General features: G+C 33.0%; 49 protein-coding genes (2 of these 49 cut by a window edge). 33 read left to right on the top strand and 16 right to left on the bottom strand.

Annotated features, from left to right (window positions below; genetic code table 11):
* Positions 1-1,351, top strand: the 3' portion of a protein-coding gene (locus tag IHE43_RS18725; protein WP_192185309.1) for an FAD-dependent monooxygenase. 206 nt of this gene lie to the left of the window's left edge; 1,351 of the gene's 1,557 nt are visible here — the last part of the coding sequence; its start codon lies off the left edge, out of view; the stop codon is at positions 1,349-1,351.
* Positions 1,352-1,362: 11 nt separating this feature from the next.
* Entirely contained in the window at positions 1,363-1,953 is a 591-nt protein-coding gene (locus IHE43_RS18720) for an NAD(P)H-dependent oxidoreductase (RefSeq protein ID WP_192185308.1), read from the top strand.
* Positions 1,954-1,966: 13 nt separating this feature from the next.
* Here the strand turns inward: IHE43_RS18720 and IHE43_RS18715 are convergent, their stop codons facing one another.
* A complete protein-coding gene (locus IHE43_RS18715) occupies positions 1,967-3,034 on the bottom strand; it encodes a DUF3810 domain-containing protein (protein ID WP_192185307.1) in 1,068 nt (355 codons plus the stop codon).
* Between the two features lie 247 nt (positions 3,035-3,281).
* On the opposite strand from IHE43_RS18715, the gene IHE43_RS18710 reads away from it, so the two are divergent.
* Positions 3,282-4,742 carry an aminoacyl-histidine dipeptidase gene (locus tag IHE43_RS18710; RefSeq protein WP_192185306.1) on the top strand — a complete coding sequence of 487 codons (1,461 nt, stop codon included), beginning with the start codon at positions 3,282-3,284 and terminating at the stop codon, positions 4,740-4,742.
* Positions 4,743-5,002: 260 nt separating this feature from the next.
* On the opposite strand, the gene IHE43_RS18705 is transcribed toward IHE43_RS18710, so the two are convergent.
* The 4 genes from IHE43_RS18705 to IHE43_RS18690 all read right to left on the bottom strand — a co-directional run bounded on the left by IHE43_RS18705 (position 5,003) and on the right by IHE43_RS18690 (position 9,158).
* On the bottom strand, positions 5,003-5,341 hold the full coding sequence (locus IHE43_RS18705) for a DHCW motif cupin fold protein (protein WP_192185305.1): 339 nt from the start codon (positions 5,339-5,341) through the stop codon (positions 5,003-5,005).
* A gap of 99 nt (positions 5,342-5,440) precedes the next feature.
* On the bottom strand, positions 5,441-6,214 hold the full coding sequence (locus IHE43_RS18700; RefSeq protein WP_192185304.1) for a carboxypeptidase-like regulatory domain-containing protein: 774 nt from the start codon (positions 6,212-6,214) through the stop codon (positions 5,441-5,443).
* A 257-nt stretch (positions 6,215-6,471) separates the two neighbouring features.
* The gene (locus IHE43_RS18695; RefSeq protein WP_192185303.1) at positions 6,472-8,385 is read right to left on the bottom strand and encodes a DEAD/DEAH box helicase; all 1,914 of its coding nucleotides are present in this window, start codon (positions 8,383-8,385) and stop codon (positions 6,472-6,474) included.
* 194 nt (positions 8,386-8,579) lie between these two features.
* Positions 8,580-9,158: a non-canonical purine NTP diphosphatase gene (locus IHE43_RS18690; protein ID WP_192185302.1), complete on the bottom strand. Its 579-nt coding sequence runs from the start codon at positions 9,156-9,158 to the stop codon at positions 8,580-8,582.
* An 82-nt stretch (positions 9,159-9,240) separates the two neighbouring features.
* On the opposite strand from IHE43_RS18690, the gene IHE43_RS18685 reads away from it, so the two are divergent.
* Complete coding sequence (locus IHE43_RS18685) at positions 9,241-11,019, top strand: ABC transporter ATP-binding protein (protein WP_192185301.1); 1,779 nt, start codon at positions 9,241-9,243, stop codon at positions 11,017-11,019.
* On the opposite strand, the gene IHE43_RS18680 is transcribed toward IHE43_RS18685, so the two are convergent.
* Positions 11,000-11,386 (bottom strand): DUF2809 domain-containing protein, encoded by a 387-nt coding sequence (locus IHE43_RS18680; RefSeq protein ID WP_192185300.1) that lies wholly within the window; start codon positions 11,384-11,386, stop codon positions 11,000-11,002. The two genes, IHE43_RS18685 and IHE43_RS18680, sit on opposite strands and share 20 nt — an antisense overlap.
* A gap of 124 nt (positions 11,387-11,510) precedes the next feature.
* Between IHE43_RS18680 and IHE43_RS18675 the strand changes: the two genes are divergently transcribed.
* The 3 genes from IHE43_RS18675 to IHE43_RS18665 all read left to right on the top strand — a co-directional run bounded on the left by IHE43_RS18675 (position 11,511) and on the right by IHE43_RS18665 (position 13,774).
* Positions 11,511-12,689, top strand: a complete 1,179-nt coding sequence (locus IHE43_RS18675; RefSeq protein WP_192185299.1) for a glycoside hydrolase family 88 protein — start codon at positions 11,511-11,513, stop codon at positions 12,687-12,689.
* A 7-nt stretch (positions 12,690-12,696) separates the two neighbouring features.
* On the top strand, positions 12,697-13,104 hold the full coding sequence (locus IHE43_RS18670; protein WP_192185298.1) for a hypothetical protein: 408 nt from the start codon (positions 12,697-12,699) through the stop codon (positions 13,102-13,104).
* Positions 13,105-13,342: 238 nt separating this feature from the next.
* Positions 13,343-13,774, top strand: a complete 432-nt coding sequence (locus IHE43_RS18665; RefSeq protein WP_192185297.1) for a hypothetical protein — start codon at positions 13,343-13,345, stop codon at positions 13,772-13,774.
* Between the two features lie 78 nt (positions 13,775-13,852).
* Here IHE43_RS18665 and IHE43_RS18660 read toward each other — a convergent pair whose 3' ends face one another.
* Together IHE43_RS18660 and IHE43_RS18655 are read right to left on the bottom strand one after the other, a co-directional pair.
* Positions 13,853-15,364 (bottom strand): FMN-binding glutamate synthase family protein, encoded by a 1,512-nt coding sequence (locus IHE43_RS18660; protein ID WP_192185296.1) that lies wholly within the window; start codon positions 15,362-15,364, stop codon positions 13,853-13,855.
* Positions 15,365-15,398: 34 nt separating this feature from the next.
* Positions 15,399-16,181 carry an NYN domain-containing protein gene (locus IHE43_RS18655; RefSeq protein WP_192185295.1) on the bottom strand — a complete coding sequence of 261 codons (783 nt, stop codon included), beginning with the start codon at positions 16,179-16,181 and terminating at the stop codon, positions 15,399-15,401.
* Positions 16,182-16,381: 200 nt separating this feature from the next.
* On the opposite strand from IHE43_RS18655, the gene IHE43_RS18650 reads away from it, so the two are divergent.
* From IHE43_RS18650 to IHE43_RS18635, 4 genes are all read left to right on the top strand, one after another.
* Positions 16,382-16,831, top strand: coding sequence for an Rrf2 family transcriptional regulator (locus IHE43_RS18650; RefSeq protein WP_192185294.1), 450 nt, complete (start codon positions 16,382-16,384; stop codon positions 16,829-16,831).
* Positions 16,832-16,857: 26 nt separating this feature from the next.
* A complete protein-coding gene (gene azu / locus IHE43_RS18645) occupies positions 16,858-17,376 on the top strand; it encodes an azurin (RefSeq protein WP_192185293.1) in 519 nt (172 codons plus the stop codon).
* A 102-nt stretch (positions 17,377-17,478) separates the two neighbouring features.
* A complete protein-coding gene (gene ric / locus IHE43_RS18640) occupies positions 17,479-18,201 on the top strand; it encodes an iron-sulfur cluster repair di-iron protein (protein ID WP_192185292.1) in 723 nt (240 codons plus the stop codon).
* A 99-nt stretch (positions 18,202-18,300) separates the two neighbouring features.
* The gene (locus IHE43_RS18635) at positions 18,301-19,518 is read left to right on the top strand and encodes a hypothetical protein (RefSeq protein WP_192185291.1); all 1,218 of its coding nucleotides are present in this window, start codon (positions 18,301-18,303) and stop codon (positions 19,516-19,518) included.
* Between the two features lie 35 nt (positions 19,519-19,553).
* Here the strand turns inward: IHE43_RS18635 and IHE43_RS18630 are convergent, their stop codons facing one another.
* From IHE43_RS18630 to nirK, 3 genes are read right to left on the bottom strand one after another with little or no spacing between them, the layout of a single operon-like run.
* Positions 19,554-20,156, bottom strand: coding sequence for an SCO family protein (locus tag IHE43_RS18630; protein WP_192185290.1), 603 nt, complete (start codon positions 20,154-20,156; stop codon positions 19,554-19,556).
* A gap of 16 nt (positions 20,157-20,172) precedes the next feature.
* Positions 20,173-20,943 (bottom strand): formylglycine-generating enzyme family protein, encoded by a 771-nt coding sequence (locus tag IHE43_RS18625; RefSeq protein ID WP_192185289.1) that lies wholly within the window; start codon positions 20,941-20,943, stop codon positions 20,173-20,175.
* A gap of 11 nt (positions 20,944-20,954) precedes the next feature.
* Complete coding sequence (gene nirK / locus IHE43_RS18620) at positions 20,955-22,403, bottom strand: copper-containing nitrite reductase (protein ID WP_192185288.1); 1,449 nt, start codon at positions 22,401-22,403, stop codon at positions 20,955-20,957.
* A gap of 290 nt (positions 22,404-22,693) precedes the next feature.
* On the opposite strand from nirK, the gene IHE43_RS18615 reads away from it, so the two are divergent.
* Entirely contained in the window at positions 22,694-23,956 is a 1,263-nt protein-coding gene (locus IHE43_RS18615) for a pyridoxal phosphate-dependent aminotransferase family protein (protein WP_192185287.1), read from the top strand.
* Between the two features lie 118 nt (positions 23,957-24,074).
* Positions 24,075-24,554: a hypothetical protein gene (locus tag IHE43_RS18610; protein ID WP_192185286.1), complete on the top strand. Its 480-nt coding sequence runs from the start codon at positions 24,075-24,077 to the stop codon at positions 24,552-24,554.
* A gap of 91 nt (positions 24,555-24,645) precedes the next feature.
* Here the strand turns inward: IHE43_RS18610 and IHE43_RS18605 are convergent, their stop codons facing one another.
* Complete coding sequence (locus tag IHE43_RS18605; RefSeq protein WP_192185285.1) at positions 24,646-25,764, bottom strand: GTP cyclohydrolase; 1,119 nt, start codon at positions 25,762-25,764, stop codon at positions 24,646-24,648.
* A gap of 49 nt (positions 25,765-25,813) precedes the next feature.
* Complete coding sequence (locus IHE43_RS18600; RefSeq protein ID WP_192185284.1) at positions 25,814-26,782, bottom strand: transporter; 969 nt, start codon at positions 26,780-26,782, stop codon at positions 25,814-25,816.
* 124 nt (positions 26,783-26,906) lie between these two features.
* On the opposite strand from IHE43_RS18600, the gene IHE43_RS18595 reads away from it, so the two are divergent.
* The 7 genes from IHE43_RS18595 to IHE43_RS18570 all read left to right on the top strand — a co-directional run bounded on the left by IHE43_RS18595 (position 26,907) and on the right by IHE43_RS18570 (position 34,857).
* Positions 26,907-27,191, top strand: coding sequence for a DUF4834 family protein (locus IHE43_RS18595; protein ID WP_192185283.1), 285 nt, complete (start codon positions 26,907-26,909; stop codon positions 27,189-27,191).
* A gap of 51 nt (positions 27,192-27,242) precedes the next feature.
* A complete protein-coding gene (locus IHE43_RS18590; protein WP_192185282.1) occupies positions 27,243-29,672 on the top strand; it encodes a YfhO family protein in 2,430 nt (809 codons plus the stop codon).
* Positions 29,673-29,767: 95 nt separating this feature from the next.
* Complete coding sequence (locus IHE43_RS18585) at positions 29,768-31,051, top strand: glycosyltransferase family 4 protein (protein WP_192185281.1); 1,284 nt, start codon at positions 29,768-29,770, stop codon at positions 31,049-31,051.
* 40 nt (positions 31,052-31,091) lie between these two features.
* The gene (locus tag IHE43_RS18580) at positions 31,092-32,561 is read left to right on the top strand and encodes an oligosaccharide flippase family protein (protein WP_192185280.1); all 1,470 of its coding nucleotides are present in this window, start codon (positions 31,092-31,094) and stop codon (positions 32,559-32,561) included.
* 95 nt (positions 32,562-32,656) lie between these two features.
* The gene (locus tag IHE43_RS18575; protein WP_225585206.1) at positions 32,657-34,186 is read left to right on the top strand and encodes a mechanosensitive ion channel family protein; all 1,530 of its coding nucleotides are present in this window, start codon (positions 32,657-32,659) and stop codon (positions 34,184-34,186) included.
* Positions 34,083-34,316, top strand: a complete 234-nt coding sequence (locus IHE43_RS24085; protein ID WP_370526666.1) for a hypothetical protein — start codon at positions 34,083-34,085, stop codon at positions 34,314-34,316. Before IHE43_RS18575 ends, IHE43_RS24085 begins: the two co-directional genes overlap by 104 nt.
* Positions 34,317-34,557: 241 nt before the next feature.
* Entirely contained in the window at positions 34,558-34,857 is a 300-nt protein-coding gene (locus IHE43_RS18570; RefSeq protein ID WP_192185279.1) for a hypothetical protein, read from the top strand.
* A gap of 73 nt (positions 34,858-34,930) precedes the next feature.
* On the opposite strand, the gene uvrA is transcribed toward IHE43_RS18570, so the two are convergent.
* Positions 34,931-37,726, bottom strand: coding sequence for an excinuclease ABC subunit UvrA (gene uvrA / locus IHE43_RS18565; protein ID WP_192185278.1), 2,796 nt, complete (start codon positions 37,724-37,726; stop codon positions 34,931-34,933).
* 455 nt (positions 37,727-38,181) lie between these two features.
* On the opposite strand from uvrA, the gene IHE43_RS18560 reads away from it, so the two are divergent.
* From IHE43_RS18560 to IHE43_RS23720, 10 genes are all read left to right on the top strand, one after another.
* Positions 38,182-40,992: a triple tyrosine motif-containing protein gene (locus tag IHE43_RS18560; RefSeq protein WP_192185277.1), complete on the top strand. Its 2,811-nt coding sequence runs from the start codon at positions 38,182-38,184 to the stop codon at positions 40,990-40,992.
* Between the two features lie 241 nt (positions 40,993-41,233).
* Positions 41,234-44,299 carry a TonB-dependent receptor gene (locus tag IHE43_RS18555; RefSeq protein ID WP_192185276.1) on the top strand — a complete coding sequence of 1,022 codons (3,066 nt, stop codon included), beginning with the start codon at positions 41,234-41,236 and terminating at the stop codon, positions 44,297-44,299.
* An 11-nt stretch (positions 44,300-44,310) separates the two neighbouring features.
* Positions 44,311-45,810 (top strand): RagB/SusD family nutrient uptake outer membrane protein, encoded by a 1,500-nt coding sequence (locus tag IHE43_RS18550; RefSeq protein ID WP_192185275.1) that lies wholly within the window; start codon positions 44,311-44,313, stop codon positions 45,808-45,810.
* Between the two features lie 12 nt (positions 45,811-45,822).
* A complete protein-coding gene (locus IHE43_RS18545; RefSeq protein WP_225585205.1) occupies positions 45,823-47,424 on the top strand; it encodes a hypothetical protein in 1,602 nt (533 codons plus the stop codon).
* Between the two features lie 184 nt (positions 47,425-47,608).
* Positions 47,609-49,141, top strand: a complete 1,533-nt coding sequence (locus IHE43_RS18540; protein ID WP_370526665.1) for a family 16 glycosylhydrolase — start codon at positions 47,609-47,611, stop codon at positions 49,139-49,141.
* Positions 49,142-49,224: 83 nt separating this feature from the next.
* The gene (locus IHE43_RS18535; protein WP_192185274.1) at positions 49,225-49,983 is read left to right on the top strand and encodes a family 16 glycosylhydrolase; all 759 of its coding nucleotides are present in this window, start codon (positions 49,225-49,227) and stop codon (positions 49,981-49,983) included.
* 308 nt (positions 49,984-50,291) lie between these two features.
* Entirely contained in the window at positions 50,292-50,876 is a 585-nt protein-coding gene (locus IHE43_RS18530) for an RNA polymerase sigma factor (protein WP_192185273.1), read from the top strand.
* Between the two features lie 50 nt (positions 50,877-50,926).
* Entirely contained in the window at positions 50,927-51,070 is a 144-nt protein-coding gene (locus IHE43_RS18525) for a hypothetical protein (protein ID WP_192185272.1), read from the top strand.
* A gap of 556 nt (positions 51,071-51,626) precedes the next feature.
* The gene (locus IHE43_RS18520; protein WP_225585204.1) at positions 51,627-52,319 is read left to right on the top strand and encodes a hypothetical protein; all 693 of its coding nucleotides are present in this window, start codon (positions 51,627-51,629) and stop codon (positions 52,317-52,319) included.
* Positions 52,320-52,321: 2 nt separating this feature from the next.
* Positions 52,322-52,690, top strand: a complete 369-nt coding sequence (locus IHE43_RS23720) for a hypothetical protein (protein WP_225585203.1) — start codon at positions 52,322-52,324, stop codon at positions 52,688-52,690.
* 16 nt (positions 52,691-52,706) lie between these two features.
* Here IHE43_RS23720 and nth read toward each other — a convergent pair whose 3' ends face one another.
* Positions 52,707-53,363, bottom strand: coding sequence for an endonuclease III (gene nth, locus IHE43_RS18515; protein ID WP_192185271.1), 657 nt, complete (start codon positions 53,361-53,363; stop codon positions 52,707-52,709).
* Positions 53,364-53,522: 159 nt separating this feature from the next.
* On the opposite strand from nth, the gene bcp reads away from it, so the two are divergent.
* Together bcp and IHE43_RS18505 are read left to right on the top strand one after the other, a co-directional pair.
* Complete coding sequence (bcp, locus tag IHE43_RS18510) at positions 53,523-53,975, top strand: thioredoxin-dependent thiol peroxidase (RefSeq protein WP_192185270.1); 453 nt, start codon at positions 53,523-53,525, stop codon at positions 53,973-53,975.
* 186 nt (positions 53,976-54,161) lie between these two features.
* Positions 54,162-55,553, top strand: coding sequence for an IS4 family transposase (locus IHE43_RS18505; RefSeq protein WP_225585084.1), 1,392 nt, complete (start codon positions 54,162-54,164; stop codon positions 55,551-55,553).
* A gap of 20 nt (positions 55,554-55,573) precedes the next feature.
* Here the strand turns inward: IHE43_RS18505 and IHE43_RS18500 are convergent, their stop codons facing one another.
* Positions 55,574-57,034 (bottom strand): TonB-dependent receptor, encoded by a 1,461-nt coding sequence (locus IHE43_RS18500; RefSeq protein WP_192185269.1) that lies wholly within the window; start codon positions 57,032-57,034, stop codon positions 55,574-55,576.
* A gap of 90 nt (positions 57,035-57,124) precedes the next feature.
* On the opposite strand from IHE43_RS18500, the gene IHE43_RS18495 reads away from it, so the two are divergent.
* On the top strand, positions 57,125-57,671 hold the 5' portion of the coding sequence (locus IHE43_RS18495; protein WP_192185268.1) for an MBL fold metallo-hydrolase. 218 nt of this gene lie beyond the right edge of the window; the window shows 547 of its 765 coding nt (coding positions 1-547); it begins with the start codon at positions 57,125-57,127; its stop codon lies beyond the right edge, outside the window.

Here is a 57,671-nt window from a genome sequence, read left to right as displayed (position 1 = left end):
TATAAAACCTTTTAAAAATTATTCGTTAGTTACAAAAAAGGATAAATTACTTTTTCAATTTCAACCAAATTCAAGTATATCCGAAAATATTGCTGCTTGTAACTGGATTTTGCAGCCTGAGATCGAAATGCATTTGCGTAACGGTTTTGCGCAGTATCCAAATGTGGAATTTTTAAAAAATACAACATGGAAAAATTTGATTCAAAAAAAAGATTCTGTTTCTCTATCATTGATAATTAGTAAAAAAGAATCATTAAATGTAAAGGCTAAATTTCTTATCGCTTGCGATGGAGGTAAAAGTGAGATTCGCAAAAAATTAAAAATTGATCTTCATGATTTTGGATTTAAAAAAGAATGGCTTGTTATAGATGCAAAGTATAAAGGAAATGATGTTTTTTCTGAAGATCACAAACAATATTGTGATACCCACCAACCCATTACTTATGTAAATGGTGTCGCTGATCATTTTAGATGGGAATTTATGATTTCAAAAAAAAATGAACTTTTACAGGAAGATGCTTTATCTGAAATGATGATCTCAAGATTAAGTTTTAGTTTTCCTATTCAAGATTTTGAAATCATTAGAAAAAAGAAGTACATCTTTCATACCCTGATAGCTAAGAAATGGCGTTGTAACACTGTTTTTCTTGCGGGCGATGCTGCACATCTAATGCCTCCGTTTTTGGGACAAGGAATGTGCTCCGGAATAAAAGATGCTAAAAATTTATCTTGGAAAATCATTAAAGCCTGTTCGAAATCTAATGCTAAAATTGAAGAATTGCTGGATTCCTATCATAAGGAAAGAGCCCCACAGGTAGGAAAAATAATTAAAGTTGCTGCTATTTTAGGTGGATTTATCCAATGTTCTAATCCAGTTTTGGGCATTTTTAGAAATGGATTCCTGAGATTTCTTAATATTTTGCCAAGTAAACCTATAGATGTTCTTATAGATAAACATCTATATAGTATAAATATCAAAAATTTCTCAAAGAATAATCACCCTATGGTTGGAAGGAGAATTCCTCAGCCCATAATCTCTTTGAATAATAATAGAAATGTGTCTTTTGATGAATTATGTGGTTTTAACTGGGTAGTACTTTTTCATTCAGACTGTAATATACGTGCTTTTAATCCATTGGGAAGATTAAAATATATTCCGCTTGTAGAAAACATCGAAGATTCTTCAATGGGAATATTTTCTGTTTTTTTTAGTAAATGGATGAATGAAAATAATGCAGATTTTGTTGTGATTAGACCTGATAAATTTATTTTTGAGATTGGCAAGGTTAAAGATTATGATAAAGTAATCAGTGATATTGATTCTTATATAAATGTAATTAGTTCTAATTAAAGAAATAATCCATGAATTTTCTAATCGTTTTTAATCATCCTTTCAAAGGAAGTTATTGCAATGCTTTGCTTCAGGCAGTAAAAGAAGGTCTCGAAGTATCACAACATTCTGTTGATGTCATACATCTGGATAATGAACAATTCAATCCCGTTATGTCAGCCGAAGATTTAAGGTCTTTTAGAGATAAAAAAACTATTGATCCACAAGTTATCGCATATAAACAGCGATTAGAAAGGGCAGATCATCTCGTATTTATATTTCCTATTTGGTGGGAACTTATGCCTGCTTTAATGAAAGGTTTCATTGATAAAGTTATATTTCCTGGACTTGCCTATGATTATGCAAATGAAAAACACACAAGGATGAAGCCTCTATTAAATAATATAAAAAGGATCACTGTAATAACTACAATGAATACACCAAGATGTATTTATCAGTGGATTTTTGGCAATGCAATTCAAAAAGCATTACTCAGAGGTGTATTTTGGAAATTAGGGTATAAAAACCGAAAATGGATTAGTTTTAATAGAGTAAAAATGGTAAGTGCAAAACAACGAGAAAAGTGGTTAAAAGAAATAATAACTAAATTTTCAAAACTATAAGAAATGCTTTCTTCTATTTAAAATCTAAATTTCCTTTATAATAATTCACCATCAAATCTACAAATTTGCTGTAACTGTCCATGCCGTCTTTTTGATTGTTTGTTTTTAGGAAATTGTCATAAAAAACATGGAAACCTTCATCTATAAAAGTATCATATTGTTTCCAGAAATCATGGCTTTCCTGATAGTTTTTTAAGATTCCGACATGCGTTTGCTTCTTTAACTGTTCGAAAATTTTCTCGTTTTTAACTTGCCAGATTCCTAAACAATAGCGTAAGGCAAAACTATATCCTGAATATTGAAAATATAAATTATCGTTTTTTACAGAAGCTAAAACACCAATAAAATTACATTCACTTTCGCTCGCAAAACCCATTTGATGTGCCATTTCATGACAAGTAGTGGCAGGGAAATTATACATTGGAAGTAAATCATTTACCTGTGCTTCATTCGTAAACGGATTCAAATAACCGCCAAATCCCATATAAGTCAAAGGAAGGCTGAAAAGAGATTTTTTGACGCTTAAAATTTCATATTTAAAATAGGGATGTTCTTTAGCCAGATTGTTGTATCCATTGAGGGTCATCTGAAAAGCTTCTTTCTGAGAATAAGGAAAAACTATTTTAGAACTATTGTTTTTGGTAATCTGAAACTGAATTTCGTTGGTTTTAAAAATTAGTTTTTTGGTGAAAGCTAATAATTCGGCATCAGTATATTCTCTTTTGATGTCCATTTTTTGAAAAAGTGGTTCACGATAATAATTGAATGCCCAAAGCATATGAAAGAGGAAATAAAAAACAGAAATTTTACCTACGATTTTTAGAAGATGATCTTTCCAGTCAGTTCTCCATGTTTTTCGGATTTGCCAAAACCAGCGAATTATAGATAAGATTAGAATACAATAAATAAGATCACCAATTGAAAACGGAATTTTACCTAAAACTGTTCTTAAGAAATGTGAAATTCTGAGGTATAAATTGTTGCTATAGGCGCCTTCGACAAAATCCGGAAAAAAGGGAAGGATTTTTAGAAAGATAATTTGAATGACCAGAAATAAGGGCAAAATATATTTTGATTTCACATCGTAAATTTTGGATACGTAAATATAAATACAATATTTACTGATTGAAAAAAAAATTAGCCACGAATTCCACTAATTTTCACTAATTATTGGTTTGCTTTATTTTATTTCAAAAAAATACTAAAGGTTTTTGTGATTCAATTTTAGAGCCGTTATAATTAGTGCTAATTCGTGAAATTTGTGGCAAAAAAGAATTTAAACTTTGTAACTTTGAAACTCTTAATTGTTAAACTTCAAACAAAATATAATGAGTCAGGAAATAAGAAATCTGGAACCAAAGGCACTATGGAATAAGTTCGCTGATCTGAACGCTGTTCCGCGTCCGTCAAAGAAAGAAGAACGTGTGATCGAGTTTATGAAAAACTTTGGAAATAGCCTGGGTTTGGAAACTTTTGAAGACGAAATTCGAAATGTAATTATCAGAAAACCGGCAACTCCGGGAATGGAAAATCGCAAAGCAATTGTAATGCAGGGACATCTTGATATGGTGCACCAAAAAAATGCAGATACTGTTTTTGATTTCGATACGCAGGGAATTGATATGTATGTTGATGGGGACTGGGTTCGCGCTCGCGGTACAACGCTTGGTGCTGATAATGGATTAGGAGTTGCTACAATTATGGCTATTTTAGAAAGCAAAGATATTCCACATCCTGCAATTGAAGCTTTGTTTACCATTGATGAAGAAACAGGAATGACAGGCGCTTTAAATTTAAAAGGCGGAATTCTGCAAGGTCAGATTTTGTTGAACCTGGATACCGAAGAGGATGATGAGATTGATATAGGATGTGCTGGTGGAATCGATGTAACGGCTACAAGAACGTATCACGAAGAAGAAGTTCCGGAAGGATCAGTTGGTCACATTATTACCGTAAAAGGTTTAAATGGAGGTCATTCAGGAATGGATATCAACAAAGGTTTAGGAAACGCTAATAAAATAATGAATCGTTTGTTATTTGATGCTTTTGAAAACTTCGGTTTACAGGTTGCTGAAATTAACGGGGGAAGTTTACGTAATGCTATTCCAAGAGAAAGCGTTGCAAAGGTAATTATTTCTGAAATGTTTGATGAAGCGTATATTTTTGATATGCAGGAAATCATCAATGATATCAAAACTGAATATAAAACGACTGAGCCAAACTTATCTATTGAGATCGTAAAATGCGATTTACCTGAAAAGGTAATGGATTTAGGTGTTCAGGAAGGAATCATCAGAGCAATTTATGCAGCTCATAACGGTGTTTACAGAATGAGTGCTGATATGGAGAATTTAGTAGAAACTTCAAATAATATTGCACGGGTTATTATAAAAGATGGTGAGATATTGATTGGATGTTTGACGCGTTCTTCTGTAGAAACTTCAAAATTTGATTTGGCAAATTCATTGCGTTCTGCTTTTGAGTTGGTAGGTTGTGAAGTTGAACTTTCTGGTTCTTATCCTGGTTGGACGCCCAATGTAAATTCTGAAATATTAGACACTTTGGTGGGAATTTACGAAAAACAAAACGGTGAGAAACCAAAAGTGGTAGCTTGTCACGCCGGTTTAGAATGTGGAATTTTAGGAACAAATTATCCTGATATGGATATGATTTCTTTCGGGCCAACAATTCATGGAGCACATTCACCTGACGAAAGAGCAAGTATTTCATCAGCTCAAAAATACTGGAAATTTGTATTAGAAATTCTTTCGAATATTCCAGTTAAATAAAAAAGTCTCAGTTTGCAGTCACAGTTTTCAGTTTTAATAATAAACTGAAAACTGAGCTGTGACTGAAAACTTAAAATTAATCTCTCTTCGGAGAATTTTTCTTCTCTCGTTTCTCTTCTTTCTTTTCTTTAGCCGTTTTTAGCGGTTCTTTTTTTGCTGTTTTTTTAGCGTCTTGACTCTTTGCCATATTATTTAAATTAAGTTAATTTTTCTTTGAATGTAAGTAAATATAAATATAATATTCTGAATTGCTTAGTCTATTACTTTAAAAAATCACCATCAATTATTAATAATTCAACGCCCTTAGCAGTTATAGAGCGGTGAGAGCTTAGATCATCAGACACTACATAGGTCATTCCTTTGCTTAAATTGAACTTTTGTCCATTTTCTAATTCGCTAATAAATTCGCCTTCAAGACAATGTACGATATGTCCTTTCTGGCACCAATGATCTGCAGCATAATTTTCAGAGTAAGTAATTTTTCGAATACGTAAACTGCCTAATTGTATTGTTTGCCAAAATGCAGTTCCGGTTTCTCCTGCATGTTCAGTTTTTAAAATTTGAGTCCAGTCAACTGTTTGAAAAGGGATTTTAAGCATGGTATTTTTTATCTCGGTTGCAAGTAAATATAGTTCTAAAATAAAATCCTCATACTAATTTGTAATGAGGATTATATGTTTTGATCGTATGTCGAATTTCTAATTTCGCTTTAAAACTTTATACTGTTCGTAACAACCGCTAATGGCGTCCAGAATTTGTAGGTCATTTGCAGATTGAATAAAAGCATCGGAATAGTTGCACCGTTGTAAAATTTCAGGAATTTCATCTTTGCTTATGCCTAAGAGAACTGCAAGTGTTTCACGATCATATTTCGATTCCAGAAGATTTCGAATGGTATCGTCTTTTTTCATATCTTTTAATTTCTTGAGCTCTTTTCCGTTTTTCCCGAAGAAATTATAAAGCATATCAGCTGGGTTAAAAATCGATCCCAATACTTTTCCAAAAGCATTTGGTGCATATTCTCCTGCTTCATATCCTTGTGTAAGACCAGAAATACTGTAACGGTAATTTTCTTTAGTTGGAATTAATTTAGAATCTATTTCAAGATATCCTGTTAAATTAAAAGGAGCAATAACCACTTCTTCCAAAGCAATTGCTTTTTCTGTAAGTTGAATTCGTGTTACTTTATTTTTTATCCAGTCATTAGTTACTCTGATTCGCAGAGACTGAAATCCTAAAAGCGAGAAATGAAGTGTGTCATTTGGCTGTACATCAATCTCAAAATATCCTTTCGCATCAGACATAGCACCACGTACTTTGTTTGTGTTAATGACATTTACATTAGGAAGAGGTTGTTTACTATTATCGTTGTAGATATAACCAGAAACTCTCTGAGGAATGGCAGGGTCAGTTTCTTGTGCAAAACTGATGGTCGATATTAGTATAAAAAAGAAAACTGCGAAATATTTCATATCCTGATTTAAAGCACTAAAAGTAGTAAATCGGGATTAAATATTTCGTAGTCTTCGAATATAATTATCAGAAAATTAACAAAGGAAAGAAGTGTTACTTTTAGTATTTAACTAAAAAGGGAATATGAAGATTTAAATTATATGGTTTCGAATTATAAAATGCATCAATTCAAAAAAAGTTTTTAAATAAAAAAAATCCCAAATTCCATACTAATTGGAATTTGGGATTTTTATATTTAAAAGAAAATTAAATGATATTAATCTCTTCTTGGTCTTCTTGGTCTTGGTGAATCACCAAAGCTTTCAGAACGTCTTGGAGCTCTGTCCGAACTTCCTTCGGTTCTTGGAGTTGAACTTCTAAAACCACCTTCTCTTTTAGGAGCAGATGAATTTCTGTCGCTTCTGAAACCACCTTCTCTTGGAGCTGAGTTTCTGTCGCTTTTGAATCCACCACCACCAGAACCTTCACGTCTTGGAGCAAAGCTTCCTTCACGTCTTGGTCCGCCAGAACTACGTCCTCCACCGCTACGTCCGTTATGATCACGTCTTCCGCCACCATCATTTTTGGAAATTTCAACATTAATACGACGCCCTTCTAATTGTACGTTGTTTAATACTTCCATAACTTTATCAGTATGCTCAGGATCAGTGTTGAAGAAAGAGAAACCTTCTTTTACATCTACTTTGAAAACGTCATCACGACCTAAGTCTAATGTTTCTTTCAAGTAATCTTTAAGAGTCATCCAATCGAAATTGTCTCTTGAACCAATGTTTACAAAATAACGAACTGCTCCATTATTATTGAATTCTCTTGGTTCAGAATCACTTCTTTCGCGTCTTTCTCCGGCTTGAGATGAAATATCTCTGTTCTTTTTATAGTAAGCAATAAAACGGTTAAATTCTACTGATACCATTTTCTTGATTAATTCTTCTTTAGATAAACCTTCAAGAACATTGTTGATTGCTGGTAAATAGTTGTCAATTTCGTGATCAACTTCAGTATCTTTGATTTTAGTCGCTAAGTGCAATAATTGAATTTCGCAGATTTCGATTCCGGATGGAATAGTTTTTTCTTCGAATTTTTGTTTGATAATTCTTTCGATAGAAGAAATTTTACGTAACTCACTTTTTGTAACAATTACAATAGAAGTTCCTAATTTTCCAGCTCTACCAGTACGTCCGGAACGGTGATTGTAAGTTTCAATTTCGTCAGGAAGTTGGTAATTTACTACGTGAGTAATATTATCAACGTCAATACCACGTGCAGCAACGTCAGTAGCAACAAGCATCTGAATTTGTCTTCCACGGAAAGATTTCATTACACCATCACGTTGCGCCTGAGATAAATCTCCGTGCAATGCAGCAGCGCTGTATCCATCTTCAATCAATTTTTCAGCTACAGCCTGAGTATCTCTTTTAGTACGACAGAAAACCACAGAGAAAATATCTGGATTTGCATCGGCTAAACGTTTTAAAGCTTCGTAACGATCACGTGCATTTACTAAGTAAAATTCGTGAGAAACTGTTGCAGAACCTGAGTTCTTAGTTCCAACAGTAATTTCAACCGGGTCGCTCATGAATTGTTTTGCAATTCTGGCAACCTCTTGTGGCATAGTTGCAGAGAACAACCATGTACTTTTTTGGTCAGGAGTATCAGATAAAATAGATACGATATCCTCATAGAATCCCATGTTCAACATTTCATCAGCCTCATCAAGAATACAGTAGTCTATATTTTTAATGTTAACCAATCCTCTGTTGATCATGTCTTGCATTCTTCCAGGAGTTGCTACAATAATTTGTGCACCTCTTTTAATGTCTCTAGCTTGCTCTGTAATACTAGCCCCGCCGTAAACTGCTACCACATTAATACCTTTTTCGTATTTTGAGTAGTTTTTAAGTTCGTTGGTAATCTGTAAACAAAGTTCTCGTGTTGGCGATAAAACTAATGCTTGTGTATTTCTGTTGTCAGCATCAATTTTTTGAATTAGCGGAAAACCGAAAGCTGCCGTTTTCCCTGTCCCTGTCTGAGCCAACGCAACCATATCTGTGTCTTTTTCCAATAATAGGGGAATCGCTTTCTCCTGTACTTCTGACGGATTCTCAAATCCTAGATCTAAAATCGCCTTCAGTAACGATTCATTCAATCCTAATTGTTCAAATTTATTCATATGTGTATTTAAAATAGGGTGCAAAATTACTGTTAATTTTCCATATAAACTAATGCATTTTTAAGAATTATGCATTTGTTATGATTTGATTATCAAAAAGTTATGTTTATCGTAAAATCAATTTGATAAGAAAATGAATAATTTAACGTCTAGTAATATAAAATTTACCCTTTAAATTGTTGTATTTTGAACAATTATTTTGTGGAGTTCAGGAAATCAATTAGTTGCTTAGTTGCTTTTGCACGATGGCTGATTTTATTTTTAATATCTGAGGATAATTCGGCAAATGTTTCTGAATAATTCTCAGGTTGAAATATAGGATCATATCCAAAACCGTGATTTCCTGCTTTACTAAAAGTAATCTCTCCTTTGGCAAGTCCGGTAAAAAGATGCTGCTCTCCATTTAAGTTTAAAGCAATAACGGTCTTGAACTGTGCACTACGATCTGATTTGTCTTTTAAGGCATTCAAAAGTTTATCCATATTATCATCGGCATTGCGCTGTTCACCAGCATATCTTGCTGAATAAACACCTGGTTCACCATTTAGTGCCGTAACTTCTAAACCGGTATCATCAGCAAAACAATCATAACCGTATTTTTGAGTTACATAATCCGCTTTCAAAATCGCATTTCCTTCAATAGTATCTGCTGTTTCAGGAATTTCTTCATGACAGCCAATTTCTTCGAGACTTAATAATTGTATCGAACCGTTTAGGATGCTTTGAATTTCTTTGATTTTATTTAGATTATTTGATGCAAAAACGAGTTTCATAATAAAGAGTTTTGTTGTATGAGTAATTTGAAACACAAATTTAGAATTCTTATATTTGATATGTTGCCAAAAAATAAAATAAATGGAGATATCCGTCTTATATAAAAAGATAACGTCTTTTGTCAGGCCATACCGGAAAATGGTAATTGCAACTTTGCTGCTTACTTTTTTAGGTTCATTTGCAGCACAGGTAAATGCGTTAATATTAAAGTATACTGTTGATACAATTAGTAATTTGATGGTTGCCCACGAACCATTATCAAAAGGATTTCATTTATTAGGTATTATAAGCATTGTGCTGCTCTCCAAAGAATTAATTTATTCAGTAGTACAATTTGGACAGAAATTTTATGGGGAAAAACTGCGGATCTTCATAACCCGTGATATTTCACAAACTATAGTAGAGAAGATTTTGAGCTACAGAATGGAATTTTACTCTTCTAATGAAAATGAAAGCGGAAAACTTCAAACCAGAATCGATTTAGGAATTAGTAGTTTGACAAGATTGGTTCAGAATTTTTTTATTGATATTCTGCCTTTGTTCGCTAATGCTTTTGTAGCGCTGATTTTGATGTTTTACGCCAATGTTTATGTTGGTTTGGTGAGTTTGTGCATTATTCCGATTTATTTTTATGTAAGTCAATTGCAGGCAAGTAAATTGAGTGGTTTTAGAAGAAGAATGCGTTCGTATCGCGAAACGAAGAATAACGGTATAATAAGTTTAATCGAATCGATAACCGTAATAAAATCGTTTGTAAGAGAACCTATGGAAGCGGATCGCCATAAAAATATTCAGTTTGAAATGACCGAAAATCAATTGGCAACCAGAAAAACGAGTTTCATTTTTGAAAGCATTAAAGGTTTTATCGAACAAATAGGAGTGGTTATTATCATTATTCTGACAGCTTATTTTGTTTTAAATAATACAATGACCATTGGCGCGATCATGTTTCATATTATGTTGTTTAATAATGTATCATCGCCAATCAGACAATTGCATAGAATTTATGATGAAGTAAATGATGCTTTAATTTATTCCGAGGGATTTTTCGATATTTTAGAATCAGATCAGGAAAAAGAAACTAGCGGGAATTATATTCCGGAGAAAATAGTGGGACTTATCGAAGTTAAAAATGTTGATTTTGTCTATCCAAACGGAACTAAAGCATTATCAGATATTAATTTTACGATTAAACCAAATGAAACAAGTGCATTGGTTGGATTAAGCGGCGCAGGAAAAAGTACGATTATCAATTTATTAGATAAGTTCTATTTGCCTTCCTCTGGGGAAATTTATTTGGATGGAGTAGATTTAAACGAGTATAATACCGATTTTCTTCGTAAAAATATTGGACTAGTATTGCAAAAGAATCATATTTTTAAAGGAACAATTGCTCAAAATATTCTCTACGGAAATCCTGATGCTACACAATCAGAAATTATAGATGCGGCCAAGCAAGCTTATATTCACGAACAAATTATGCAATTGCCAAAAGGCTATGATTCTGATGCGCATTTACTTTCGGGCGGGCAACAACAACGAATTGCAATTGCGAGATTATTTTTGAAGAATCCGCCGATTATCTTTTTAGATGAGCCTACTGCCAGTTTGGATGCGATTGCAACAGAACAAATAAAAAAATCACTTGATGCTATTAAAAAAGACCGAACTGTAATTATTATCTCGCATAGTATTTCTCAAATTATTGATGCTTCACATATTATTGTTTTAGAACAAGGAAGATGTGTAGAGCAAGGAACACACGATGAATTATATGATAATAAATCAGTTTATTATGGAATATTTACGGCTATGGCCAATAGTTTAAATATCGAGAAAATTACGCAGACACTTGATTAGAAAAATGTTTTAAAGTGAATTTTTCGATCACAAAAGCAATGGCAATTCCAAAAGTATAAGCAATAATATCAGTCCAAAGAAAACCTTGGCCGAGAACATATCTTCCAAAAAGTGTTTTTCTGAGTTCGATCATCCATTCTTCTTGATAAAGTTGTAAAAACTCAATTCCGTAACAGATTAATAAGGAAAGAATCATTATTTCAATCGCTTTTTTCTCAATCAATATTATTCTGAGCAGTGTATAAATCATAACAGCATATAGCAGATCGCCGATACATAATGGAATAAAACTAATTTTTCTGGAGAGGATTCCAAGAAAGATAATTCCAAGGAAAATAATGAAATATTGAAATCTGTATTTTTTCAAACTTAAATTTTAGTTGGCAACATTAGTCCTTTTTCAGGTAAACAAAAATACAAAGATTCGCGTACGTGTACTTTATTTTCTAAATTTATCAATTCAAAAAAAACTTTACCAAAACAATAACCACATGAATACAAGATTTACTGTAATGATTTTAGCTTTATTCCTTTCTGGAAGTATTGCCTATTCTCAAAAGAACAATTCGTTTAGCGTTAAAAAACAGCTTGAATATTGCGCTGAACAAGCTTCTAAAACATTAAAAGTAATTCCGGACGATGGGACTTCTCCAAGAACAGTTCCGAATGGGAGCAAAGAATGGAAATTTGTTGGCTATAAAGACTGGACAAGCGGTTTTTGGCCGGGCGAATTATGGTATTTGTATCAGGCAACCGGAGATAAAAAATGGGAAAAAGAAGCAGATAAATTCAGCCGATTTTTAACACCTTTGTCAGTAAGCAAAGCTGGTGACCACGATTTGGGTTTTCAGGTTTTTAATAGTTTTGGAAATGGTTATCGCTTAACAAAAAACAAAGAGTACAAAGATATTATCCTGAAAACGGCCGATACTCTGGCAACACTTTTTAATCCAAAAGTAGGAACTATTCAATCGTGGCCACATAATAAAATGGGCGGTCATAATACGATTATTGATAATATGATGAATTTAGAATTGCTTTTTTGGGCTTCTAAAAATGGTGGAAATAAAAAGTTATATGATATTGCTGTAAAACATGCGGAAACCACGATGGCTAATCATTTTAGACCTGATTATTCAGCTTATCATGTCTTGATTTATGATTATGAAACTGGTAAAAAAATAAAAGGAAGAACCGCGCAAGGTTATAGCGACGATAGTATGTGGGCGCGTGGACAGGCTTGGGGTATTTATGGATTTACAATGGTTTACAGAGAAACAAAAGATCCTAAGTTCTTAGATTTTGCGCATAAAATTACACGTGTTTATTTGGATAGATTAACGACAGAAGATTTAGTTCCATATTGGGACTTTAACGCACCCGGAATTCCGAATGAACCAAGAGATGCTTCGGCAGCTGCCATTGTATCTTCGGCATTGATTGAATTAAGTTCTTATACAAAAGATGCAACTCTGAAAAACGAATATTTGACAAAATCTAAAAAAATGATTGTTTCACTTTCAAATGATTATCAGAGTCATGATGTTAATTCGGCATTTTTGCTTCATTCAACAGGCCATAAACCAGCCGGAAGCGAAATTGATTGCTCTATAAATTATGCTGATTATTATTATCTGGAAGCACTTTTGAGACTTCAAAAACTAAAATAAAAAGATTATGATGAAGAAAATAAGTCAAATTTTATTTGTAATTACGATTGCATTAATGGTGACAAGTTGTAAAAATACCAAGCAAAAACTTCAGGAATATGTTGTTTCGTACAATAAAACTGCTGTAAATTTTAAAAGTGAAAATGTCACGCTAACAACTGCCAGAGGTTATATCAATGACAATAAAATTGAATTGCGATTTGAAACTGATTTGCCACAAAATGAAACCAATAAAACAAAAGCTGTAAAGAGATTTCCAGAATTCCTGAAAGAAATGATAAGCAAGGATCTAAACTTTAAAGAATTAGTTGAAGAAGGAGTTCAATTTGATGTTTATTTCTTAGCTGATGATAATACGGTTCTTGCAAAAGAAATCATAAACAAGGAAGAATTAGTTGAATTGTTTAAAAATTAGTTCGATTCAGTAAAGTGTTTTACAATTTCAAAGCCTCTTTAAGTATTCTTAGAGAGGTTTTTTTATTCATTATTTTTTTGAATGAAGGAACACTTCCATTTTAGTACGGGTTTGGTTTATTTTAAGTAAATAAGTTGTAGTCAAATAATTACATTTTTAATTTTTATGAGCTACTATTGTTTTTGTATGGAAAGTTTGTTATGTTTGAGTTAAAAAATAACCATAAAATCAAAAAATTATGAAAAAAATTACCCAAATCGCATTTGCTTTTGCCGTTGTTCTATTGTTGGTAAGCTGTAAAAATACCAAGCAAAAAATTCAGGAACATGTTAGTAATTATAATACTTCGTCGTCTATAAAAGGAGGAAACGTTGTTAGTACAAGTGCCAAAGCATTTTTAAATGACAATAAAATTGAAATCAGAATTGAAACCAATCTGGAAGGAACTGATGTAAACAAATTAGCGTATAAGGATATTTTTCCAAGCCTGCTTAAAGAAATGGTTAAAAATGACCAGATTTCTTCGACATTAATTGAAGAAGGAGTAAAGTTTGATGTGTATTTTATATCTTATAACAATATAATTCTTGCGCAGCAATTAGTTGATAAAGATCAGTTAGCAGTTATAGAAAATGGAGCTGCAGCCGGTAAGGAAACGGCTAAGCTTTAATTTGAAATAAATCCAAAAAACATAAATGACCACAATATAAAAAAGCCTCTTTGAAATTAACAAAGAGGCTTTTTATTCTTAATGTCTGGTAACGTTCGTTAATTGATCAGGGAAATAGGAGTCTGATAAATTGGCAAATTCATCGCCACGCATAAAAATATTGATATCAACGTCAGCAAAACTTTTCTTTCCTGCTGCCGCTAAAAGTTCATTAGCTGCATGCAAAGTATTTTTATGAAAATGATAAACACGCTCTGATTTATCGGTGACAACTAAACCTTTCATCAGCATTTTGTTTTGAGTTGCCACTCCGGTTGGGCATTCATTATTATGACAACGTAAGGCCTGAATACAGCCTAATGAAAACATAAAACCACGAGCACTGTTACACATATCTGCACCTAAAGCAATAGCATGTAAAATGGAGTATCCGGAAATAATTTTACCGCTTCCAATAATGCGTATTTTGTCGCGGATATTTAATCCAACCAATGTTTTGTTTACAAATATCAAAGCAGGTTCAAATGGCATTCCGACTCCATCTGCAAATTCAAGAGGAGCTGCACCGGTTCCACCTTCGGCACCATCAACGGTTATAAAATCAGGATAAATATCTTCAGCAATCATTTCGTGGCAAATGGCTTCAAATTCAGCGGTATTTCCAATGCATAATTTAAATCCAACTGGTTTTCCATTTGATAATTCACGCAACTGCTTTATAAAAAGAATAAGACCTTTACTGTCTGAAAATGCATGATGTCCTGGAGGAGAAAGAATAGTTGTGTGTGGTTCAACGCCTCTGATTTTAGCAATCTGAACCGTATTTTTTGCGGCAGGTAACACACCTCCGTGACCTGGTTTAGCGCCTTGCGAAAGTTTAATCTCAATCATTTTTACATTTGGGAGATTAGCTTTTTCTGAGAATTTTTCAGGACTGAAATTTCCATCAGCATTACGACAACCGAAATAACCTGTACCAATTTGCCAGGTAATATCGCCACCGCCCGCCAAATGATATTCAGTTAAACCACCTTCTCCGGTATTTTGGTAGAAATTTCCTTTTTTAGCACCAAGATTTATAGCACGAACTGCATTTTCGCTTAGCGAACCAAAACTCATGGCAGAAACATTAAATAAGGAAGCAAGATAAGGTTGTTTGCAATCTTTTCCGCCTACTAAAACACGAGGTAATTCCTCATTGACTTTTGCCGGAAAAATAGAATGTTTTATTCCTTCATAACTGTCATGATTTAAATTTAATTGTGTTCCGAAGGGCGAATTCGAATCGATATTTTTAGCCCTTTGATAAACCAAAGAACGCTGATTCCTGGAGAAAGGTTTTCCATCAGTAGATCTTTCAATAAAATACTGCTGGATTTCTGGTGCAATCATTTCGAATAAATATCTGAAATAACCCAAAACAGGAAAGTTTCTTAAAATGGCGTGTTTTTTTTGAATAATATTATATATACCTACAACCAACAAGATTGGAAGAATAATGACCAGTAAAAAACCACGTTTTGTATAAAAGTAAATGGTAACAACAATTATTAACAATAAGAATCCGTAAATAAAGAATTTTTTTCTCATGTTTTTAAAACTTTAAAATGTAGTAATTTGATAATTAATTAAATCTCAACCGAACATAAACGTGTTTGATTCCTTTTTTATCTGATTCTCTTTCATCAATTTCAAGAATATCTGTTAAGGATTTCAGCATCGGCGTAAGCTTAGAAAAACCATAATTTCTTGGGTCGAATTCAGGTTTTTTCTTTACGATAAGATTTCCAACATCTCCTAAAAAAGCCCATCCATCGTCATCTTCAATGTCTTCAATGGTGTCTTCAATAAGTTCAATGGTTTGTTTATCAATTTTATGCAATGCTTTTTCTGAAGGTTTTTCTACTGGTTTTTTGGCGTCAGCAGCGACAGTAGTTTTAGGTTTTTTCTTCTGAATAGCGCCATCCAAAACCTCAATATAAATAAATCTGTCGCAGGCAACTATGAAAGAGTTTGGTGTTTTCTTTTCACCAATACCAATAACTTTCATGCCGGATTCTCGTAAACGAATTGCCAGACGGGTAAAATCACTATCGCTTGATACGATACAAAAGCCGTCTAGTTTTCCGGAATAAAGCAAATCCATTGCATCAATAATTAAGGCCGAATCAGAAGAATTTTTTCCAACCGTATAACTGTATTGTTGAATAGGAGTAATGGCGTGTTCCAGCAAAACACCTTTCCAGCCATTTGAGTTTGGCTTGGTCCAATCGGCATAAATACGTTTGGTGGTTGGTGTTCCAAATTTTGCTATTTCTTCCATCATGCCTTTTACATTGCTATAGGGCACGTTATCAGCATCTATTAAGACTGCTAATTTTAAATCTTTGGAGTTGCTTAAGGGCATATCTGGATATTAAAAATTTACATACTTCCAAAGGTAAAACTAAAATTGGTTTTATGAGAATTTGATATCAATTAAAGTCTTTTGTATTTTATAAATTATTCTGGTTATAAATAAGCAATTTTTTAATAAAAATTAATTAAGATAATTTTGTCTTTAATTATAAAGTGAATATATTTGTAAAGAATTTAATCATTGAATGTATGTTTTCAAAAGCATGTGAGTACGGTATTCGCGCTTCTATTTTTATAGCGACCAAATCATCAGAAGGGATTCGGGTTGGAATAAAAGATGTTGCCAAAGAAATTGACTCTCCTGAGCCTTTTACGGCTAAAATCATGCAGATCCTCACCAAAAATGGCATTATTGCTTCGGCTAAAGGTGTTGGAGGAGGATTTGAAGTTTCGAATGAAGCAGTGAGGTCTATAAAGCTGATTCAAATTGTCGATGCTATTGATGGAAATACCATATATAAAGGTTGTGGAATTGGATTAAAGGAATGTTCAGAAACGCATCCTTGTCCTGTCCATAATGAGTTTAAAAAAATACGTGAACTGCTTTTAGCAATGCTAACCAATACGACTCTGGAACAGCTTGCTTCTGGAGTAAATTCAGGAGATTTTTACCTGAAAATATTAAATCGAAGTGAATAAAATTTTATAATTTAAATAAATTAGTAATGAATAAAAAAATCAAAATTTCTCTTGTAATGCTAATGGGCGTTTTAGCAATTACTTCTTGTGGAAAAAAAGAAACTCCACAAACTGAAGAACCAACAGAAGCAACTGAGACTCCATCTGACGAAGGAAATAAGCCTGCAGTAAGTAATGTTTTAGTTATTGAAGGAAACGATCAAATGCAATTTAATACCAATGAATTAAGAGCGTTAGCCGGAAAACCTATTACACTTACCTTAAAACATGTTGGTAAAATTCCAAAAGAAGCAATGGGACATAATTTGGTTATCTTGCAGGAAGGTACCGATGAAGCTGCTTTTGCCGCAAAAGCAATTAACGCTAAAGACACTGATTATATACCAGCTTCAGAAAAAGCATCAATAGTTGCTCATACTAAATTACTTGGTGGAGGAGAAGAAGATACAATAGAATTCACTGTAGATAAAAAAGGAACTTATAACTTTTTATGCACTTTTCCAGGCCATGTCGCTATGATGAGAGGTGTATTAATTATAGAATAAATTACAAACTCTAATGCTATTTTAGGATTAGAGTTTTTTAATAATCTAATAAAAGATAAATTTATCTTTTATTATTAAATCAAATAATTAATTATAAACAAAATGGAAAATTTAAAAGATAAAACTATTGGAGCTTTTGTAGCTCAGGATTTTAGAACAGCAGCAGTGTTTTCAAAATATAAAATTGATTTTTGCTGCAAAGGAAACAGGACTATTAATGAAGTTTGTGAAAAACAAGAAATTGATTCTGATGTTTTGCTTCAAAATGTATTTGATGTCTTGCAGTCAGAAAACAACAATACGATAGATTTTAATTCGTGGCCTTTAGACTTATTGGTCGATTATATCGAAAAAACACATCATCGTTATGTTGAAGAGAAAACAGGGATAATTTTACAGTTTTTAAATAAATTATGCAGTGTGCACGGAGCAAATCATCCCGAATTGTTTAAAATAAATGAATTGTTTACAGCAGGTGCCGGAGAATTATCTCAGCATATGAAGAAAGAAGAATTGATGCTGTTTCCTTTCATTAAAAGAATGGTAAAAACCAAAGAATCTAATAGTGTTTTGTCGCAACCTTCTTTTGGAACCGTTTCTAACCCAATCGCAATGATGATGCAGGAACATGACAATGAAGGAGAACGTTTTCGTGAAATTGCTAATCTGACTGATAATTATACGACTCCAGCCGATGGTTGTACCACTTATAAAGTAGCTTTTGCTATGTTAGACGAATTTGAGCAGGATTTACACAAACACATTCATTTAGAAAATAATATTCTTTTTCCTAAAGCGGTAATTTTAGAAGAAGAGTTTGCTTAAAATGAAATTAATTAGAAAATAAATGCACTGGGCCAACATCAACAAAATGAATTGTTTCCAGTGCATTTTTATTTATAAGAAATGAAAATACTTTTTAAAATGAATTCCAAAAGGAGCTGGGTAATTTGCTGCTTTTTAAATTTTATTGTGGCTTCAATTATGGGGTTAATGATACGTTTTGCCTATCTTTTTCCTTTTAAAAGTATCAATTATATTTATTTGCTGCATGCACATTCTCACGTTGCAATGCTCGGGTGGGTTTATATTGTGATTTATGTTTTGACCGTTCATTTTTTTATTCCGAAAGACAAAAGTGATAAACCAATTTACAATCAATTATTTTGGATTACAGAATTTACAGTTCTCGGAATGATGATTAGTTTTCCGATTCAGGGATATGCTTTGTTTTCGATTGTATTTTCTACTCTGCATATTTTATTAAGTTATGTTTTTTGCTGGCTGGTTTGGAGGGATCATTCGAAAGATAAAAAGGGTGTTGAAAAACTATTAATAGCATCGATTTTATTTATGGTTTTCTCCACTTTTGGAGTCTGGTGCCTGGGACCAACGATCAATATGTTAGGAAAACAAAGTGTTTTTTATCAGATTGCTATTCAGTTTTTTCTGCATTTTCAGTTTAATGGCTGGTTTTTATTTGCGGTTTTAGCTTTGTTTTTAAAACAGTTTAAAAATGGAATTGAAACAAAGCAGTTTAAAACTTTCCTGATAGGTTTAATTGTAGCTACATTTTTTACGGTAGCATTTCCAATAAGCTGGTATCTAAAAAGTAGTATTTTAAAGTGGGTAACTATTCTTGGAGTTTTGTCTCAGTTGATTGCTTTTATTTATTTCTATAAAATACTGAAACCTCAAATAAAAGTATTCAAAGCAAATCTTGATTCAATAACGAAAAAGGCTTATGGCTTGGCTTTATGTTCTTTATCCTTAAAAATAATAGTACAATTAATAGTTGTGCTGCCGAATTTGGCTGACATTTCCCATCAAATCAGAAGTTGGGTAATTGGATTTATTCATTTGACCACCCTCGGAATTATTACCGGATTTTTGTTTGGAATATTACTTCAGAATAATCTCCTTCCGCGAAAAGCTTATTTATTAAAAATTGGAGTAAAGTGTTTTTTCTTCGGATATGTAATTACAGAGATCCTTTTATTTATGCAAGGAATATTCTATTACTCAGGTAAAGGATTGCTTTTTGGCTATTATGAAGCAATTTTTGGAGCCAGCATCTTTATTGTTGCAGGATTGTTATCGATTATGATTTCGGTATTAAAAACAAAAATAAGGTTCGATTAATCAAAATCTCCCCTTGTTTTTAATAATCAACCTATTTAAATTTTTCCTGCCTCTTCGTTTATTTTATTTACAGTCTGATCATTATTTACTCCTAATCCTTCCTGCTGGTATATTAATTCTCCTAGTGGATTAAAAACGCTAATGATATTAGAATGGGAAAATTCCATTGGAGATATCTGCTTGTAATTTACAGCCAGAATAGCAGCAAACTCTCGTGTATTATCTTCTGTCGATCTTAAGAAAAGCCAGGGATCTTTGTCCATTTTGTTAGCTATGGCAAATAACTTAAGCTTCTTTGGAGTATCTGTAACAGGATCAATACTCACCAGAATAAGCTTAACATTTTTTTTCGTTTTTTTATCCAGTTTTGCTTCAATATTTCTCATATCGGCTACAAGTCGGGGACAAGCTGCTTTGCAGGAAGTGTATATCATGACCATTACGAGAACATTTCCGTTGAGGCTTTTTAGTTCGATGCTTTTTCCGTCTTGTGTTGTCCATTCAGAAGGTAAATTATAAATAGACAAATCACTTATTTCTTTGTTCTTAGCAACTGTAGAACCCGCTTCTTTTATTTTTTCTTTGCAGCTCTGTAAGGAAAAAAGAAGACTAAAAATTGGCACTATTATTTTTTTCATTTAATAAATTTTAAAATTAAAGCTTTGTTGTACTGGCACATCGAAAGCCCAGATTGCGTGTTGAATATTGTGCTTTTAGGCTTCCTCTGAAAGCGTATCGCATAAAAGCAGCATAATCCATTAAATCAGTTGCATTTACTGATGAAGCGCCGCAAAAAAGATTTTGGTCGGCACTTTTGTCTTTTCGGGATTCGCCAGACAAAAAAATACTATTGAAGTCTGATGTCCATTCCCATACTAAACCATGCATATCATAAATACCCCAATAATTTTTAAAGGTTTGTCCAATTGGATTTTCGTATGTTCTTGATTTTTCATACCATGATAAAATGTAATTATTGAACTCTTTTTTGGTTCGGGCGTCTCTTTTTTTCTCGTCTGCCATTGCAACATATTCCCATTCATCGATTGTTAGAAGACGTTTTCCTTGACATTCGCAATATTTTTTTGCAGCAAACCAGGAAACAGTAGTAATAGGTGCTTTTGAATTTACATTTCCAAAATCAAGATCATTTTTCCAATAATCCAGATAACTTTTGTCTGCAAATAGTCCTTTGATTTTAGATTTACTGAACTCGGGATGTTTCTTAACAAAGTTTAAATATTCGGTATTTGTCACCGGAAAAACATCTATAAAAAAAGATTTTACAAGAACAGGTTTTTTTGACGTGGCTCCGTAAAGAGGGACAAAAGAACCCTCTTGTATCGGAACCATTTTCGATTCTTGAGCTCTTACGAATCCAATCAGAACTAAGAAAAGAAAAATAATTAAAATCTTTTTTTGCATAATGGGTGTTTTTAACGCAATGCTTTTACCATTTCCGGAGTGATTTCTGTTTTGTTATTTCCCCAACTACTATAGATATATGTCAAAACGTTGGCTATTTCATCATCTGATAAATTTTGAGATGGCATCACACTATTGAATTTTTTACCATTTACGGTTACTTCTCCAGTTAAACCGTGTAGAATTGTTTTAATAGCTCGTTTTGAATCTGCATTTAAATAATCTGATTTTGCCAGAGGAGGAAAGCTATTCGGAATTCCTTGCCCTTCAGATTGATGGCAGGCAAAGCATGTTGTTCCAAAAATCTGTTTTCCAATTGTTGTTTTTTCGGCTAAAGTTCTTTTAGGAGCAGCAGTTTTTGTTGTTGCATTCTCCGGCATTTTTTGAATAGTTCCGCCTTCAGGCAAATAAATTCCTTCCTGAATAGTTCCAGAATAAATGCTTTTATTTTCTTCACCTTCAACTTTAAGAATTCCTAAAGCTCCTTTATTAAAAGCTCTAAAAATGGAATGGTCGACCATAATAAAATTCCCGGGAGTTTCTACTTTAAAATCAACAATTGCCGAGCCACCTGCAGGAATTAAAGTTGTTTGAACATTTTTATTCATAAGCGCTCCGCCTTCTACATGCACGTGATCAAAAATTTCACCAATGACATGGAATGATGAAACCAAATTTGGTCCGCCATTACCAACAAATAGGCGTACGGTTTCTCCAACTTTTGCTGTTAGTTCATTTCCATTTGTCATAGAACCAACTTTCCCATTAAAAACAACATAATCAGGAGTTTCTTTAATTGCTTTATTCATATCAAAAGCCTGAAGGCCTTTAGCACCATATTCGCCCTGAGTATAAAAATCACCTTGCATTACGTAATATTCCTTATCCACTTTAGGTAATCCGCCTTCTGGTTCAACCAAAATCAATCCATACATTCCGTTAGCAATGTGCATTCCCACAGGTGCAGTTGCACAGTGATAAACATAAAGACCGGGATTTATAACTTTAAAACTGAATACTTTTTCATGCCCTGGTGCTACCAATGATGATGTTGCACCTCCACCGGGGCCTGTAACAGCATGTAAATCAATATTGTGCGGCAATTTATTATCGGGATGATTTTTTAAATGAAATTCTACTTCATCTCCTACGCGGGTCCTGATGAAACTTCCGGGAACAGAACCACCAAATGTCCAATAGGTATATTTTACACCGTCAGCCATCGTACCTTCTTGTTCCTTAATTTCCATATTGACTTTTAATTTCATGGCAACTCTGTCACCAATTGGTTTTGGTACCATGGGTGGTTTAGTAAGTTCTGCCTGCATTTCTCCTTCTGTTACAATTTTAGTATAATCTTGCGATTGCTCCTTTTCTTTGCAAGAATATAATATCATTGACATATAAATGGCGTAAAATAATACTTTTAGTCTAATCGGGATTTGTAACTTCTTTTTCATAATAGATTGGTTTTATTTTAGTTTTAAATCTAAAGTAAATTTAAAAGACTAAATTATCCTTTATTATGATAAAAGTCATATATTACTTATAATTTACAGAGTTCGTTTTGAGATTCTATTTTAGAATTTAATTTTTTAAAGAAAATTAGTACAATAAAATAAAATTTTTACACAAAAGTTTATTAAAGAGCGATTTTGAATTCGAATCATTTTTAAATAATTATGATTCCATAGAATAAATATTTATTTTTGCTCGCTGATTAAATTAAAATTATTACTTCAAATATATTATGGTAAAAGATTTATTCGAAAGAATCCAGAACAATAAAGGCCCTTTAGGAAAATGGGCATCACAAGCAGAAGGTTATTTTGTATTTCCTAAATTAGAAGGAGAATTAGGTCCAAGAATGCAGTTTGGAGGAAAAAATATTTTAAACTGGAGTATTAATGATTATTTAGGTCTTGCTAATCATCCGGAAGTTCGTCAGGCTGATATTGATGCAGCAACTCAATTTGGAGCGGCTTATCCAATGGGTGCCCGAATGATGTCTGGCCATACCAAATACCACGAACAATTAGAAAATGAATTGGCTGATTTCGTAATGAAGCCTGCAGCTTATTTGTTGAACTTTGGTTATCAGGGAATGGTATCTATAATTGATGCATTAGTTACTAAAAATGATATAATTGTTTATGATGTAGATTCTCATGCCTGTATTATTGACGGAGTTCGTTTGCATATGGGTAAACGTTTTACCTACAAACACAATGATCTTGAAAGCATTGAGAAAAACTTGCAGCGTGCTACAAAAATGGCAGAAGAAACCGGTGGAGGTATTTTATTGATTACCGAAGGTGTTTTTGGAATGCGTGGTCAACAAGGAAAGTTGAAGGAGATTGTAGCCATGAAAGAAAAGTACAATTTCCGATTATTGGTTGATGATGCGCACGGTTTTGGTACTCTTGGTAAGACAGGAGCAGGAGCAGGTGAGGAACAGGGTGTACAGCAAGATATTGATGTTTACTTCTCTACTTTTGCAAAATCTATGGCTAATATTGGTGCTTTTGTTGCTGCAGATAAGGACATTATTGATTATTTAAAATATAATTTACGTTCTCAAATGTTTGCAAAAGCATTGCCAATGATTCAAACCATTGGTTCTTTGAAACGTTTAGAATTATTGCGTAATCACCCGGAATTGAAAGATAAACTGTGGGAAAATGTAAATGCATTGCAAAATGGATTGCGTTCTAGAAATTTCAATATTGGAGATACTAACACTTGTGTTACACCAGTTTATTTAGAAGGAAGTGTTCCGGAAGCTATGGTTATGGTAAACGATTTAAGAGAGAACTACGGTATCTTTTTATCAATTGTAATTTATCCGGTGATTCCTAAAGGAATTATTTTATTAAGAATGATTCCGACAACTTCACATACTTTAGAAGATATTGATGAGACATTGATAGCTTTTGAAGCAATTCGTGAGAAATTAGAAAACGGAACTTATAAAGAAATTGCAGGCAGAACTAAGGTTGATTTAGATGCTTAATATTTTGTAAAATAGATTCCTATGTATGGGAATTATATAAAAAAATCCATTCGTTATACGAGTGGATTTTTTTTATTTGGGGTAACTTTATAATTCAAAATCAGTAAAAAATAAGCATATGAAAAAATTATCAGCATTAACAATCATTATTTTAGGTATTTTTATTTCCTGTAAAAAAGAAACAACACTACCGCCTCCCCAAATAGAACCCAATGCTCCAAAAGAAGCAGAAATTGTTGAGCCAGCTGGCGATCAATGTTATACATCAAGTCTTAACGGTAGTATTGTAGCGTTAAGTTTTAACGTAAACTCACATCAGGAAGTAAACGGAAAATTAAGTTATAATATAACGGGAAAAGATAAAAATGAGGGTACTATAATTGGTAATATGAAAGGTGATACACTGATTGCAGATTATACCTTCATGTCTGAAGGGGTTTCTTCTGTAAGAGAAGTAGCGTTTCTACAAAAAGACGGAACTCTTATTGAAGGATATGGAGATGTAGTAGACGCTAATAACAAAGTAACTTTTAAAGATAAAAAGAAATTAAAATTTGATGCGAAGAATACATTGACCAAATCTGATTGCCCACAATAAAGAAATAAAAAAATTGTAAAAAAGAAAAATCCATTCTGAACATATCAGAATGGATTTTTTATTGAAAACTAATACAGATACAGAAAAAATCTTAAAGATCTTTTCTATATGTTTTTCTCTGACAGTGAATTTTTGGATCAAAGTTTTTCCAAAGTAAATGAATTGCTGTATTCTCTGCTAACTCGGGAGTTCTGATACAATTTTGAATTCCTTTTTCTGAAAAAGTTTTAAAATATTCATCAAAGATAATAGCGGTAACACCTTTATTTTGATAATCAGGATGAACTCCAATTAAGTAAAAGACAACATCTTTACTCTTTTTTCTGGCCTGTAATAAATGCCAAAAACCAAACGGAAATAATTTACCTTTTGCTTTTTGTAACGCTTCAGAAAAGCTTGGCATTACTATACTAAAAGCTATCAAATTATCTTCCTTATCAACCACAAATTTAATATATTCGGGATTAATAAAACTGATGTATTTTTTCTTAAAATATTCTTTTTGAACATCTGAAATTGCTACAAACGAAGCTAATTTTGCATACGATTCATTAAACAAATCAAACATTTTATCCACATGTGGCATAATGTCTTTTGTTTTGGTAAAAGTCAAAGCCCGTAATCCATATCGTTTTTTTATTAATTCCTGAGCTTTAAGGAAAAACTCTGGTTTTACGTTTGAAAACGGGAAAATACTTTCTATATATTCCTTCTCTACCTGAAAACCTAATTGTTCAAAATGCGTTACATAATAGGGATTGTTGTACCAGGTAATCATGGTTCCCATTTGATCATAACCTTCCGTAAGAACTCCAACTTTATCTAAATTAGAAAATCCCATTGGACCTTCGGTATGTTCCAGATTATGTTTTCTTCCTAATTCATATACTTTTTCCAGCAAAGCTTTTGTTACTTCGATGTCATCAATAACATCAAACCAGCCAAAACGCACTTTTCTTTTATGTTGATTATTTACTTCAGACCAATTTATGATTGCCGTAATACGGCCAACAATTTCATTGTTTTTGTAAGCCAGATAAAAGTAAGCTTCTGCATGATCAAAAGCGGGGTTTTTCGTTTTATCAAAAGACTCTAATTCATCAGCAATAATAGGCGGTACCCAATACGGATTGTCTTTGTATAGCGAAAATGGAAATTTGATATATTCGGTTAGTTCTTTTTTGGTTTTGGCTTCTTTAATTGTAATCATTAAAAGTCTTAATTGTTTTGTCTCTTTATCAGAGAAGTTCAGTTATTAATTATTCGTATTTAGCTTTACGCTTTCTTTCCTTTTCCTGATAATCTATATTTTCTTCAGCATCTTTATTTTTAGACTTCCTGTCTTTCTTAAAAGTCATTTCTTGCTTTTCTTTATACCAACCATCATAACGCCATGAAAATCCAACTCCTCCATATAATACAGATGGTGTATTTTTAAAATTGGTACTTATAGAAGCATCAATTTGCATATTAGAGTTCAGTAAATAGGCCGCGCCACCACGAACAATAGCATCACTGTAAAAGTCGCTCTTATATCCTTGATTTTCAATAAAACCAGACCATTTATCATTAAATCCATGTGTTAAAGTTAATACATATCCATAACTAGGATAATCGGTTGTGATGTAATCAGCAATAAAATTAGTAACAAAGACCCATTTTCCGCCTCCAAAAAGATTCTGGGTAATCAATATTACTTTAGGAGAGATGCTCGATTCAGGAGAAAATGAATACGGATTGTCTGCGCCAACAAAATTGGCTCCTGCAAATAAAGAAACCGCAGGTATTAATTGATGCCAATTAAAGGAATGATTTGCTTTATAGCTGTAGATATTGGCGGTTTTTTCATAGTTTTTAAAAGGGTCATAAATTAAATATTTTGCCCCTAAAACGGTTTGCCTAAAGTTGTTTTTTTTATAACTGGTGTAGGGAGTATCAAAGTTTTCCATTTGATATTGCAGGTCAAGAACAAATTCGAGTTTTTCAGTGAATGCACCATATCTAATCGTTAAATCGGTTCCAAAACCACTTGCATCATAATCTAGTAAATCGTGTTTTTCTTTAATTCCATAAACACCAATTTCACCCTGTATGATTGATTTTCCAACTGCATAGGCAGACATGGTTTCACCAGGACGATTTGAATTAATAACATCCGTGAATTGGGCAAAGAAAAGTTGTGGTAATAAAAAAAGAGCTGTAATAAATAAGTTTTTAATTTTTAACATAAATGTATTTTTGGATTAAAAAGTTATAACGCAATTCAAATGTACTATATTTTATTATTTATTTAAGATTGATATTTTAATTTTAAACAACGGATTTATTAATTTTGGCAAAAATTATACGATTATGCAAGAAGCATCTTTTACAAATTTGTTTAAAACGATAATGTGGATCATTGCGTTTTATTATATTTTCAAATTTTTAGCCAGAATCTTTTTGCCAGTATTGGTAAAAAAAGCGGTTGAAAAAGCAGGTGAAAATTTTCAGAGACAACAACAATATAGTCAGGATAACTCATGGCAAAAAACACGTGCTAATAATGATGAGATAATCATCAATACGGCTAATGCAAAAAATCCTCGCGAAACCAAAAAGGTAGGCGATTATGTTGATTACGAAGAAATAGATTAAGTTTGTGTCCTAAATTAATAGGATTCATCATTTAACCCAAACCAACCTAAATTGAAAATAGTAAATAAGTTCTATCCGCACGCCCTTGTTATATTGGGCTTTATTCTCGTTTCGTTAGTTTATTTTTATCCAGTTTTACAGGGAAAACAAATTTTCCAATCGGATATTGCACAATATACCGGAATGGCAAAAGAGCAAAATGATTTTAGAGCTGCAGAACATGCGGAACCTTATTGGACAAATTCTGCTTTTGGTGGAATGCCAACTTATCAGTTAGGGGCCAATTACCCAAATGATTTTGTGGGTAAACTAGATGATCTTCTACGCTTTTTACCTCGTCCTGCTGATTATCTTTTTCTTTACTTCTTAGGTTTTTATGGTTTGTTGCTGGTTTTAAAAACGGATCCATTAAAAGCATTTATCGGCGCGATTGCGTTTGGTTTTTCTACTTATTTAATTATTATTCTGGGAGTTGGTCATAATGCAAAAGCACATGCTATTGCTTACATGCCGCTAGTTATTGCCGGTTTTATACTGGTTTTTCAGAAAAAATATATTTGGGGAGGTTTACTCACCATGTTTGCAGTTGCGTTGGAAGTAAACGCGAACCACTTTCAAATGACTTATTATCTATTGATTTTCTTACTGATTCTTTCAGGATATTTTACTTTCCAATTTATTAAAGAAAAACAATATAAAGAACTTTTAAAAGCAGTTGGAGTGCTTGCTGTGGCAGGAATTTTTGCGATTGGTGCCAATGCCGGAAACTTACTGGCAACCAGCGAATATGCAAAGTTTAGTACGCGTAGTAATAGTGAGTTAACCTTTAATCCTGATGGTTCTAAAAAGACAAACGAAAATGCTTTAAGTCGTGACTATATTACAGAATACAGTTATGGAATTGCCGAAAGTTTTAATCTAATTGCACCTAGACTTTTTGGGGGGTCAAATCACGAAAATGTAGGTACAGACAGTCGTATGTATTCTTTCATGATCGAACAGGGAGTTCCTTCAGGACAAGCACAGGATTTTGTATCAGGAATGCCTACTTATTGGGGAGATCAGCCTATTGTTGCAGCTCCCGCCTATATTGGAGTTGTAGTTTTCTTTTTGGGTGTTTTAGCTTTGTTTATTGATGATAGAAAAATAAAATATGTATTTCTTGGAGGAGCATTGTTTTCATTAGTGCTTTCGTGGGGGAAAAACTTCTCTGCATTAACAGACTTTTTTATCGATTATGTTCCGATGTACGATAAATTCAGGGCAGTTTCTTCTATTCAGGTTATTCTTGAATTATGCTTTCCAGTTTTAGCTGTTATGGGATTACAATCCTTTTTTAAAGCAAATGAAGAACCAAAATTGCAGCAGAAAGCTCTAGTACAAACAGGTGCTTTTGGCTTAGGAATTTTATTGATTTTTGTTTTTACCAAAAGTATGTTTCACTTTAGTGGATCAAGTGATCAGTATTTCATGCAAACTTACGGTCCTGCTTTTGTCGATGCTTTAAAAGAAGACAGAATGAGTTTGTATTCTGCTGATTTATTGCGTTCAGGCTTCTTTATTGTAGTAACTTTTGGAATTCTATGGTTGTTTATTAAAAATAAACTGGCTCAAAACACAACTTTGATCATTGTTGGTCTTTTGATGATATTTGACTTGTTTTTTGTAGATAAAAAGTATGTCTCAGCTAAGGATTTTGTTAGCCCGGTTGAAATTGCTGCACCATTTCAGGAAACACCATCTGATGCTCAAATTTTAAAAGATACAAGTCATTATAGAGTTTTTGAAGTTAACGGAAATCTTTCAAGTGCCCGTGCCTCTTATTTTCATCATTCTATTGGAGGATACCATGCTGCAAAACCAAGAAGAATGCAGCAATTGTTTGATTATCAAATTGCAAAAAATAATATCGAAGTATTGAACATGTTAAATGTGAAATACATTATTCAAACGGATAAAGAAGGAAAAGAATTTCCTGTGGTAAACCCGGATGCTAATGGAAATGCCTGGTTCGTTGATTCAGTAAGATTGGTAAATAAACCGGACGATGTTATGAAAGCTTTGAATAACATTGATACTAAAAAAGTTGCAGTTTTTAATGTTCATGATTACGAAGATAAATTTAAAAGTGCCCGATTGAAAAAACAATGGGATACAACCGGAACGATTAAGGTTGTAGAATACAAACCAAACTACATTAAATATCAATCAGATAGCAGAAAAGATGGTTTAGCAGTTTTCTCTGAAATGTATTATAAAAATGGATGGAATGCTTATGTTGATGGTAAATTGACAGATCATTTTCCTGTAGATTATGTTTTACGAGCAATGGAAATTCCAGGTGGAAAACATACTATCGAATTCAAATTTGAACCACAGGTTGTAAAAACGGGAGGTATAATTACATTAGCGAGTTCAATTGGAATGTTACTGCTTTTAATTGGTGGGATTTATTTTGAAAAATTCTTCCGCAAAGATTAACAAAGAAATCAGGGAGATACTCAAAATAAATTTTAAATAATCTTTGCGAAACTTTGCGAGAACTTTGTGAGTCTCTGTGAAACCGATTCAATATAATGGAACCGAAAAAACTCTTAATCATTACTTATTATTTTCCACCCGCCGGAGGCCCGGGCGTACAGCGTTGGTTGAAGTTTGTAAAGTATTTGCCTGAATTTAATGTTCAGCCTATTGTTTATGTTCCAGAAAACCCAACTTATCCAATAATCGACGAAGGTTTGGTAAGTGAAATATCAGATAAAGTAATTGTTCTTAAAAATAAAATCTGGGAGCCGTATCAACTGGCTTCTATTTTTTCAAAAAAGAAAACCAAGAAAATCAGTTCCGGAATTTTTCCACATCAAAAAAAACAGACCTTTTTAGATAAAACTTTTCTTTGGGTTCGCGGTAATCTTTTTATCCCGGATGCGCGTGTATTTTGGGTAAAACCATCTGTTTCTTATCTTAAAAAATATATTCGGGAAAATAATATTGATACAATTGTAACTTCCGGGCCACCACACAGTTTGCATTTGATTGGTTTAGAGTTAAAAGAAAAATTAAACGTAAAATGGTTTGCAGATTTCCGCGATCCATGGACCACAATTGGATATCACAAAGCATTGCGTTTGTCTTCTTACGCAGCTAAAAAGCATAAAAGTTTAGAGCACAAAGTTCTGAATAGTGCTGATACTATTATTGTAACCAGTAAAACTACTAAAGCCGAATTTCAGACGATTACTAATAAACCAATTTCGGTTATTACAAATGGTTATGATATAGAAAATGTAGAGAAACAGACTTTAGATTCTAAATTTACTTTGGCGCATATTGGTTCTTTTTTATCCGATAGAAATCCAAAGTTTTTATGGGAATGTTTGGTTGAATTACTTCAGGAAGTACCTGATTTTAAATCCCATTTGGAAATCAAATTAATTGGTGCCGTAAGTCAGGAAGTACTTGATTCTATTCAGGAATTTAATCTAAATTCCTATTTAAATCTTCTGGGTTACGTTTCGCATCATGAAGCCATTGCGCATCAAAAGAAATCTCAGGTTTTACTTCTAATCGAAATTAATTCGGAAGATACTAAAAGTATTATTCCTGGTAAATTGTTTGAATATATGGTGTCAAACCGCCCTATAATTGCTATTGGCCCACAAGGTTCTGATTTTGCAGATATTATAAAAGAAACCAATACAGGAGTATTTTTTGATTATACTGAAAAAGCGAAATTAAAAAGTGTAATTTCGGACTTTTATAATCAGTTTTTGGAAGGAAAATTACAAGCTAATGGTGTTGGTTTACAACAATATTCACGAAAAAACCTTACCAAACAATTAGCACAGTTGATTAATTAAAAAAATCAGAAATCTAAACTCTACAATCTAAACTCAAAACATGGGTATTGTTTTAAATCAGTCTTTCAAAAATACAATTATTACTTATATAGGCTTCGGAATTGGAGCTATCAATACACTTTATTTATATCCGGTTTTTTTAGGTGCAACTTATTATGCCTTAACAAACTATATTTTATCGGCAGCAAATGTTATCATGCCTTTGTTTGCTATCGGAATGCAAAATACCTTAGTTAAATTTTATTCTCAATATAAAACAGAGCAGGAAAGAGAACAATTTTTATCCTTTACAGCTTTATTTCCTGTATTAATGTGTATTCCTTTAGGAATTATTGGAATCTTTTTCTTTGATGATATTACTGCTTTTGTTTCTAAGGAAAATCCTGTTGTAAAGGAGTTTATGCTTCTGATTCCCTTTATCGGAATTTGTATGGCTTATTTTGAGATATTTTATGCCTGGGCAAGGGTGCATATGCATTCGGTTTTTGGAAATTTTATTAAAGAAGTTGGATTAAGATTATTCTCAACTGTTGCTTTAATTGGTTTATATCTTCATTGGATAACTTTAGTTCAATTCGTTTATGTAACAGCGGGGATATATTTCATAGCTTTTATAGTAACTATGTTTTATGCTTTTTATGTTAAAAAGCCTAAATTTCAAATCAATATTCCTAAGAATGTAAAAGATGTAATGGAATACACTTTCTTTATTATTCTTTCCGGAAGTGTTGCCAATTTGCTTTTAGATGGCGATAAATTGATGCTGAACCAATATATGAAGATCGAAAATATTGCCTATTATTCAGTTGCAACTTATATCGCTTTGGTGATTTCTGTTCCGAGTCGCGCCATGCATCAAATTGTATATCCAATTACTGCAAAGCTGATGCACGAAAACAAACACGATGAACTTAATCAATTATACAAAAAGACCTCGATTAATCTTCAAATGGTAGGAGGCTTTGTTATGCTGTGTATTTTTGTCAATATCAGTCAACTATATGAATTGGTTCCAAAGGAATATAGCGGTGGAATTTCAGTTGTATTTATGATTGGTTTATCTAAATATTTTGATTTGATTTTAGGAAATAATAACGCCATTATTTTTAATACCAAATATTATCGAATGGTATTGTATTTAGGGCTTTTATTAGTCTTCCTGACCATTGTTTTAAACATGATTTTTATTCCTATTTTTGGAATTTTCGGTTCTGCATTTGCTACATTATTGTCTATTACTTTATATAGTATAGCAAAATTGCTTTTTGTTGTTAAAAAGCTTCATTTATACCCGTTTACAAAGGAAACCGTTTACTCAATGTTACTTACATTTGCTTTGTTTCTTGTGTTTTACTTTTGGGAATTTCCTTTTTACCAATTAATTAGTATTGCCTTAAAATCAATTTTGGTAACGATTTTATATGTCTATCTGAATTATAAATTCAATATTTCGCCAGACATTAATAAAGTGATTGATGGTCTTTTGAAAAAGGTGGGTATTAAAATTTAATACGATTTTATTGAGAAAATAGACAACCATGTAATTTTAAAGCTATTTTGTTTTTATATTTGTTAGAAGGATAACTAATTTATTTCTAGGAGAATATGAAAAAGAAATTACCTTGTTTTTTACTATTGTTTATTGTTTCATTTTTTTCAATAGTATCTGCTCAAACAGATAGTTTAAAGGCTACAACAACAACAACAAATATTTCTCCGTCGAAATTAAAAGCCTATCCAATAATTCCTTTTAAAGACACCCTTTTTTATGTTTATAATAGAGTAGGATCTTTTTCTGCTGAAAATAGAGCAAAGGCTATTACAGCAAGAATTAAATCTCTTTATGAAGATGATCTTTTTAAAGCTGATTCATTAAAAGTTGTTCCTTCTGAGATAAGCTTAGATATTGTGTATAAAGGGGACTTAATACTGATGTCTGTATTAAATGCTGATGCAGTTGCTGAAAATAAAACGGTTTCTGAAATTGCAAACCGTAATTTCAATGCCATCAAAAAAGCAATTATTTTTCAGAATGAAAACCATTCTTTATTGCCAAAACGTTTAGGATTTACAGCACTGCTAATCTTAATTCTTACCCTTGTTTTATGGTTTGCATCCAGGATTTTTAATAGAATAAAATTGTATTTTTCAAAAAGAAGAGAAAGATATTTTAAAGGCTTTAATTACAATAACATAAATGTTCTTACTCCTGAAAAGCAAGAATTTGTTGCAATGCGCTTTATTGGTGTAATAAAGATTATAGTTTTAATTGTCATAGCGTATTCCACATTGCCTGTACTTTTTAATATTTTCCCTGCAACTCAGGCCTATACTACAACAATTTTAAAATGGACACTTACTCCAATAAAATCGGCAGTAATGGGATTTGTAGATTTCTTACCAAACCTGTTTACTATAATTGTTATTGTTCTGATTTTTAGATATTCACTCAAAATAATTAAATTTTTTGTTGATGAAATAAACAAAGAAAATATAAAAGTAGATGGTTTTTATAGCGATTGGGCGAAACCAACTTTTAATATTATTCGATTTTTGGCGTATGCATTTATGCTGGTTGTAATATTTCCCTATCTGCCAGGTTCAGATTCCCCTATTTTCAAAGGGGTTTCCGTATTTGTAGGTATTTTGTTTTCTTTAGGCTCTTCAAACGCCATTGCCAATATGGTTGCTGGTTTGGTAATTACCTACATGCGTCCGTTTAAAATTGGTGATTTTATTAAAATTGGAGATGTAAGTGGAGAAGTTATTGAAAAAACAGCTTTGGTAACACGTATTAGAACTCCTAAATTTGAAGATATAACAATACCAAATGCGACAGTTTTGTCAAGTACCTCAACTAATTTTTCGGCAAATACAAAACAAGCTACTAATGGCTTATTAATTCATACAACTGTCACGATAGGTTATGATGTACCGTGGAAGGACATCCATAAAGCATTAATTGATGCTGCCTTAAAGACAGATATGACAGAGAAAACACCGGAGCCTTTTGTTCTGCAAACTAGTCTTGATGATTTTTTATGTGTCTTATCAAATAAATGTTTATACGAAAGAACCTACAAAGCAACCCAGGATCTATTCTTCGTTACATCAGAATATTCAGGATTCTTTTAATGCTGCCGGAATTGAAATCATGTCACCGCATTATAGCTCGTTACGTGACGGAAATACTACAACAATCCCTGAAAATTATTTAAAACCGGATTATGAATCTCCTTCTTTTAATTTTAAAAAGAAGGATTAATAAAATGCTAATATATTGATATCGTGACGTTAATGTTTGAATTTTAACAGTTATTCGTTTTGATATTAAATTTATAAAAATTAATTTTATGTTGAATTTTTAGCAGTAGTTCATTTCATTAGATATCGAATATCTTATTAAATGCAATAAAAATAGAATTATCAGGTTTTAACTGAATTGATTACCTACTTAAATTGTTAAAGTTAAAATGAGTATTTAGAATTTTAAAAAAAGGAGGGTTATGAAAAAGAATAAACTGAGTCAGGAACAAAGTTTACAAGTATTTTCGAATATGATATCAAATAAGGTTCATAAAGGATTTAAGCTTGAAGAAAGAAATGACAAGATACTTTTTGCCGTTCTTTCTAAAGGAGGAAAGGTTGTTAATCATGGTTTGAATTTTACCATTTTTTGTCTAACCTTAGGATTGTGGTCATTTGCGTGGTTATACCTTACTATACAGGCATCTAAAAAGAAAAAAATATTGGTGGCTATCGATGAAGATGGTTTTCCATTCGAAGAAAGATGTTTGGTAGCTTAACATTTAAGTCACAAAATGAAAATTCCAAATTCCAATAGGATAATCACTATTAGAATTTGGAATTTTTTTATAATTAAAGTTTATCCTTTAAATAAACTCCTGTAACGGATTCTTTCACTTTTATAATATCTTCAGGCGTTCCAACTGCCAGTAAATGCCCGCCATTTTCTCCACCTTCCGGACCTAAATCAATAATCCAGTCGGCACATTTTATTAAATCGAGATTGTGTTCAATTACAATTATCGAATGTCCTTTTTCGATCAGCGCATCAAATGACTTTAATAGTTTTTTTATGTCGTGAAAATGCAGCCCGGTAGTTGGCTCATCAAAAACAAATAACGCTTTATCTTTTGTAGCACCTTTTACTAAGAACGATGCCAATTTAATACGTTGCGCTTCACCACCAGAAAGGGTAGAAGAAGATTGTCCCAACTGCACATATCCCAAACCAACATCTTGCAATGGTTGTAATTTTTGAGTGATTTTGGTTTGTTTATTTTTTTCAAAAAAAGCTATCGCGTCATCAATAGTCATTGTTAGAATATCGTTGATATTTTTTTCGTCAAAATTGATTTCTAAAATTTCTTTTTTGAAACGTTTTCCGCCGCAAGTTTCGCATGGCAATGAAACATCAGCCATAAAGACCATTTCAACGTTTATAGAGCCTTCTCCTTTACAAGTTTCGCAGCGGCCTCCATCAACATTAAAAGAAAAATGTTTGGCCTGATACCCTCTTATTTTTGATAATTTTTCTTTGGCATATAAATCACGAATGTCATCATAAGCCTTAATATAAGTTACGGGGTTCGATCTTGAACTTCTTCCAATCGGATTCTGATCTACATATTCAATATGTTTTATCTGTGAGAACGAACCTTTTATCTCGCTAAACTGACCCGCTTTTTCAGCAGCATTTTCCAGTTTTTTCTGCATGGCAGGAAATAAAATTTTCTTTATTAAGGTACTTTTTCCGCTTCCTGAAACTCCGGTAACAACAGTTAAAACATCTAACGGAAATGTAATATCAATGTTTTTTAAGTTGTTTTCTCTGGCTCCAACAATATCAATATGATTTTTGAATTTTCTTCTTTTCTTCGGAACTGAAATTTCCAGATCTCCATTCAGATATTTAGCTGTAAGCGAGTCTGATTTTAAAATTTCATCGTAAGTTCCCTGCGCCACTAAATTCCCACCAAAAGTTCCTGCTTCAGGACCAATATCAATAATCATATCGGCGGCTTTCATGATATCTTCATCATGTTCAACCACAATAACCGTATTTCCTAAATCACGAAGAGAAAGTAAAACTTTAATCAATCGTTCAGAATCTTTTGGATGTAGACCAATACTTGGTTCATCCAATATATACATCGATCCAACCAAACTACTTCCAAGCGAAGTTGCCAAATTAATACGCTGTGATTCTCCTCCCGAAAGTGTTGAAGAGTTTCGATTTAGCGTTAGGTAATCCAAACCAACTTCGGTTAAAAAGGATAAACGATTATTGATTTCTACCATCAGACGTTTAGCAATTTGCTGTTCGTATTTGTTTAATTCAAGATCTTTGAAAAACGTAACCAAATGTTTAATTGGAAGATCGACTAAATCTGAAACTGTTTTTCCGCCAATTTTTACATAAGAAGCTTCTTCGCGTAAACGTTTTCCGCGACAGGCATGGCATTTAGTTTTTCCGCGATAACGAGACAACATTACACGGTTCTGGATCTTATAATTTTTTTCTTCTAATTCCTTAAAGAAATCATTTAAGCCTTGAAAGTACTGATTCCCTTTCCAAATCAAATCTTTTTGATCTTCTGTTAATTGAAAATAAGGCTTATGAATAGGAAAATCAAATTTGTAAGCATGTTTCACCAATTCATCTTTATACCAGCTCATGCTTTCACCTCTCCAGGGATAAATGGCGCTTTCAAAAACAGATAAAGAGGTATTTGGAACTACTAAATCAGCATCTATTCCAATTATATTTCCGTATCCTTCACAAACCGGACAAGCTCCGTATGGGTTATTAAAACTGAATAAATGTACATTTGGCTCTAAGAAAGTAATTCCGTCCAATTCAAAATTATTCGAATAAGTAAATCTTTTATCTGAGTTTAATTCCTGTAAATAGCAAATTCCTTTTCCTTCAAAAAAAGCAGTTTGTACGGCATCGGCTAAACGATTATAGAATTCTTCTTCCTCTTTAACCACAATTCTGTCAATAATTAATAGAATGTCTTTATTGTCTAATTTGTGGATTTCTGTGGGTGTAAACTCATCTAAACGAACCATTTCGTTATCAACCAAAATACGGGCAAAACCTTGCTGTAGAAGTACTTTCAGTTTGTCTTCAAGTTGTCTTCCTTCTTCTAAATGAATAGGAGAGAGCAACAACCATTTACTGTCTAATTCTAATGCTTTTACATCAGAAACAACATCGGTAACGGTATTTTTTTTGACTTCCTGTCCGGAAACAGGAGAGTAGGTACGACCAATTCTGGCGAATAAAAGCTTGACGTAATCGTAGATCTCAGTCGAAGTTCCAACGGTCGAACGGGCATTGGTTGTATTTACTTTTTGCTCAATCGCAATCGCAGGTGCAATACCTTTTATATATTCTACTTTTGGTTTGTCTAAACGACCAAGGAATTGACGTGCATATGATGATAAACTTTCAACATAACGGCGTTGTCCTTCGGCGTATAAAGTATCAAACGCCAAACTGGATTTTCCTGATCCTGAAAGACCTGTGATGACAACCAGTTTATTTCGGGGAATAGCGACATCTACATTTTTTAAATTATGTACCTGCGCTCCTTTAATTATAATATTATGTTTTGGGTCGAGTTTTGAAAGATCAATTTGCATAAAAAAAGTCAATTTTTACAAAAGTAATCAATTTTGAATTGAGTTTTGTTAATGAGATTGTTCCAAATCTTAACAGAATTGAATACAGTGTAGTTCATTAAAAGCCGATTTGCCGATAATTTTTGTTTCACGCAGATTGCTTCGCCTGTTTGCTTTCGCTCGGGTCTGCAGATTTAAGCAGATCGAAATTTAAAATAAATAATCTGCGCTAATCTTCCCATATCTTTTTAAATCTGCGTGAAAATACTTTAGAAATTTGCTATTAACATAGCCCACCGTTTCAACCGTGGGGAGCGCAAGGTATTATCACAATTCGTTTCCCACGGTTGAAACCGTGGGCTATGTTGGAATAGCAGGGAACCAAATTTATTTTACTAAATCTTATTCATTAAAAAGTTGCATTTTCAATACAAAATAAGCTATTTTAGAACTGTTTTTATAATAAATTAATATCAATGCTAATTTTGAAAACAAAACTAACTGCACTGTTTTTTTTGATAAGTTCTTTCCTGTTTTCGCAGGAGTTTCCGCCAATAGTAAAATATTCTTCTGCTGTTTATGGTGCCGGAAACCAAAGTTGGATGATTTCACAGGATGATCAGAACTATTTATATTTTGCCAATAATGATGGCCTTCTGGAATATAATGGAACAACCTGGCAATTGTATAAAGCTCCAAATGAAACTATTATTCGTTCCGTAAAAGTAATTGGGAGCAAAATCTATACAGGCTCTTATATGAATTTTGGTTTCTGGACGAGGCAAACTAATGGCAAACTAAAATACACTTCGCTTAGTGACTCCATCAAAAATAAAATATTAGACGACGAGCAGTTTTGGAATATCCTGAAATACGATCAGTGGATTTTGTTTCAATCCTTAAACCGAATTTATATTTACGATACTAAAACAGGAAAGTTTAAAATTATCGGGCCGAAGAATGGCGTTATAAAATCATTTGCGCCAAAAAATGCCATTTACTTTCAAACCATAAAAGAAGGGCTTTTCGAAATTGAAAGCGGAAAAGCCAAATTAGTTTCAGATCATCCAATCCTGAAGAAATTTACGATTGTCAATGTTTTTACATCAGAAGACGGTTTGCTGATTCAAACGCAATTGGATGGTATTTATAAATTAGTTGGGAATACTTTAACCCGATTTGCAACAGATGCTGACGCCGAATTAAAGTCCAGTTTCGTTTATAGCAGTCAATTGCTACAGGACGGAAGTTTTGCTTTGGGAACGGTTTCTAATGGAATTTTTATTTTATCGGATAAAGGGAAATTAAAATACCATATTACTCAAAGTAAAGGTTTGAGTAATAATACAGCTTTGTCACTTTTTGAAGATAAAGACCAGAATTTATGGGCCGGATTGGATAACGGAATCAATTGTATTAACATTAATTCGCCAGTGCATAGTTTTACGGATGATTCCGGAGTGTTGGGAACCGTTTATGCATCCGCAAATTTTAATGGAAAATTGTATGTCGGAACAAATCAGGGGTTGTTTTACAAACCTAACGAAAGTAATGGAGAGTTTAAATTTATAAATGGTACAAAAGGGCAGGTTTGGTCACTTTTTGTATGTGATAATGCACTTTTTTGCGGACATGATTCAGGAACTTTTATTGTCACAAATGATTCGGCGAGAAATATATTTCCTTCTTCAGGAACCTGGAAGTTTGAACCTGTTCCGAATAATAAAAATCAATTGCTTCAGGGGAATTATTACGGAATCTCAGTTCTCGAAAAAATAAACAATCAATGGGTTTTCAAAAATAAAATTCAAGGTTTTGATTATTCATCACGATACTTTGAAATTACGAACAATTTGGATGTTTATGTAAGCCACGAATACAAAGGAATTTTCAGGCTGAAATTAGATAAAACTTTATCAAAAACACATGGTTTCTATACTTATAAATCTCCTCAAAAAGGTAAAAACGCAAGTTTGACTAAATTCAATAATCAAATTTATTATGCTTATAAAGGAGGAATTTTTAAACTGAATCCAAAAACAAAACTATTCGAAAAAGATAATTTGCTGAGTTCTATCTTCGAAAAAGATGAATATACTTCAGGTAAATTAATTGTCGACAATTCGAATAAAATCTGGTTATTTTCTAAAAATTATATTCACTATTTCTCAGCAAGTAAACTAAGTAGCCAATTAAAGCAAAATGTAATTCCGATTCCGTCTTCTTTGACCAATTCGATGTTGGGGTATGAGAATATTACCCAAATTTCAAAATCGACTTATTTAATTGGTACTACAGATGGTTATTACACCTTAAATATTGATGATTTAAGTTTTAAAAATTATACTGTTTTCATTACTGATATTGCCATTAACAAGCAAAACGAAACGCTGAATAATGTTGAAATTCAAAAGGAAGGAAGTTTTCATTCAAATGAAAATAACATCACTTTAAATTACACGGTTCCGGAGTATAATAAATACATTAATTCTGAATACCAATATTCATTAGAAGGATTTCAGAATGACTGGAGTGAGTGGAGTACCAAGGCCACTGTAAATTTTAAAAATCTATCACCCGGAAAATATACTTTTAAAGTAAGGGCGAGATATGCCAATACAATTTTGCAAAATACGGCTACCTATACCTTTGTAGTTTTAAAGCCTTGGTATTTGACCAATTTGGCGTGGTTTATTTATTTTTTACTTATGTTGATAATGGCGTATTTCATCAATAAAGCTTACAGAAATTATTATCACAAACAAAAAGAGAAATTAATTGAAGAGAATAATCTTTTGCTTGAAATAAAAGAATTAGAAAACGAACGCCAATTAATGAAGCTAAGAAACGAACAGCTTTCTCAGGATGTTGATACAAAAAATCGTGAATTGGCAGTTTCAACCATGAGCTTGAATAGCAAAAATGAATTATTGGCTTTTATAAAAGAAGACTTAAAAAAAACGAGTCAGAATGATAGTAATAATATCAAATCTGTAATTAGTACCATCAATAAAAATATTACGGAAGAAGATTCGTGGAATGTTTTTAAAGAGGCGTTTGACAATGCAGATAAAGATTTTTTAAAAAGAATCAAACAAATACATCCTTTATTAACTCCAAACGATTTGCGTCTTTGTGCGTATTTACGATTAAATCTTTCTTCTAAAGAAATTGCTCCTTTATTCAATATTTCGGTTCGGAGCGTTGAGATAAAAAGATATCGTTTGCGAAAAAAAATGGACTTGCAGCACGAAATCGGTTTAGTGGAATATATTCTGGCTGTATAGGAAACCATAAAATGACTTCAAAAAACTATACATTACCTCAACATTAACGTTTTGTTGAGCTTTTATGGTGTTTTTGTTAAAAAAATTAACATTCGGAATTTATAGTTAAATCAAGCTGTATTTTAAGATAAATTGAATTAACGTATGATTTTTTTATGATGTATGTTTTTTGTTGAGGTTAATTTTATCGTTTTCCTAATTGGATCGGATAAATTTAGCTTTCAATAAAAACTAACTAATTATGAAATCAAAATTATTATTAACCGTACTATTACTGTTTACATCTTTTGCATTTTCGCAGAATTTTGATGTTAGCGGAACAGTACTTGATGGCTCGGGATTATCACTGCCGGGCGTGAATGTAAAAGTTAAAAGTTCTTCACAAAGTACAACCACAGACTTTGACGGATCTTTTAAATTATTAGGAGTTCCAAAAGGAACTATAATTGTTTTCAGTTACATCGGTTTTAAAACACAGGAAGTTGCCGTTTCCGGAACCAAGATAACGGTTAAAATGAGCGACGATGCCAGATCTCTTGACGAAGTCGTTGTAATTGGGTACGGATCTCAAAAGAAAAGAGAAGTAACCGGAGCCGTTTCTGTAGTAGACAGTAAAACACTTGACATTTTAAAACCTATAAAGGTAGAACAAGCTTTGCAGGGAACTGTTTCCGGAGTTAATGTAACTACACAATCCGGAGCACCAGGTGCAAAACTGGATATACGTATTCGTGGTATCGCAACCAACGGAGAAAATGGCCCTCAAGCTATTATTGATGGTTATGTAGGAGACCTAAGTTTATTAAATCCAAATGATATTGAAACGATTACTGTTTTAAAAGATGCACAAGCTGCCATTTATGGAACAATTGGTGCAAACGGAATCATTTTGATTACCACTAAAATGGGAAAGAAAAACTCAAAAACAAAAATATCCCTTAATAGTTATTCAGGATTTCAGGAAGCTTCAAGAAAATTACCAATGCTGAATGCTACTGAATATGCTTTATTATTAAATGAAAGTTATGCAAATGGCGGAAGAGCGCTTCCTTACCCGAATGCAAGCGGTTTAGGAAAAGGAACTGACTGGCAAAAAGAAGTTTTAGGAACGGGTGTACCAATTTTAAATACTGATTTAACAATTTCCGGAGGATCTGAAAAGATTACCTATTCTATCAGTGGTTCGCATTTGGATCAGGAAGGAATTGTAGGTCAGGATAAGTCAGGCTTTTTAAGAAATACCGCCAGGATCGCTTTGGGTGCTGATTTAAGTGATAAATTTAAAGTGAAAACAAATGTTATTTACACTTATTTTAATAGAAAATCAATTAATGAAAACGGATTAGGATCTGTATTATTTAATGCCTTAAACGTACCTGCAACTATTGCTCCGTACAATGCAAATGGTGATTTTACTTTGGTACCAAGCACAACCGGATTGGGAACAGAAATTATAAATCCGTTAGCACAGCTTGCGAACACTTATAACGATTATAATTTTAAAAAACTGAATGGTAATTTTGGTTTTGATTATAAAATATTCAAAGGATTTGTTTTATCAAGTTCAATCGGATTTAATACAGCAAACAGCGAAGGCAAAACATTCGCCAAACAAATCAGTTATGGCGGAAAAGTTTTTGATGTTCAAAGAAGTTCTGTAACACAAACTGCCACAAACGATAACGATTATTCATTTGATATTTACGGAACGTATACTGCAAAAATAGCAGAGAACCATAATATTACTGCTACATTAGGAAATACTATTTTCAAAACATGGGGAAACTCAGCAAATGCAACAGGATTTGATGTTCCAAATAACTCATGGGAATATGCAGATCTTTCCTTAACCAGAGGATTACCAACGGCATTAAATACCGGTGGATATGTATACGACCAAAGAAGGCTTTCTTACTTTGGAAGAGCGCAATACGATTATAAAGGAAAGTATCTTTTCTCTGCAATGATCAGACGTGATTCTTCTACAAAATTTGGTCCGGGAAATAAAGTGGGATATTTTCCATCTTTTACAGCGGGATGGGTAGTTTCTGACGAAGGTTTCTTTGGAGAATCAAAAACAATAAACTTTTTAAAATTCAGAGCCAGTTATGGTACTTTAGGAAATGATCAAATTCCTAATAATGGTTATTTATCACTCTTAACAGGAGAAGCTACTTATGTATTTGATGGTAATTTAACAAGCGGAAAAGCAACAGGGCAAATCCCTAATCCTGATTTGAAATGGGAAGAAGCCAAGAAATTTGATGTTGGTTTAGATTTAAGATTATTTAATGATAAAGTTTCTGTCGTTGCAGATTATTTTATAGATACCAGAAATGATCTTTTGATACCAAATATTCCAGTTTCAGGAATTATAGGAATTGGTGCTCCGGGAGCAAGTGCTCCGACATTGAACGCAGGTTCTGTTAGAAATTCAGGTTTTGAATTTGCTATTGATTACAAGGAGAAGTTTTCAGATTCGTTTAGCATGAGCGTAGGTTATAATGTGACGTTTATTAAAAATGAAGTATTAGAAGTAAATAACGGAACCGGAATTATTGAACAAGGCGGTTTTGGAGTAGGGCAACCAGCAGCTTCACGTATGGAAGCAGGAAAACCAATAGGCTATTTTTACGGTTACAAAACAGATGGATTATTTCAGAATCAGGCAGAAGTTGATGCTCACCCATCACAATTAGCTTTAGGGGCGAATGCTGCTCCCGGAGATATTCGTTATGTAGATTTAAATGGAGATGGTGTAATTGATACCAAAGATAAAACCGATATCGGAGATCCGATTCCTGAAGCTACAATGGGATTTAATTTACAGTTAAATTATAAAAACCTTGATTTTGCACTTTACAGTTTTGCATCAGTAGGAAATGATATGGTGCGCAATTACGAAAGAGTACTTTCTGATGCCAATCGTTTAGATTATGTTTTAGACAGATGGACAGGCGAAGGAACAAGTACTACTGTGCCTAGAGTTACTACAGGAGCAACTGCCAACAATGTACTTTCAGATTATTTTGTAGAGGATGCTTCTTATTTCAGAATTCAAAACATACAATTGGGATATACTCTTAACCCAAATGTAAGTCAAAAAGCAGGAATTACTAAACTAAGACTTTATGCAGGAGTAAATAATCTATACACATTTACCAAATATAAAGGCTTTGATCCGGGCTCTTCAGCAGGACCAACAAATCAGGATGGAGTTTCTCAATCACCAATTGGTGCCGGAATTGACTATGGGTTTTATCCAGTTCCAAGAACCTATTTATTGGGTTTAAACATTAATTTTTAATTTCAATAAAAATGAAAAAATATTTAATCACAACCATTATAACACTTACACTGTTCTCGACAATAAGTATTTCTTGTTCAGATGAATTTGTAAGTCCAAAACCGAAGTATTCTATAGATTCTGAAAATTATTTCAATTCAAAAGAAGACTACGATGATGCCTTAGTTGCCACTTATGATTTGCTACAATCTTCTTATGTAAATGTTTTGTTAGGAGAAATTGCTTCAGACAATACTTTATGTGGAGGAGAAAGTCCGACAGACGTTATAGGTTTTCAGCAAATAGACGATATGATTCATACACCGGTAAACAGCAATTTACGAGATATCTGGAATTGGATGTTTGCAGGAGTTCAAAGAGCTAACTATATTCTTGAATTTAAAGATAAAACCGATTTTGAGGGAAAAAACCAGCTAATCGCAGAAACACGTTTTCTGAGAGCATATTACCAGTTTGAGTTAGTGAAATGGTTTGGTGGAATCCCGATGAAAGGAGATGTCAGATTTAAAGTTGGAGATGAAAAAACAGTAGCAAGATCATCAGCTCAGGAAGTGTATACTTCGATCGAAGCCGATTTAATTTTTGCTGTAGCTAATTTATCTCCAACGCCATCTCAAAAAGGAAGAGTGACAAAAGGTGCAGCACAGGCATTATTAGGAAAAGCTTATTTGTATCAAAACAAGTATGAACAAGCCGCGACAGCTCTTGATGCAGTAATTACTTCTGGGAAATATACATTACAAACCGATTATAATGCCATGTTTGAACTGGATGGAGAAAACGGAACAGAATCTGTTTTTGAAGTTCAATATACAGATGTTGAAGGAGCTGGTTTTACCTGTTTACAATGTAGTGAAGGTAACGTTGCGGTTGGTTTTAGTGGTATCCGTAATTATTCCGGACCATTGTTTTCTTCTGGGTTTAGTTTTAATGTTCCAACCAAAGAAAGTGCCGATGCTTTCGAAGTAGGTGATAAACGTAAAGATGTTGCCATATTGGATATTGCGGCCTGGGCTGCGGCAAATGCTTCATTTGATGGAGGCAAAGGTGTGAGCTTTGGAAAAGGAAATGAAGACACAGGGTATTTCAACAGAAAATATCTTCCAAGAAAAAGAAGCGCAAATGCAGCGGGAGATTTGAATCTTACAAACCCGAACAATTACAGAGCAATCCGTTATGCTGACGTTTTATTAATGGCTGCTGAAGCTTATAACAGAGGTGCAATAGACGATGGAAAAGCAAGAAATTATCTAAATCAGGTAAGAAGACGTGCTTTTGGAGACAACAATCATGATGTTTCAGTTTCAGGTGCAGCCTTGACCGATTTTATTTTGGCAGAAAGAAGAGTGGAGCTTTTTGGAGAAGGACATCGTTTCTTTGATTTGGTGAGAACCGGAAAAGCGGTTGGAAAAATTGCAGGTTTTAAAGCGAATAAAAACGAATTATTTCCGCTTCCAATTGAAGAAATTCAATTTGCAAACGGAAACTGGCAACAAAACCCTGGATATTAAAAAAACACTATTATGAAAAAATTACATTCAATTATGAGTCTTTTCGTTTTAACAATATTTCTAGGTTGTTCAAGCGATGAAAGCAGTAATATTGATTTAGACGGTGTAAATGCACCGGCTAATGTATCTGCTCTGACCACAGTAACACAAGATAATTCGGGTAAAGTTACTTTTGTGCCTAAAGGCGAAGGTGTTACACAATATAAAATAAATTATGGAGACGGATCTCCGGAGTCTGTTTACTTTGGGGCGGGCGGAACTACAATACATACTTATAAAGAAGGTGTTTATCAGTCGAAAATTATCGCAATGGGAATTTCAGGAAAAACAACTGAAGTGATTCAGCCAGTTGTGGTGTCTTTTAGAGCTCCTGAAAATTTAAAAGTAGTGATTACAAATGATATATCGATTTCTAAAAAAGTAACCGTAAAAGCAACTGCTGATTTTGCTTTGTTTTATGATGTTTATTTTGGGGAGGCTGGAAAACCTGAACCAATTTCAGCTAACAACGGTGAATCTGTTTCGTATGTTTATAAAGAAGCAGGAACTTATACAATTCGCGTAGTTTCAAAAAGTGCTGCAATTAAAACAACCGAATATACAGAGCAGTTTGTGGCTAAGCTTGTACTTAATCCGACAACATCAGCTACAACACCACCTAACAGACCAGCCGGAAATGTAATTTCAATTTATAGTTCAAAGTATACAAATGTGGCCGGAACTAATTTCTATCCAAATTGGGGACAATCAGGCGGTTATTCAGAATTTGATTTGAATGGCGATAAAATGTTGAATTATACTAATTTAAATTATCAGGGAATTGCTTTGGCAGATAATGTAACCGTTGATGTTTCAGGAATGGATTACATTCACATGGATGTCTGGACTGCAGATTTGCAAAAATTGGAAACTTCTCTAATCAGTAAAACGAATGGCGAAAGACCAGTTGTAAAAGATTTGATTGCAAACCAATGGACAAGTATTGATATTCCGATTTCAGCCTTTACCAGTCAGACAAACTTTAAGGTAGCCGATATTTTCCAATTGAAATTGGTGGGAACTCCTGCAGGTAAAAACGTTTTTATTGATAATATTTATTTCTATAAAAATGGAGAAGCACTAAGTACTGCAGCGCCAACGCCGACAAAAGCAGCAAGCGACGTGATCTCAATGTTTAGTGACGCATATTCAAATGTGCCCATTGCAACATGGCGTACAGATTGGTCAGCTGCAACATTAGAAGAAACGGCTGTAGCAGGAAACGCAGTAAAAAAATATTCCGATTTGAATTTCGTAGGTATCGAGCCAACTGCTACAATTGATGCTTCTGCAATGACTCATTTTCATGTAGATGTCTGGTCAGCTGATTTTACAGAATTCAGAATAAAATTAGTCGATTTTGGTGCTAATGGCGTGTACAATGGAGGAGGAGACGATAAAGAACACGAAATAAAAGTTACCGCTCCTGCAAAAGGATCATGGGTGAGTTTAGATATTCCGTTAAGTGATTTTACAGGATTAACAACCAGAGCCCATATTGCGCAACTTATTTATTCAGGAAATCCTAGCGGAGCACATACTATTTATATAGATAATGTTTATTTCCATAAATAAAATAAGCGCTTTTTAAATGAGATTAAAATGAATTTACATTTTATAAAAAATAACAAAATGAAAAAATATAATAAATACTTCGTATTACTTTTTGCACTCCTGCTAGTGATAAGTTGCCAAAAAGATGATTACGCTTTTGGCGATTTGTCTGCACCAACAAATTTGCAGGTCAAAGCTGAGATTGTTGGAAAAAACAACTGCTGCTCCCAACGGAGACGGATCAGGGATGGTAAAACTTACTGCAACTGCAGATAACGCCATTTCCTACAAATATGTATTTACTGATGGTACTACAGAAAATGCGCCAAATGGTATATTTACAAAACGTTTTACTAAAACAGGACTAAATAAATACACTGTAACGGTAATTGCTTCAGGAAAAGGAGGTGTGGCAACGAATACCACAATTGATGTTGAGGTATTAAGTAATTTCAGTGATGATGAAGCGGTTCAGTTTTTAACAGCCGGAACCTCTAAAAAATGGTATTGGTCAGCGTCTGAGCCTGGACATTTAGGTGTAGGGCAAAATGATGGGGATGCAACTAAAAACTATTATGCAAACTATTATATGGCAGGTGCCTTTGAAAAAGCAGGATCGCCAAGCAGTAGTTGTTTATACGAAAACGTATTGACATTCTCTCTTGAAGGTGAACAGCTGAAATTTGAATTAAATAATGGAGGATCGACTTTCTTTAATGCTGCTTTTGCAAGTGTAGCTGGAGGAAGCGGACCCGATGATTCTTGCTTGTCATACAATACTTCTGGCAAAAAATCAGTTTCATTGAGTCCTTCAGAATCAGTAGTAATGTCAAATCCAAATCACGCAACTCAAACCAGAGGAACAACAATGAACTTCTCTGATAACGGATTTATGGGGTATTATATTGGTCAGAGTTCATACGAGATTTTGTCAATTACAGCCAACAGAATGGTAGTTAGAGCCGTTATGGGTGGAAATCCGGCACTGGCATGGTATCATATTTTCACCACTACAAAACCAACCCAGGCTCCACCAGCAGATTTTACAAAACTAGTTTGGTCAGATGAATTTAATACTGACGGAGCTCCTGATGCTACAAAATGGAATTACGATTTAGGTAAAGGTGATAACGGCTGGGGGAATAATGAAAAACAGAATTATACCAACTCGGCTACAAACGTAATTGTACAAGGCGGAAGTTTGAAAATTACAGCTAAAAAAGAAGCTTCAGGCGGAGCTGATTATTCTTCGGCAAGATTAAAAACAGATGCTAAATTTGCTTTTACTTACGGAAAAATTGAGGTTAAGGCTAAACTTCCTATTGGTGCGGGAACCTGGCCGGCAATCTGGATGCTGGGTCAAAATTATGCTACTAAACCATGGCCGGCTTGTGGAGAAATTGATATTATGGAACATGTTGGTAATAACCAAAACGTTATTTTGAGTACACTTCATTATCCTGGACATTCTGGAGGAAGCGGAAATACTGGCTCTAAAACAATACCAAATGTTTCAACCGAATTTCATGTTTATAAAGCGGTTTGGAGTGCGGCATCAGTTACAACATTTGTAGATGATGTTCAGATTCATTCCGTTCCTAATGATGGCTCTTTGCCTTTTAATAGTGACTTTTTCTTAATTCTGAATGTTGCAATGGGAGGTAATTTGGGAGGCAATATTGATGCGGCTTTTACGCAGTCTTCAATGGAGATTGATTATGTAAGAGTATATCAATAGATTATAGATTAATTAGTAATAATGAAATGAGAAGGTCAGTTTTAGGCTGACCTTTTTAATTTTTGTAAATTTAAAATGCTACTATGAAAAAAATAATGGTATTGCTATTAATTAGCAGTTTTTGTTTCGCACAAGAAATAAAGAGGAAACTTGTTTGGGAAGAAAATTTCAATAATAAAGATTTAAACGAAAAAGACTGGAATTTTGAAGTTGGCGATGGTTGTCCGAATCTTTGTGGTTTCGGAAATAATGAAAGACAAATTTATACCAAAACAAACCATGAATTTAAAGATGGAAATTTTGTTATTGAAGCTAAAAAAGAAGAAAACAAATACACTTCGACCAAAATTACGACAAAAGGCAAAAAAGAATTTTTGTATGGACGAATTGAAGCCAGAGCAAAATTACCAGTTGGGCACGGTTTGTGGCCGGCATTCTGGATGTTAGGTGCTAATATAGACGAAGTTCATTGGCCAAAAAGCGGTGAAATAGATATTTTAGAATACATCGGAAGAGATCCTCATATGGTGTACACAACTTTGCATACGCAAGACAGTCACGGAAATACAATCAATACCAAAAGAACTGCTTTTCCTAATATTGAAGAAGGATACCACGTTTATGCAATCGAATGGACGAAAGATAAAATTGATTTTTTTGTAGATAAAGCTTTAGTTTATACTTTTAATCCTACAGTAAAAAATGAAGATATATGGCCTTTTGATAAGCCTTTTTACATAATTGTAAATTTAGCGATTGGAGGGAATTTTGGAGGCCCTGAAGTAGATGATAAGGTGTTACCGCAAAAGTATTATATAGATTATGTACGTGTATACCAATAGCAAAATAAAGCTTTAAAAAGTAGACATAAGTATTTTAAGTATTTAATTGTGAGTTATTTATGTCTATTTTTTTTATCCTTAATATTTTTTAAATCTGATGTTTTAACGCACTTTATCGATTAAGTTTAATTTTTATTTATATTTTTTAATATTTTGCTATTAATTATTCTTGTTTTTATTTGCTTTTTAAAATAATTATTTGTTAAATTTGGTCACGATATTAACATAAACAAAAAAAAGATACGCCTATACAATAAAATTACTTTTTAGAAAATTACTCCAAATTATAAAACTAAAAAAGTAGTATTATGGCAGATCTGCATATTCCAGACGCTCTATTAGTAAAAAATTATATCGAAGGCAATGAAACTGCTCTTTCGATACTAATTAAAAGGCACGAGTCTAAAATATATGGATTCATATATTCAAAGATTGCTGATAGAGATATTTCAAACGATATTTTTCAAGACACTTTTATTAAGGTAATCAAAACCTTAAAAAGTAATTCATATAATGAAGAAGGTAAATTTTTGCCTTGGGTTATGCGTATTTCTCACAATTTAATTGTAGATCACTTTCGTAAAACCAAAAAAATGCCAATGTACAGAGAAACAGAAGAGTTTTCTATTTTTTCTGTTATGTCTGACAATTCCTTAACTATTGAAGGCAAAATGATCGTTGATCAGGTGGAAGTTGACTTGAAAAGATTGATTGAAGAGCTTCCTGAAGATCAAAAAGAAGTATTGGTAATGCGTATGTATCAGGACATGAGTTTCAAGGAAATCTCTGAATTAACGGATGTTAGTATCAATACTGCGCTAGGAAGAATGCGTTATGCTTTAATGAATTTGAGAAAAATAATTGATAAACATCAAATTATTTTAACCAACTAATACTATTTTGAAAATTAGCTCGTTATACTTTATATAAACATATTTGTAGTATGGCGAAAATTTACTCTAAGAAGGAATTAGCTTCTAAAAATCTAAAACCTAAGAAAGAAGTTGTTTCTTTCTTGCTAAACTATTCACAAGCACTAACAGTTGTGAAAGTTCAAGATAAAAGTTTTGAGATTATAGCTAATTAAACAGCCCACTATTTTAGTCGGATGTTTATTTTACAAGAACCAAATTATTTTGGTTTGAAAAACTCACTATTTGTACACAAATGCAGATAGTGAGTTTTTTTTATATGTTTAATTATAAAGTAAGATTATTAGTATGATTTTTTTATTCCTAAATTTTAATTACCTACTTTTTTGTGTGATTTTTCTCGTGGTTTAGTTAAAATGTTATAATTAGGTTAAAATTTATTTGTTTATTCGGTATTTAGTTTTATTTTAGTTAAAAAAGTTGATTTAAATACAGGGAAATTACTTATTATGGAAGTTTTTCGTATTAAAACAATTAAATAATTAGATAATTAATGATGTGAAAAAAAATGTTTAACCCAATAACCAATAATTTATGAAGAAAAATTACACTGACTTATTTTGTTTGTTTGTTGTACGTCTTTAAATGTTTTTATGGAAAAGTATTAATGCAATGAGTGGTTTTCAGAATTTCATTTCACCTAAAAATGTATTCTTTAAAAAAAAATCACTTTAAAAACCCAAGTGTATTTAACAACCAAATCAAACCCAAATGAAGAAGAACCTACAGATAGTATCATTTTTTCTATTGATAACCATCGGAGCATTTGCTCAACAAGACCAGATCAAAGACGCACAGTCTTTGTATGACAAAGGGAAAAGCCAGGAAGCTCTGGCAATTTTAAATAAAACAGAATATCTTATTCTTAATGCATCTGATGAAAATAAATCAGATTATTATTTTTTAAAAGGAAATGTTTTAAAAGATTTAGCTGTAAAAAATATAGATGCAGCTAATAACTTTACATTAGCCTCTCAGGCATATCAGGATGTATTTTTATATGAGAATGAATCAGGGAAATTCAAATTTACCGTTAAAGCGAATGCGGCATTAAAAGAAATGAAATCGAGTCTTGTTGATGGTGCGATGGCCGATTTTAATTCTGGTAAATTTAAAGAAAGTGCAGAGAAAAGTTACAAAGTTTATTTGTTTGATAAAAAGGATACAATAAACTTGTATAATGCAGCATCTTCATCTATAAATGCCAAGGATTATGACTCGGCAATTAAATATTATGAAAACTTAAAAAAGATTAATTTTTCAGGGAAAGGAGTTTTGTATTACGCCACAAATAAGAAACAAAAGAAGAAGATGTTTTTGTTTCACCAAAAGCAAGAGAATCTGCTATTCAGCAAGGTCTTTATGAAAAACCAAGAACAGAGTCGGTTCCTTCCAGAAAAATAAGTGTGAATAGCAATTTAGCTTATTCTTATCTGGAGAAAAAACAGTATGCTAAAGCTGAGGTAATTTATAATTATGTTTTAGAACTTGACCCTAATTATGTTGATGCTTATATCAATATGGCTTACCTGAAATTAGAGGAGAAAAAAGATATTGCTGATGAAATAGCAAATTTAGGAACTTCTGCCGGAGAGATGCAAAAATATGATAAGTTAAATGCCAGGAAAGATGATATTGCCCGTAGTGCAATCCCATATCTTAAAAAAGCCCTTACTTTAGAGCCTAAAAATACAGATGCAACAAAATCACTTTTAGGAATTTACAGATCGCTCGATATGACAAATGAATATAATGCTCTAAAAAGCAGCATGTAAAAAATAAAAGAAGCTGCTAAATTTTCTTTTTAGCAGCTTCTTCTATTATTGATTTTTTACCAATAGTTCTGGTAATAATGTCTTTCTCTAAACTCCAGCCTCTCGCAGGCGAATATTCTCTCCCGTACCAAATAATCTGAAGATGTAAGTCGTTCCATATTTCTCTTGGGAACAATCTTTTTGCATCTTTTTCAGTCTGAACTACATTTTTTCCGTTCGAAAGATTCCATCGATGCATCAATCTATGAATGTGTGTGTCAACTGGAAAAGCAGGAACACCAAAAGCCTGAGACATTACAACACTAGCTGTTTTATGCCCAACAGCTGGCAATTCTTCAAGCGCTTCAAAACTTTGTGGAACTTTTCCGTCATGTTTATCAATCAAAATATGTGACAAACCATGAATTCCTTTCGATTTCATTGGAGATAAACCACAAGGCCGAATAATTTCCTTAATTTCTTCAATCGACATTTTAATCATATCATAAGGATTATCGGCCTTCGCAAAAAGTAATGGCGTAATCTGATTCACACGTACATCGGTGCATTGTGCCGAAAGTAAAACTGCAATTAATAAAGTATAAGGGTCTTTATGATCAAGCGGAACAGGTATAGTAGGGTAGAGTTCTTTTAACGTATTTATAACAAATTGTACGCGGGCTTCTTTATTCATTTCCGTATTTTTAATCTCGTAAAAATAGTGAATTATAAGTTAAAAGTTAATGGTTAGGAGTTGCGAGATAAAAGTTACGAGTTCTTATTTTTAAAAGCAAGTCTATATTCTTTAATTTATATTCTGTTTTCTAAAAAATCTAAAATCTAAAATATCAACATGACAACATTAAAAGCAGGCGATAAAGCGCCAAACTTCTCAGGAATAGATCAGGACGGGAAAACACATAAATTGGCAGATTATGCCGGAAAAAAATTAGTCGTTTTCTTTTATCCAAAAGCTAATACGCCAGGCTGTACTGCAGAAGCTTGTGATTTAAGAGATAATTTTGAGCGTTTTAAAGCAAACAATTACGAACTTCTTGGCGTAAGTGCCGACAGTCAAAAAGCACAAACAAAATTTAAAGACAAATACGAATTTCCTTTTCCATTATTAGCAGATGAAGACAAATCAGTTATCAATGCTTTTGGTGTTTGGGGGCCAAAAAAGTTCATGGGAAGAGAATACGACGGAATTCACAGAACCACTTTCGTAATTGATGAAAAAGGAATTATCGAAGAAGTAATCGAAAAAGTAAAAACAAAAGAGCACGCTTCGCAGATTTTGAAATAGTTTTTGCCTCAGCTTCAAGTTTTAAGCTGAATCTTGTTGCGTGCTTTGTGGTAAAATTTTATTCAGTTTAGAAACTGAAACCTGACACGGGGCTTTAGTCGAATTGCGAAGCAAACAAGCAAAAAAAAGTCCCAAATAAGCTACCGTCTGGACACAAATATTTTTTTTAATTATATTTGAGAAAAAGTGCAGACTAGATATTTTGAAAATTTAAAAGACAAGCGATTGTTGAATAGAGGTAATTCTATTCTCAATCGCTTGTTTGCTAATAGTATTTATTCGATAAGACAATTAGCAGAAAGTGACGCTGAAGCCAAAGCGATTTACCGATTTTTGCAAAATGATAATGTCAGTGAGGCTGATATTATAAAGAACATGTCTCTTAATTGTGTAAGCTGCGTTGAAGATAAATCTGTTTTGTGTATTCAGGACAGTAGTGAAATAAACCTTTATAATCACAGAAACAGGATCAAAAAGGATGAGTCAATTGGACTGACCAATGCTTCTGTTGGTGGACTTGGCTTTTTTATTCATCCGAGTTTTATCATAGATGCAGATACTTTAATGCCATATGGTTTTTCAGATGTGAAAATATGGAATAGAAGTCATGAACTGCCACCTAAAATGAAGACCAATACTCACAATCGTATACCCATTGAAGAAAAAGAGTCTTACAGATGGATCGATTCTTCTCTTGAAACTAAGAAAAGACTAAGTAAAGCAAAAGAAATAATCATTATTCAGGACAGAGAGGGAGATATTTTTGAACAATTTTGCCTTGTCCCAGACAGTAAAACACATTTATTGATTAGATCCCGATTTAATCGATTGTTGGGTAATAAAATCAAACTTTTCGATCATCTAAGTTCTCAGCCGCTTCAAGGGATGTACACAATTGAACTAGAAGGAGACAAAAGGAGAAATATCCAGAAAAGAACAGCTACTATAGAAGTACGCTTTTCAGAAATAACAATAGGCAAACATCAATATTCAGGTAAACATCTTCCTGATAAAATCAAGCTTTACGCTATTGAGGCAAAAGAGGTTGGAGAAAACATTGAAAACCCAATACTTTGGAGATTACTAACGACAAAGAAAGTTGAAGATCTGCAAACTGCATTACTTTGTATCCAATGGTATACCTACAGGTGGACTATCGAAGAAGTATTTAGAATTTTAAAGAAAGAGGGCTTCAACATAGAAGCTAGCGAATTATCCCAAGGCAAAGCAGTTCGTAAACTATGTCTTTTGATGCTGGAGACTATTATAAAGCTCTTTATTATGCAAATCGCCTATGGCTGCGAAGAAGAGACTGAACCCAGAAGCTGTTTTTCAGAGCAAGAAATGGAATGTTTAGAATTGCAAATCACACAATTAGAGGGTAAAACAGAAAAACTAAAAAACCCATATAAATCGTCAGATTTGAAACGATATATATGGGCTATTGCTAGATTAGGAGGATGGAAAGGTTATCTTTCAGAAAGAAAACCAGGCATCACAACCTTTTGGATTGGCCTGCAAAAATTCAATTCAGTCATGCAAGGTTGGATACTCTTTAGAGATGTGTCCAGACGGTAGCCCAAATAAGGGACTTTTTATTATGTATTTTGTTCTAATTCTTTTTGCGGATGATATCCAAAAAGATGATGTTCCTTTATAATTTCGGCAACTCCAGAAGGAAGCATTGGTTCCCATCCTGTTTTTCCCTGACTGATCATTTTTAAAACTTCGCGTGAGAATACATTTAATATGTCTGGATTATAATCTACAATATCAACGACTTTTCCGTTGAACTTAAAGAATTTATATAATTCTTTCATTCTTGGATGTACTTTTAGATTATCAGAAGTAATAACTTCACCATTTTCACCCAACATTGGATATAAGAATACTTTCATGTCGCGGTAGAATAATTTTCCGAAAGCTTCCAGAATTCCACCACTTAAATGACGATAGTATTTCTCATCAAAAATATCAACTAAATTATTTACACCCATTGCTAATCCCATTCTTGCTTTGGTATAATTAGCAAAATATTCCACAACCTTATAATATTCCTGGAAATTCGAAATCATTACGGTCTGACCTAATGAACAAAGTAATTCGGCTCTGTCCATAAAATCACGTTCATCAATTTCACCATCTGAACGTAAATTTGAAAGTGTAATTTCAAAAACAACCAATGTATTGTCTTTTTCTACCTTATTTTCGTCAAGAAACATTTTTAATGATTTCTCGTACATATCAAGGTTTACATTCGTAACCGGACGGAAACTTCCTCTAAAAGCAAGAAGGTTTTTTTTGTATAAAACGGCGGCTGGCAATACGTTTTTCCCTTCAGGGTTAAACATTACGGCATCTGTCATTCCGTTTTTAACCAGTTGTAAACTCATTAAACGATTGTCAACATCAGCAAAACGAGGTCCTGAGAAGTTTATAGTGTCGATTTCAAGCTGGTCTTTATCTAAGTGATCATATAAATAACGAAGTAATCGTTTTGGATCGTTGTATTTGTAAAAAGCACCGTAAATTAAGTTAACACCTAATATTCCTAATGTTTCTTGTTGTAGTCGGGCGTCAGTTTCTTTAAAACGAATGTGAAGAATAATTTCGTTATAAGCTTCGTCTGGTTCAATTTGGTATCGGATTCCAACCCAGCCGTGACCTTTAAATTGTTTGGCAAAATCGATAGTAGCAACCGTATTGGCATAACTAAAGAAAAGTTTATTGGGGTGTTTTTCTCTACTTAAACGCTCTTCAATTAGTTCACCTTCAAAGGTTAACATTTTTTTGAGTCGGTTTTCAGTAACGTAGCGGCCGTCGCCTTCAATTCCGTAAACGGCGTCACTAAAATCTTTGTCATAGGCAGACATAGCTTTTGCAATAGTTCCCGATGAACCTCCGGATCTGAAAAAATGTCTTACTGTCTCTTGTCCAGCGCCAATTTCAGCAAATGTTCCGTAAATATTCTCGTTTAAATTAATGCGTAACGCTTTGTCTTTTATAGAAGGAATCTGTTCGATGACCTTGTCACCTTTGAGTTTTATTTCTGTACCCATTTTATTTTAAATAGATTTGTTACAAAGTTAGTAAATTAGGCTTCTAATGAAAGAGAAATAATCCTATTTTTGTAAAAAAAATAAGTTCAATTGAAGGTATATTTTTTAGGCACTGGTACTTCTCAAGGTATCCCGATTATTGGGGTCGATCATCCCGTTTGTAAAAGCACTGATGCTAAGGATAAAAGGCTTCGCGTAGCCATTTGGATTACGTGGAATGAGCATTCATATGTAATCGATTGCGGACCCGATTTTAGACAGCAAATGCTTTCATGCGGCTGTCAAAAACTCGATGCAATTCTATTTACACATGAACATGCTGATCATACAGCTGGTTTAGATGATATTCGTCCGTTTAATTTCCGTCAGGGAGAAATTCCGGTTTATGGCCACGAACGCGTAATCGACAATCTAAAACGTCGTTTTGAATATGTTTTCGAAACCGTAAATAAATATCCGGGAGCCCCAAGCGTAAAAACAATCGAAGTAATAAATAACGAACCATTTGCTGTCGGCGATAAAATGGCGATTCCGGTAAACGTAATGCATGGCGATTTACAGGTTTTTGGATATCGTATTGATGATTTTGCCTATTTAACCGATGTCAAAACGATCGAAGAAGTCGAAGTTGAAAAAT

It is taken from the genome of Flavobacterium sp. MDT1-60 (genome assembly GCF_014844035.1).
GTDB lineage: Bacteria > Bacteroidota > Bacteroidia > Flavobacteriales > Flavobacteriaceae > Flavobacterium.
Note: the sequence above shows the minus strand (reverse complement) of the source record. Positions and strands in the feature narration are given on the sequence as shown.

Coding starts and splice junctions, on each gene's coding strand:
- IHE43_RS18650 (WP_192185294.1), top strand. CDS start 16,382: ATGTTTTCAAAAGCATGTGAGTACGGTATTCGCGCTTCTATTTTTATA.
- IHE43_RS18570 (WP_192185279.1), top strand. CDS start 34,558: ATGAAAAAGAATAAACTGAGTCAGGAACAAAGTTTACAAGTATTTTCG.
- IHE43_RS18695 (WP_192185303.1), bottom strand. CDS start 8,385: ATGAATAAATTTGAACAATTAGGATTGAATGAATCGTTACTGAAGGCG.
- IHE43_RS18700 (WP_192185304.1), bottom strand. CDS start 6,214: ATGAAATATTTCGCAGTTTTCTTTTTTATACTAATATCGACCATCAGT.
- IHE43_RS18550 (WP_192185275.1), top strand. CDS start 44,311: ATGAAAAAATATTTAATCACAACCATTATAACACTTACACTGTTCTCG.
- IHE43_RS18545 (WP_225585205.1), top strand. CDS start 45,823: ATGAAAAAATTACATTCAATTATGAGTCTTTTCGTTTTAACAATATTT.
- IHE43_RS18605 (WP_192185285.1), bottom strand. CDS start 25,764: ATGATTACAATTAAAGAAGCCAAAACCAAAAAAGAACTAACCGAATAT.
- IHE43_RS18710 (WP_192185306.1), top strand. CDS start 3,282: ATGAGTCAGGAAATAAGAAATCTGGAACCAAAGGCACTATGGAATAAG.
- IHE43_RS18685 (WP_192185301.1), top strand. CDS start 9,241: ATGGAGATATCCGTCTTATATAAAAAGATAACGTCTTTTGTCAGGCCA.
- IHE43_RS18560 (WP_192185277.1), top strand. CDS start 38,182: ATGCTAATTTTGAAAACAAAACTAACTGCACTGTTTTTTTTGATAAGT.
- nth (WP_192185271.1), bottom strand. CDS start 53,363: ATGAATAAAGAAGCCCGCGTACAATTTGTTATAAATACGTTAAAAGAA.
- IHE43_RS18525 (WP_192185272.1), top strand. CDS start 50,927: ATGGCGAAAATTTACTCTAAGAAGGAATTAGCTTCTAAAAATCTAAAA.
- IHE43_RS18520 (WP_225585204.1), top strand. CDS start 51,627: ATGAAGAAGAACCTACAGATAGTATCATTTTTTCTATTGATAACCATC.
- IHE43_RS24085 (WP_370526666.1), top strand. CDS start 34,083: ATGATTTTTTATGTGTCTTATCAAATAAATGTTTATACGAAAGAACCT.
- IHE43_RS18670 (WP_192185298.1), top strand. CDS start 12,697: ATGATGAAGAAAATAAGTCAAATTTTATTTGTAATTACGATTGCATTA.
- IHE43_RS18705 (WP_192185305.1), bottom strand. CDS start 5,341: ATGCTTAAAATCCCTTTTCAAACAGTTGACTGGACTCAAATTTTAAAA.
- IHE43_RS18635 (WP_192185291.1), top strand. CDS start 18,301: ATGAATTCCAAAAGGAGCTGGGTAATTTGCTGCTTTTTAAATTTTATT.
- IHE43_RS18675 (WP_192185299.1), top strand. CDS start 11,511: ATGAATACAAGATTTACTGTAATGATTTTAGCTTTATTCCTTTCTGGA.
- IHE43_RS18585 (WP_192185281.1), top strand. CDS start 29,768: ATGGAACCGAAAAAACTCTTAATCATTACTTATTATTTTCCACCCGCC.
- ric (WP_192185292.1), top strand. CDS start 17,479: ATGGAAAATTTAAAAGATAAAACTATTGGAGCTTTTGTAGCTCAGGAT.
- IHE43_RS18575 (WP_225585206.1), top strand. CDS start 32,657: ATGAAAAAGAAATTACCTTGTTTTTTACTATTGTTTATTGTTTCATTT.
- IHE43_RS18500 (WP_192185269.1), bottom strand. CDS start 57,034: ATGGGTACAGAAATAAAACTCAAAGGTGACAAGGTCATCGAACAGATT.
- nirK (WP_192185288.1), bottom strand. CDS start 22,403: ATGAAAAAGAAGTTACAAATCCCGATTAGACTAAAAGTATTATTTTAC.
- IHE43_RS18580 (WP_192185280.1), top strand. CDS start 31,092: ATGGGTATTGTTTTAAATCAGTCTTTCAAAAATACAATTATTACTTAT.
- IHE43_RS18615 (WP_192185287.1), top strand. CDS start 22,694: ATGGTAAAAGATTTATTCGAAAGAATCCAGAACAATAAAGGCCCTTTA.
- azu (WP_192185293.1), top strand. CDS start 16,858: ATGAATAAAAAAATCAAAATTTCTCTTGTAATGCTAATGGGCGTTTTA.
- IHE43_RS18600 (WP_192185284.1), bottom strand. CDS start 26,782: ATGTTAAAAATTAAAAACTTATTTATTACAGCTCTTTTTTTATTACCA.
- IHE43_RS18535 (WP_192185274.1), top strand. CDS start 49,225: ATGAAAAAAATAATGGTATTGCTATTAATTAGCAGTTTTTGTTTCGCA.
- IHE43_RS18530 (WP_192185273.1), top strand. CDS start 50,292: ATGGCAGATCTGCATATTCCAGACGCTCTATTAGTAAAAAATTATATC.
- IHE43_RS18625 (WP_192185289.1), bottom strand. CDS start 20,943: ATGCAAAAAAAGATTTTAATTATTTTTCTTTTCTTAGTTCTGATTGGA.
- bcp (WP_192185270.1), top strand. CDS start 53,523: ATGACAACATTAAAAGCAGGCGATAAAGCGCCAAACTTCTCAGGAATA.
- IHE43_RS18720 (WP_192185308.1), top strand. CDS start 1,363: ATGAATTTTCTAATCGTTTTTAATCATCCTTTCAAAGGAAGTTATTGC.
- IHE43_RS18665 (WP_192185297.1), top strand. CDS start 13,343: ATGAAAAAAATTACCCAAATCGCATTTGCTTTTGCCGTTGTTCTATTG.
- IHE43_RS18610 (WP_192185286.1), top strand. CDS start 24,075: ATGAAAAAATTATCAGCATTAACAATCATTATTTTAGGTATTTTTATT.
- IHE43_RS18655 (WP_192185295.1), bottom strand. CDS start 16,181: ATGCCCTTAAGCAACTCCAAAGATTTAAAATTAGCAGTCTTAATAGAT.
- IHE43_RS18660 (WP_192185296.1), bottom strand. CDS start 15,364: ATGAGAAAAAAATTCTTTATTTACGGATTCTTATTGTTAATAATTGTT.
- IHE43_RS18690 (WP_192185302.1), bottom strand. CDS start 9,158: ATGAAACTCGTTTTTGCATCAAATAATCTAAATAAAATCAAAGAAATT.
- IHE43_RS18555 (WP_192185276.1), top strand. CDS start 41,234: ATGAAATCAAAATTATTATTAACCGTACTATTACTGTTTACATCTTTT.
- IHE43_RS18630 (WP_192185290.1), bottom strand. CDS start 20,156: ATGAAAAAAATAATAGTGCCAATTTTTAGTCTTCTTTTTTCCTTACAG.
- uvrA (WP_192185278.1), bottom strand. CDS start 37,726: ATGCAAATTGATCTTTCAAAACTCGACCCAAAACATAATATTATAATT.
- IHE43_RS18595 (WP_192185283.1), top strand. CDS start 26,907: ATGCAAGAAGCATCTTTTACAAATTTGTTTAAAACGATAATGTGGATC.